Source organism: Sphingomonas sp. SP5 (assembly GCF_058313455.1).
Genome location: NZ_JBZFLF010000004.1, coordinates 1 through 54547 on the forward strand (window position 1 = coordinate 1; position 54547 = coordinate 54547).

General features: G+C 68.5%; 58 protein-coding genes and 1 tRNA gene (1 of these 59 cut by a window edge). 15 read left to right on the top strand and 44 right to left on the bottom strand.

Annotated features, from left to right (window positions below; all coding sequences use genetic code 11):
• A partial coding sequence (locus AC4GY7_RS10835; RefSeq protein ID WP_491113777.1) for a hypothetical protein occupies nucleotides 1-824 on the top strand: 824 nt, incomplete at its 5' end.
• 232 nt (nucleotides 825-1056) lie between these two features.
• On the opposite strand, the gene AC4GY7_RS10840 is transcribed toward AC4GY7_RS10835, so the two are convergent.
• Nucleotides 1057-1147, bottom strand: a tRNA-Ser gene (locus AC4GY7_RS10840).
• Nucleotides 1148-1235: 88 nt separating this feature from the next.
• Between AC4GY7_RS10840 and AC4GY7_RS10845 the strand changes: the two genes are divergently transcribed.
• Nucleotides 1236-2081 (top strand): peptidylprolyl isomerase, encoded by an 846-nt coding sequence (locus AC4GY7_RS10845; RefSeq protein WP_491113779.1) that lies wholly within the window; start codon nucleotides 1236-1238, stop codon nucleotides 2079-2081.
• 18 nt (nucleotides 2082-2099) lie between these two features.
• Here the strand turns inward: AC4GY7_RS10845 and AC4GY7_RS10850 are convergent, their stop codons facing one another.
• From AC4GY7_RS10850 to petA, 8 genes are all read right to left on the bottom strand, one after another.
• Complete coding sequence (locus AC4GY7_RS10850; protein WP_491113780.1) at nucleotides 2100-2687, bottom strand: ABC-type transport auxiliary lipoprotein family protein; 588 nt, start codon at nucleotides 2685-2687, stop codon at nucleotides 2100-2102.
• 4 nt (nucleotides 2688-2691) lie between these two features.
• A complete protein-coding gene (locus AC4GY7_RS10855) occupies nucleotides 2692-3654 on the bottom strand; it encodes an MlaD family protein (protein WP_443583211.1) in 963 nt (320 codons plus the stop codon).
• Nucleotides 3654-4556, bottom strand: coding sequence for an ABC transporter ATP-binding protein (locus tag AC4GY7_RS10860; RefSeq protein WP_443583212.1), 903 nt, complete (start codon nucleotides 4554-4556; stop codon nucleotides 3654-3656). The genes AC4GY7_RS10855 and AC4GY7_RS10860 overlap by 1 nt, the downstream gene beginning before the upstream one ends.
• Entirely contained in the window at nucleotides 4556-5656 is a 1101-nt protein-coding gene (locus AC4GY7_RS10865; RefSeq protein WP_443583213.1) for an ABC transporter permease, read from the bottom strand. The genes AC4GY7_RS10860 and AC4GY7_RS10865 overlap by 1 nt, the downstream gene beginning before the upstream one ends.
• Nucleotides 5657-5738: 82 nt before the next feature.
• A complete protein-coding gene (locus AC4GY7_RS10870) occupies nucleotides 5739-6947 on the bottom strand; it encodes a DUF445 domain-containing protein (protein WP_491114662.1) in 1209 nt (402 codons plus the stop codon).
• A 207-nt stretch (nucleotides 6948-7154) separates the two neighbouring features.
• Nucleotides 7155-7997, bottom strand: a complete 843-nt coding sequence (locus AC4GY7_RS10875; RefSeq protein WP_491113783.1) for a cytochrome c1 — start codon at nucleotides 7995-7997, stop codon at nucleotides 7155-7157.
• Nucleotides 7998-8022: 25 nt separating this feature from the next.
• On the bottom strand, nucleotides 8023-9309 hold the full coding sequence (locus AC4GY7_RS10880) for a cytochrome b (protein ID WP_443583215.1): 1287 nt from the start codon (nucleotides 9307-9309) through the stop codon (nucleotides 8023-8025).
• Between the two features lie 16 nt (nucleotides 9310-9325).
• Nucleotides 9326-9892: a ubiquinol-cytochrome c reductase iron-sulfur subunit gene (gene petA, locus AC4GY7_RS10885; protein ID WP_443583691.1), complete on the bottom strand. Its 567-nt coding sequence runs from the start codon at nucleotides 9890-9892 to the stop codon at nucleotides 9326-9328.
• 175 nt (nucleotides 9893-10067) lie between these two features.
• Here petA and AC4GY7_RS10890 point away from each other — a divergent pair, with 175 nt between their 5' ends.
• On the top strand, nucleotides 10068-10532 hold the full coding sequence (locus AC4GY7_RS10890) for a tRNA (cytidine(34)-2'-O)-methyltransferase (RefSeq protein ID WP_491113786.1): 465 nt from the start codon (nucleotides 10068-10070) through the stop codon (nucleotides 10530-10532).
• On the opposite strand, the gene AC4GY7_RS10895 is transcribed toward AC4GY7_RS10890, so the two are convergent.
• The gene (locus tag AC4GY7_RS10895) at nucleotides 10459-11235 is read right to left on the bottom strand and encodes an AcvB/VirJ family lysyl-phosphatidylglycerol hydrolase (RefSeq protein WP_491113788.1); all 777 of its coding nucleotides are present in this window, start codon (nucleotides 11233-11235) and stop codon (nucleotides 10459-10461) included. The genes AC4GY7_RS10890 and AC4GY7_RS10895 overlap by 74 nt on opposite strands.
• Before the next feature lie 65 nt (nucleotides 11236-11300).
• Between AC4GY7_RS10895 and hemF the strand changes: the two genes are divergently transcribed.
• Together hemF and AC4GY7_RS10905 are read left to right on the top strand one after the other, a co-directional pair.
• Nucleotides 11301-12143 carry an oxygen-dependent coproporphyrinogen oxidase gene (gene hemF, locus AC4GY7_RS10900; RefSeq protein ID WP_491113790.1) on the top strand — a complete coding sequence of 281 codons (843 nt, stop codon included), beginning with the start codon at nucleotides 11301-11303 and terminating at the stop codon, nucleotides 12141-12143.
• 4 nt (nucleotides 12144-12147) lie between these two features.
• The gene (locus AC4GY7_RS10905; protein WP_491113791.1) at nucleotides 12148-12753 is read left to right on the top strand and encodes a GNAT family N-acetyltransferase; all 606 of its coding nucleotides are present in this window, start codon (nucleotides 12148-12150) and stop codon (nucleotides 12751-12753) included.
• Here the strand turns inward: AC4GY7_RS10905 and AC4GY7_RS10910 are convergent.
• Complete coding sequence (locus tag AC4GY7_RS10910; RefSeq protein WP_491113793.1) at nucleotides 12720-13484, bottom strand: hypothetical protein; 765 nt, start codon at nucleotides 13482-13484, stop codon at nucleotides 12720-12722. The two genes, AC4GY7_RS10905 and AC4GY7_RS10910, sit on opposite strands and share 34 nt — an antisense overlap.
• Nucleotides 13481-14320 (bottom strand): DUF7847 domain-containing protein, encoded by an 840-nt coding sequence (locus AC4GY7_RS10915; protein WP_491113795.1) that lies wholly within the window; start codon nucleotides 14318-14320, stop codon nucleotides 13481-13483. The genes AC4GY7_RS10910 and AC4GY7_RS10915 overlap by 4 nt, the downstream gene beginning before the upstream one ends.
• A 106-nt stretch (nucleotides 14321-14426) precedes the next feature.
• On the opposite strand from AC4GY7_RS10915, the gene lipB reads away from it, so the two are divergent.
• The 3 genes from lipB to AC4GY7_RS10930 all read left to right on the top strand — a co-directional run bounded on the left by lipB (nucleotide 14427) and on the right by AC4GY7_RS10930 (nucleotide 16389).
• The gene (lipB, locus tag AC4GY7_RS10920) at nucleotides 14427-15083 is read left to right on the top strand and encodes a lipoyl(octanoyl) transferase LipB (RefSeq protein WP_443583222.1); all 657 of its coding nucleotides are present in this window, start codon (nucleotides 14427-14429) and stop codon (nucleotides 15081-15083) included.
• A 108-nt stretch (nucleotides 15084-15191) separates the two neighbouring features.
• Nucleotides 15192-15455 (top strand): hypothetical protein, encoded by a 264-nt coding sequence (locus AC4GY7_RS10925; protein ID WP_443583223.1) that lies wholly within the window; start codon nucleotides 15192-15194, stop codon nucleotides 15453-15455.
• A 199-nt stretch (nucleotides 15456-15654) separates the two neighbouring features.
• The gene (locus AC4GY7_RS10930) at nucleotides 15655-16389 is read left to right on the top strand and encodes a hypothetical protein (protein WP_443583224.1); all 735 of its coding nucleotides are present in this window, start codon (nucleotides 15655-15657) and stop codon (nucleotides 16387-16389) included.
• A gap of 56 nt (nucleotides 16390-16445) precedes the next feature.
• Here the strand turns inward: AC4GY7_RS10930 and queE are convergent, their stop codons facing one another.
• The 7 genes from queE to parE form a co-directional block, all read right to left on the bottom strand.
• The gene (gene queE, locus AC4GY7_RS10935) at nucleotides 16446-17078 is read right to left on the bottom strand and encodes a 7-carboxy-7-deazaguanine synthase (RefSeq protein WP_491113799.1); all 633 of its coding nucleotides are present in this window, start codon (nucleotides 17076-17078) and stop codon (nucleotides 16446-16448) included.
• 7 nt (nucleotides 17079-17085) lie between these two features.
• A complete protein-coding gene (gene queC, locus AC4GY7_RS10940) occupies nucleotides 17086-17784 on the bottom strand; it encodes a 7-cyano-7-deazaguanine synthase QueC (protein ID WP_443583226.1) in 699 nt (232 codons plus the stop codon).
• A 207-nt stretch (nucleotides 17785-17991) separates the two neighbouring features.
• Nucleotides 17992-18903 (bottom strand): Hsp33 family molecular chaperone HslO, encoded by a 912-nt coding sequence (locus AC4GY7_RS10945; protein WP_491113802.1) that lies wholly within the window; start codon nucleotides 18901-18903, stop codon nucleotides 17992-17994.
• Between the two features lie 85 nt (nucleotides 18904-18988).
• Nucleotides 18989-19906 (bottom strand): ornithine carbamoyltransferase, encoded by a 918-nt coding sequence (gene argF, locus AC4GY7_RS10950; protein WP_443583228.1) that lies wholly within the window; start codon nucleotides 19904-19906, stop codon nucleotides 18989-18991.
• 33 nt (nucleotides 19907-19939) lie between these two features.
• A complete protein-coding gene (locus AC4GY7_RS10955) occupies nucleotides 19940-21136 on the bottom strand; it encodes an aspartate aminotransferase family protein (RefSeq protein ID WP_491113807.1) in 1197 nt (398 codons plus the stop codon).
• A 127-nt stretch (nucleotides 21137-21263) separates the two neighbouring features.
• Entirely contained in the window at nucleotides 21264-22421 is a 1158-nt protein-coding gene (locus AC4GY7_RS10960) for a hypothetical protein (RefSeq protein ID WP_491113810.1), read from the bottom strand.
• A 191-nt stretch (nucleotides 22422-22612) separates the two neighbouring features.
• The gene (parE, locus tag AC4GY7_RS10965) at nucleotides 22613-24595 is read right to left on the bottom strand and encodes a DNA topoisomerase IV subunit B (protein WP_491113813.1); all 1983 of its coding nucleotides are present in this window, start codon (nucleotides 24593-24595) and stop codon (nucleotides 22613-22615) included.
• Between the two features lie 179 nt (nucleotides 24596-24774).
• Between parE and AC4GY7_RS10970 the strand changes: the two genes are divergently transcribed.
• Nucleotides 24775-25614, top strand: a complete 840-nt coding sequence (locus AC4GY7_RS10970; RefSeq protein WP_491113816.1) for an outer membrane protein — start codon at nucleotides 24775-24777, stop codon at nucleotides 25612-25614.
• Between the two features lie 320 nt (nucleotides 25615-25934).
• Here the strand turns inward: AC4GY7_RS10970 and AC4GY7_RS10975 are convergent, their stop codons facing one another.
• The gene (locus AC4GY7_RS10975) at nucleotides 25935-26645 is read right to left on the bottom strand and encodes a GcrA family cell cycle regulator (protein ID WP_491113819.1); all 711 of its coding nucleotides are present in this window, start codon (nucleotides 26643-26645) and stop codon (nucleotides 25935-25937) included.
• A 63-nt stretch (nucleotides 26646-26708) separates the two neighbouring features.
• Between AC4GY7_RS10975 and AC4GY7_RS10980 the strand changes: the two genes are divergently transcribed.
• Both AC4GY7_RS10980 and AC4GY7_RS10985 read left to right on the top strand, forming a co-directional pair.
• The gene (locus tag AC4GY7_RS10980; protein WP_491113822.1) at nucleotides 26709-27563 is read left to right on the top strand and encodes an ABC transporter permease; all 855 of its coding nucleotides are present in this window, start codon (nucleotides 26709-26711) and stop codon (nucleotides 27561-27563) included.
• Nucleotides 27521-28828 carry a serine hydrolase gene (locus AC4GY7_RS10985; RefSeq protein ID WP_491113825.1) on the top strand — a complete coding sequence of 436 codons (1308 nt, stop codon included), beginning with the start codon at nucleotides 27521-27523 and terminating at the stop codon, nucleotides 28826-28828. The genes AC4GY7_RS10980 and AC4GY7_RS10985 overlap by 43 nt, the downstream gene beginning before the upstream one ends.
• Before the next feature lie 49 nt (nucleotides 28829-28877).
• On the opposite strand, the gene AC4GY7_RS10990 is transcribed toward AC4GY7_RS10985, so the two are convergent.
• The 3 genes from AC4GY7_RS10990 to AC4GY7_RS11000 are packed head-to-tail and all read right to left on the bottom strand — an operon-like array spanning nucleotide 28878 to nucleotide 31277.
• Nucleotides 28878-29666: a LysR family transcriptional regulator gene (locus AC4GY7_RS10990; RefSeq protein ID WP_491113827.1), complete on the bottom strand. Its 789-nt coding sequence runs from the start codon at nucleotides 29664-29666 to the stop codon at nucleotides 28878-28880.
• Complete coding sequence (gene apaG / locus AC4GY7_RS10995; RefSeq protein WP_491113830.1) at nucleotides 29663-30061, bottom strand: Co2+/Mg2+ efflux protein ApaG; 399 nt, start codon at nucleotides 30059-30061, stop codon at nucleotides 29663-29665. The genes AC4GY7_RS10990 and apaG overlap by 4 nt, the downstream gene beginning before the upstream one ends.
• 10 nt (nucleotides 30062-30071) lie before the next feature.
• Nucleotides 30072-31277: a trans-sulfuration enzyme family protein gene (locus tag AC4GY7_RS11000; protein WP_491113833.1), complete on the bottom strand. Its 1206-nt coding sequence runs from the start codon at nucleotides 31275-31277 to the stop codon at nucleotides 30072-30074.
• Nucleotides 31278-31359: 82 nt separating this feature from the next.
• Here AC4GY7_RS11000 and AC4GY7_RS11005 point away from each other — a divergent pair, with 82 nt between their 5' ends.
• Entirely contained in the window at nucleotides 31360-32592 is a 1233-nt protein-coding gene (locus AC4GY7_RS11005; protein WP_491113836.1) for a phospholipid carrier-dependent glycosyltransferase, read from the top strand.
• Here AC4GY7_RS11005 and AC4GY7_RS11010 read toward each other — a convergent pair.
• The 17 genes from AC4GY7_RS11010 to AC4GY7_RS11090 all read right to left on the bottom strand — a co-directional run bounded on the left by AC4GY7_RS11010 (nucleotide 32589) and on the right by AC4GY7_RS11090 (nucleotide 50003).
• Entirely contained in the window at nucleotides 32589-33686 is a 1098-nt protein-coding gene (locus AC4GY7_RS11010) for a glycosyltransferase family 2 protein (protein WP_443583239.1), read from the bottom strand. The genes AC4GY7_RS11005 and AC4GY7_RS11010 overlap by 4 nt on opposite strands.
• A gap of 10 nt (nucleotides 33687-33696) precedes the next feature.
• Nucleotides 33697-34740: a 3-isopropylmalate dehydrogenase gene (gene leuB, locus AC4GY7_RS11015; protein WP_491113840.1), complete on the bottom strand. Its 1044-nt coding sequence runs from the start codon at nucleotides 34738-34740 to the stop codon at nucleotides 33697-33699.
• A gap of 28 nt (nucleotides 34741-34768) precedes the next feature.
• Nucleotides 34769-35500, bottom strand: a complete 732-nt coding sequence (recO, locus tag AC4GY7_RS11020; protein WP_491113844.1) for a DNA repair protein RecO — start codon at nucleotides 35498-35500, stop codon at nucleotides 34769-34771.
• Between the two features lie 45 nt (nucleotides 35501-35545).
• The gene (locus tag AC4GY7_RS11025) at nucleotides 35546-36427 is read right to left on the bottom strand and encodes a GNAT family N-acetyltransferase (protein WP_491113847.1); all 882 of its coding nucleotides are present in this window, start codon (nucleotides 36425-36427) and stop codon (nucleotides 35546-35548) included.
• Nucleotides 36424-37374, bottom strand: coding sequence for a polysaccharide deacetylase family protein (locus AC4GY7_RS11030; protein WP_491113850.1), 951 nt, complete (start codon nucleotides 37372-37374; stop codon nucleotides 36424-36426). The genes AC4GY7_RS11025 and AC4GY7_RS11030 overlap by 4 nt, the downstream gene beginning before the upstream one ends.
• A 57-nt stretch (nucleotides 37375-37431) precedes the next feature.
• A complete protein-coding gene (locus AC4GY7_RS11035; RefSeq protein WP_491113853.1) occupies nucleotides 37432-40230 on the bottom strand; it encodes a DUF3857 domain-containing protein in 2799 nt (932 codons plus the stop codon).
• 75 nt (nucleotides 40231-40305) lie between these two features.
• Nucleotides 40306-42228, bottom strand: coding sequence for an excinuclease ABC subunit UvrC (gene uvrC / locus AC4GY7_RS11040; RefSeq protein ID WP_491113856.1), 1923 nt, complete (start codon nucleotides 42226-42228; stop codon nucleotides 40306-40308).
• An 89-nt stretch (nucleotides 42229-42317) separates the two neighbouring features.
• Entirely contained in the window at nucleotides 42318-42761 is a 444-nt protein-coding gene (locus AC4GY7_RS11045) for a hypothetical protein (RefSeq protein ID WP_491113859.1), read from the bottom strand.
• Between the two features lie 40 nt (nucleotides 42762-42801).
• Nucleotides 42802-43122, bottom strand: a complete 321-nt coding sequence (locus AC4GY7_RS11050) for a DMT family transporter (protein WP_491113862.1) — start codon at nucleotides 43120-43122, stop codon at nucleotides 42802-42804.
• Between the two features lie 273 nt (nucleotides 43123-43395).
• Entirely contained in the window at nucleotides 43396-44058 is a 663-nt protein-coding gene (locus AC4GY7_RS11055) for a F0F1 ATP synthase subunit B family protein (protein WP_491113864.1), read from the bottom strand.
• Nucleotides 44051-44545, bottom strand: a complete 495-nt coding sequence (locus AC4GY7_RS11060; RefSeq protein WP_491113867.1) for a F0F1 ATP synthase subunit B family protein — start codon at nucleotides 44543-44545, stop codon at nucleotides 44051-44053. Before AC4GY7_RS11060 ends, AC4GY7_RS11055 begins: the two co-directional genes overlap by 8 nt.
• 67 nt (nucleotides 44546-44612) lie before the next feature.
• Nucleotides 44613-44840, bottom strand: a complete 228-nt coding sequence (locus AC4GY7_RS11065) for a F0F1 ATP synthase subunit C (RefSeq protein WP_038662560.1) — start codon at nucleotides 44838-44840, stop codon at nucleotides 44613-44615.
• Between the two features lie 40 nt (nucleotides 44841-44880).
• Nucleotides 44881-45672 carry a F0F1 ATP synthase subunit A gene (locus AC4GY7_RS11070; RefSeq protein ID WP_443583692.1) on the bottom strand — a complete coding sequence of 264 codons (792 nt, stop codon included), beginning with the start codon at nucleotides 45670-45672 and terminating at the stop codon, nucleotides 44881-44883.
• A gap of 35 nt (nucleotides 45673-45707) precedes the next feature.
• Nucleotides 45708-46028: an AtpZ/AtpI family protein gene (locus AC4GY7_RS11075; protein WP_491113871.1), complete on the bottom strand. Its 321-nt coding sequence runs from the start codon at nucleotides 46026-46028 to the stop codon at nucleotides 45708-45710.
• Nucleotides 46029-46286: 258 nt separating this feature from the next.
• Complete coding sequence (locus tag AC4GY7_RS11080) at nucleotides 46287-46658, bottom strand: YdbL family probable chaperone protein (protein ID WP_491113874.1); 372 nt, start codon at nucleotides 46656-46658, stop codon at nucleotides 46287-46289.
• 1 nt (nucleotide 46659) lies between these two features.
• Nucleotides 46660-46884 carry a YnbE family lipoprotein gene (locus tag AC4GY7_RS11085; RefSeq protein WP_491113877.1) on the bottom strand — a complete coding sequence of 75 codons (225 nt, stop codon included), beginning with the start codon at nucleotides 46882-46884 and terminating at the stop codon, nucleotides 46660-46662.
• Nucleotides 46881-50003: an intermembrane phospholipid transport YdbH family protein gene (locus AC4GY7_RS11090; protein ID WP_491113880.1), complete on the bottom strand. Its 3123-nt coding sequence runs from the start codon at nucleotides 50001-50003 to the stop codon at nucleotides 46881-46883. The genes AC4GY7_RS11085 and AC4GY7_RS11090 overlap by 4 nt, the downstream gene beginning before the upstream one ends.
• Before the next feature lie 353 nt (nucleotides 50004-50356).
• On the opposite strand from AC4GY7_RS11090, the gene radC reads away from it, so the two are divergent.
• The gene (gene radC, locus AC4GY7_RS11095; RefSeq protein WP_491113883.1) at nucleotides 50357-51046 is read left to right on the top strand and encodes a RadC family protein; all 690 of its coding nucleotides are present in this window, start codon (nucleotides 50357-50359) and stop codon (nucleotides 51044-51046) included.
• A gap of 81 nt (nucleotides 51047-51127) precedes the next feature.
• Here the strand turns inward: radC and AC4GY7_RS11100 are convergent, their stop codons facing one another.
• Nucleotides 51128-51646 carry an EF-hand domain-containing protein gene (locus AC4GY7_RS11100; protein WP_491113886.1) on the bottom strand — a complete coding sequence of 173 codons (519 nt, stop codon included), beginning with the start codon at nucleotides 51644-51646 and terminating at the stop codon, nucleotides 51128-51130.
• A 216-nt stretch (nucleotides 51647-51862) separates the two neighbouring features.
• Here AC4GY7_RS11100 and purB point away from each other — a divergent pair, with 216 nt between their 5' ends.
• Nucleotides 51863-53176 carry an adenylosuccinate lyase gene (gene purB / locus AC4GY7_RS11105; RefSeq protein WP_491113889.1) on the top strand — a complete coding sequence of 438 codons (1314 nt, stop codon included), beginning with the start codon at nucleotides 51863-51865 and terminating at the stop codon, nucleotides 53174-53176.
• A gap of 141 nt (nucleotides 53177-53317) precedes the next feature.
• Here the strand turns inward: purB and AC4GY7_RS11110 are convergent, their stop codons facing one another.
• Nucleotides 53318-53833 carry a thioredoxin family protein gene (locus AC4GY7_RS11110; protein WP_443583256.1) on the bottom strand — a complete coding sequence of 172 codons (516 nt, stop codon included), beginning with the start codon at nucleotides 53831-53833 and terminating at the stop codon, nucleotides 53318-53320.
• A gap of 117 nt (nucleotides 53834-53950) precedes the next feature.
• Between AC4GY7_RS11110 and AC4GY7_RS11115 the strand changes: the two genes are divergently transcribed.
• Nucleotides 53951-54124 carry a hypothetical protein gene (locus tag AC4GY7_RS11115; RefSeq protein WP_491113892.1) on the top strand — a complete coding sequence of 58 codons (174 nt, stop codon included), beginning with the start codon at nucleotides 53951-53953 and terminating at the stop codon, nucleotides 54122-54124.
• 66 nt (nucleotides 54125-54190) lie between these two features.
• Here AC4GY7_RS11115 and AC4GY7_RS11120 read toward each other — a convergent pair whose 3' ends face one another.
• Both AC4GY7_RS11120 and AC4GY7_RS11125 read right to left on the bottom strand, forming a co-directional pair.
• Nucleotides 54191-54493 (bottom strand): transcriptional regulator, encoded by a 303-nt coding sequence (locus tag AC4GY7_RS11120; protein WP_491113895.1) that lies wholly within the window; start codon nucleotides 54491-54493, stop codon nucleotides 54191-54193.
• A protein-coding gene (locus AC4GY7_RS11125) for a hypothetical protein (protein WP_491113897.1) crosses the window boundary here: on the bottom strand, nucleotides 54490-54547 show its end. The gene runs 395 nt beyond the window's last position; the window shows 58 of its 453 coding nt (coding positions 396-453); the start codon falls outside the window, past its right edge; the stop codon is at nucleotides 54490-54492. The genes AC4GY7_RS11120 and AC4GY7_RS11125 overlap by 4 nt, the downstream gene beginning before the upstream one ends.

Here is a 54547-nt window from a genome sequence, read left to right on the forward strand (position 1 = left end):
GTCCCGCCGCCGCCATCGCGCAAAAGGCGCAGGACGATGTGCGCGCCGCGGCCGCGGCCGCCGCGGCGGCCGAGGCGCAGCGTGTCCAGCAGGAGGCGCAAAAGGCAGCGGCGCAGGCTGCGGCGGATCAGGCCGCCCGTGACGCGGCCAAGGCGGCTCAGGACGCCGCCGCCTCGCAGGACGCGGCGGCCAAGGCCGCGGCCGACCAGCTCGCCGCGCTCGCAGCGAAGGCGGCCAGCGATGCCGCCAAGGCCGCCGAGGCCGCCAGCCAGGCCGCCGCCGAAAAGGCGGCGCGCGACGCGCAGAAAGCGGCGGCGGATCAGGCCGCCCAGACGATGAAGGACGCTGAAAAGGCGGCGCGCGATGCCGCCGACAAGGTCGCAGCCGACAACGCCAAGCTCGCCGACCAGGCAGCCAAGGACGCGGACAAGGCCGCCAAGGAGGCTGCGAAGGCCGCCGCCGATGCCGCGCAGGCGGCAGCGGACAAGGCCGCCAAGGATGCGGCCAAGGCAGCCTCCGACGCACAGGCCGCCAAGGCGGCGGACGACGCCAGGAAGGCGGCGGACGATGCGACCAAGGCCGCATCGGACAAGGCCGCCAAGGATGCAGCCAAGGCGGCAGCCGACGCCCAGAAAGACGCCGCCAAGGCAGCCGCGGACGCCGCCAAGGCGCAGGAACAGGCTGCCAAGGACGCCCAAAAGGCAGCCGACGACGCCGCCAAGGCCGCAGCCAAGACCTCCAACGACATCCTGAAGGGCGTGACCAAGGCCGCCGAAGACGCCGCCAAGCAGATCGCCGACAAGTTGATCGGCAAGAAGGGATAAAGCCGGCGAGCTATCGCCGTGCGGAGAACCCGTCCTTCATGCTGATGCCCGCGTTCACCAGCATGGGCATGAAGGATATGATGGAATGGCGGCATGGAGCTGCCCTTGCCTGCCGCAGATGGCGCACGGCGTGGCGCCGAACCGCACCCGCCAAGCCCAGCCGACACCACACATAGCACCTCCAGCGCGCGAGCGCTTTGCCTGGCCGGACTTTGTTGTTTGGCGGGGAAAATGGCGGAGCGGGAGGGATTCGAACCCTCGATACGGTTTTGCCGTATACTCACTTTCCAGGCGAGCGCCTTCGACCACTCGGCCACCGCTCCGCATGTCCTGGAGCAGCGCGCCTAGCCGGTCCGGGGTCGCCCTGCAAGTGATTGCGCGCGGGCGCCGGCTGCGCCACTCTGCTGCGTCATGCTGAGCCTGCTCCTTTTCGCCGCCGCGCCGCTGCAAGCTGCGCCGCCACCCTCGCCTGCCGACCCCATCGAGGCGGATTGGCGCGCCATTCCCGATGACGAACTGCTGGTGATGACGCTGGCGAACGGGCGGCAGGTGGTGATCCGTCTTGCCGCGGGCATGGCGCCGCAGCACGTCGGCAACGTCCGCACGCTCGCCCGCGCGCATTGGTGGGACGGCGAGAGCGTGTACCGCGTGCAGGAGAATTGGGTCGCGCAATGGGGTGATGCGACCGAGAAGAAGCCGCTGCCGGCCGGCGTCACCGACCGTCCCGCCGCGGAGTTCGAAATCGGCGCGTTCCGGCCGGCGGTGCGACTGGCAAAGGCCGACAGCTATTCCACCGCGTCGGGGATCACCGCCGACGGCTGGCCGGTGGCGAGCAACGGGCGGCAGGCGTGGCTGACGCATTGCTACGGCATGGTCGGGGTCGCGCGCGATGCGCTGCCGAGCACCGGGTCGGGCGCCGAACTGTTCACACCCATCGGCCAGTCCGCGCGGCGGCTCGACCGCAATTACACGGTGGTCGGGCGGATCGTCGAGGGCATGCAATATCTCTCCGCCCTGCCGCGCAGCGATGCGGCGATGGGCATGTATGCGACCGCTGCGGAACGCACGCCGATCGTCAGCGTGCGGCTGGCGAGCGACATGCCGGCCGCCGAACGCCCGCATTTCCAGTATCGCCGCGCCGACAATCCACGCTTCGCCGCCGCCGTCGCACGGCGCGAACATCCCGAGGCGCCGATGGTGTCGCTGGGCGGCGCGGCGGTGTGCGACGTGCTGCCCGCGGTGCGCCGGGCGCCCTAACGCTCAGGGGCGCCGTGCTCAGCTCGCCGCGACCCAGGCGGCGACCTCCACGGCGATCTGGTTGGCGGCCTGGTTGAGCGCGGTGCCAGCGCTGGTGGCGTCGATCGTTGCGACCGGCACGCGCGCTTCGAACCGGCGCTTCTCCACCGTATCCTTGCCGGCGCGGGTCAGCGCCGCGTCATAGGTCACGACCGCCTGGCGACTGGCGGCATCGAGACCGAAATTGCGTAGCGATCCCGCCAGCGTCGCGCTGGGATCGCCGATCGATTGGATGCTGGACAGCACCACCATGTTGCTGCGCGCCGAGACGGTGTCCGACAGCAGCCGCGCAAAGAGGCGCGCCGGCGGTTCGGACCATTGCGCGTCCTTCACATAGGCGATCGACGTCGGCGTTTCCTGCACCGGCACGCGTGCGACGGCGATCTCCGCCGGGGTGGTCGGCACCTGGATGGTGATCGATCGCGTGCCCGCCGAATTCTGCTCCGTCCCCACCGCGGGTGCGGCGGTCGATTGCAGGGTGAGCAGCGAGGGCGGCGGCTTGGCGCCGAAGCTGATGCAGCCAGCCAGCGGCAGGGCCGCGGCGAGGATGAGGAGCCTGGTCTTCATGATCTCACTTGCCCTTGTAGTCGGGGAGCTTCTGCTGGCCGATCAGCGAGCTGGCGCCGCCCTGGTCGACCTTGTCGGCGATCGACGACAGAGCCGTCGCGGTGACGCGCAGGTCGCGCACCAGCCGGTTCGCCTCCGGAATCGTCTGTTTGGAGAAGGTTTGCAGGCCCGGCCGCGCATCCTGGATGGCGCTGTTCAGCGTTTCCGCGCTCTGCTGGGCCGCGGCGATCGCCTTGTTGAGGTTCTGCATCGTCGGCTTGACGTCCTCGGCCAGCACACCGTTGGTGGTCTGCGCGAGCTGGCCGATCGACTGCGCGGCATCGCCCGCCTGCTGGATGGCGACACGGGTCTGCGCCAGCGTCGCCGCGATCTCCGGCCCGCGATCGGCGAGCGCGTCGGTCAGGCGGTTGGTGTTGTCGAGGATGCCGGCGATCGACGCCTGGTTGCGATCGGTGAGCAGGCCGGTCAGCCGCTCGGTCAGCGTCGACAGCCGCTCGAGCAACTGCGGCGCCGAATTCAGGATCGCACCGATGCCGCCCTGCTTGGTGGCGATGACGGGGACGCCATAGGGGCATTGCTGCGCATCGGGATGATCGGGGCAGACGATCGGCGGCGCGCCCTTGCGCGCACCATCCAGCGCCACCGTGCTGGTGCCGGTGAAGCTGCCCTGGATGGTCGCGGTGGTGCCCTGCAGGATCGGCGTATCGTCGTTCACCGTCACGCGCACGCGGACGAACTGCGGATCGGGCTTCCACAGCGCGATCGTCTTCACCTGCCCCGTCGGCACGCCCGAATAGGTGACCGTCGACCCCTTGGCGAGGCCGTCGACGGACTGTTTGAAGAAGATGTCATATTCCTTCTCCTGCGTGCCGCCGAGGCGCGCGATCCAGACGGTGAAGATCGCAAGGACGGCGAGCAGGATCAGCACGACCGCGCCGACGATCACGTGGTTGGAACGGGTTTCCATCAGTCGGTCCCCATGGGTCGGTCTCGTGCCGGTTCGGTAGCGGCGGCAGTCGGATTCGCCGCGATTGCGTTGGTCTTCACTTCGGTCGGATGAGCGGCGGCATTCGCCTCCTGCGTCGCCACCGCGGCGCGGCCGCGCGGCCCCTTGAAATATTCCTGGATCCAGGGGTGATCGAGCGCGAGCAGTTCGTCGATCGTGCCGACCGCGATCACGCGCCTGTCCGCCAGTACCGCCACCCGGTCGCAGATCGCATACAGGGTGTCGAGGTCGTGGGTGATGAGGAAGACGGTCAGGCCCAGCGTCTTCTGGAGCGATTTGGTAAGATCGTCGAACGCTGCGGCACCGATCGGATCGAGGCCGGCGGTGGGTTCGTCGAGAAACAGCAGTTCGGGATCGAGCGCGAGCGCCCGGGCAAGGCCGGCGCGCTTCTTCATGCCGCCGGACAGTTCGGCCGGGTATTTGGGGCCGGCATCGGGCTTGAGGCCGGTCATCACCACCTTGTAGGCCGCGATCTCCGCCATCAGCGCCGGGTTCAGGTCGCGATAGAATTCGCGCAAGGGAACCTGCACGTTCTCGGCGACGGTCAGCGTGGAGAACAGCGCGCCGCCCTGGAACAGCACGCCCCAGCGCTTGCGGATGTTGGTCGCCTCCGTCTCCTCGCGGCCGATCGTCGGTTCGCCGAAGACGGTGATCTCGCCGGCGACGGGCGTCTGGAGGCCGATGATCGAGCGCATCAGCACCGATTTGCCGGTGCCCGATCCGCCGACCACGCCCAAAATCTCGCCACGCCGGACATCGAGGTCGAGCCCTTCATGGACCACCTGATCGCCGAACGCATTCTTGAGGCCGCGGACCTGGATGATGTGTTCGCCGGCGTCGCGATCGGTATTGGTCGCAGCCATCAGTTCCACCCCACCCAGGTGAAGAACACCGCGAAGAAGGCATCGAGCACGATGACGAGGAAGATCGCCTGCACGACGGCGGACGTGGTGCGCAGGCCTACCTGCTCCGCGTCCGATTCGACCAGCATGCCCTGGAAGCAGCCGGCGATGGCGATGATCGCGCCGAACACCGGTGCCTTGATGAGGCCGATATAGAGGTCGGTGATCGGCACCACTTCGCGGATGCGCTGGATGAAGGTCACGGGTGGGATGTCGAGCGATACCCAGGCGAGCAGGCCGCCGCCGATGATCGCGATCAGCGACGAATAGAAGCCGAGCAGCGGCATCAGCAGCACCGCCGCGATCGTGCGCGGCAGCACCAGCGCCTCCATCGGCGACACGCCGATGGTGCGCATCGCGTCGATCTCTTCGGTGAGCTTCATCGTGCCGAGCTGCGCGGCGAAGGCCGATCCGGATCGCCCGGCGACCATGATCGCGGTCATCAGCACGCCCAGCTCCCGCAGGGTCAGCCGGCCGACGAGGTTGATCGTGAACACCTCCGCGCCGAACTGGCGCAGCTGCACCGCGCCTTGCTGGGCGATGACGATGCCGATCAGGAAGCTCATCAGCCCGACGATCGCCAGCGCCTGCACGCCCACCACCTCGAACCGGTGGACGGTGGCATTGAAGCGGAAGCGGCTGGGATGGCGGATGACGTTGACCAGGGCGATCGTCGTCGCGCCGAGGAACCCGAGCAGGCCGTACAGCGTGCGGAAGGTGACGACGACCGCATCGCCGATCTCGCCGAGCAGGCGGGTGAAGGCATTGGACGGCCGATCCGGCAGCGCGACCGGCTGATCGGCGGCGACCACCTGGTCGAGCAGGTAGCGGCCGTCCTCGTCCAGCCCGTCGATCGCGGCATCGTGGCGTGCGGCGAGCCGGTGGACGACCCAGGCGCCGACGGTGTCGATTCGCCCGACCGCGCTGAGGTCGATTCGCTCGACCGGTCCGGACAGCGAATCCAGCCGGTCCGGCAGCTTGCCCAGCGTCCGCAACAGCAGGTCGCCGGAAAAGCGGACGGTGCCGCCGCTGTCCTGCTCGAATTCGGCTGTGGCGCTCATCGCCTGCGCTTGTGCGGCAAGACGATCGAGACGGCAAGGCGTTTGCGGTATGCGACGGATGGCGAGAGCGTACAGCCCTGCTTCACAACAGGACATCCACCGCATGGATGGCGAGTCCGACGAGGCCGCCGACCAGCGTGCCGTTGATGCGGATATATTGCAGATCGCGCCCGACGGCGTTCTCCAGCCGCGTCGTGATCGTGCGGGCGTCCCAGCCGCGCACGGTTTCGGACACCAGACGGACGATGCCGTCGCCATAATCCGCGGCGATGCCGACCACCGCCCGCCGCACGAAGCGGTTGATGGTACGGGCAAGGCGCGGATCGCCGGTCAGCGTGCCCCCCAGCTGGCGCAGCACGTCGCCCAACTGGCCCTGCATCGCACCCTCGGGATCGCGGGCGATGCGCAGCAGCCCGGCACGCGCCGCTTCCCACAAACCGTCGAGCCAGCGCTGCATCGCCGGATTGGCGATCAGTTCGACCTTCATCGCCTCCACCCGTTCGCGGGTACGGGGATCGAATTGCAGGTCCCACGCGAGGCGATCCAGCCCCTCCTCAGCCTTGAGGCGCAACGGGTGCTGCGGATCCTCCGCCATGTCGGCGATCAGCCGGTCGAGGCCGCCGATCAGCTTGTCCGCCACCGTTTCGTCGAGCCCGGTCCAGCGCAGGATCGATCCGGCGCGTTCATGCACCATCTGGCGGATCAGGTGATCGTTGGCGGCGAGCGCCTTGGCGGCCCAGCGGATCGCGCCGTCGAGCAGCGGCGCGTGGCGCTGTTCGGCGATGGCAGCCTTCATCACGCGCCCCAGCATCGGCGCGACCTCCGCCTCGCGCAGGCGTGCGGCGATGCCGGCCTTGACCATCCCGCCGAGCCGCTGCGGGTCGAGCCCCTCGAGCACCTGCGCGACCAGTTTGGAGGCGCCCTGGCGGAAGCGGCCGCCGGCGCCCTCCTCGGGATCGGTCAGCCAATGGGCGAGCGCGCCGGCGACATCCAGGCGCCGCATGCGGCGGCTGATGACCGTGGGTTGCAGGAAGTTGGCGCGCAGGAACTGCGCCAGCGTATCGCCGATGCGATCCTTGTTGCGCGGCACGATCGCGGTGTGCGGGATCGGCAGGCCGAGCGGATGGCGGAACAGCGCGGTGACCGCGAACCAGTCGGCGAGGCCGCCGACCATCGCCGCCTCGCTGAACGCCTGCACGAAGCCCCACGCCGGATGCGTCGTGGCGAGATGCCGGCTGACGAGGAACAGCGCCGCCATGGCGAGCAGCAGCCCGCCGGCGAGCCTGCGCATCCGCACCAGCGCAGGCGGCGTCGCCTCCAGTCTGGTCGTGGCGCGGGGGAAAGGGTTCATCGGTGAAACAATCCCCGAAGCGCTGGTAAGTTCAAGTGGCCATGGTGGGGCGACCGGTAAGCGGCAGCCCATCGGCCCACTCAACGAAGAAGGGCGGCGGTGCCTTCGCACCCCCGCCCCCATCCGTCGGCCCTCAACGGGCGGCGATCAATGCTTCACGTCGCGCCAGACGTTCTGATACGCGCCCCAGGCGAGGAAGCAGAACGCGATCAGGAACAGCGCCGCCGCCAGACCCGCGCCATGGCGGGTGTTGAGGTTCGGCTCCGCGGTCCAGGTCAGAAAGGCGGCGACGTCGCGCGCCATCTGGTCCTTGGTCGCCTTGGTCCCGTCCGAATAGGTGACCTGCCCGTCGGAGGTCAGCGGCGGCGGCATGGCGATGTTGAGGTTGGCGAAATACGGGTTGTAATGCAGCCCCTTGGGCGTCTTCGCGTCCGGGAACTCCTTCAGCAGCGCCGCAGGTTGCGGGCGATAGCCGGTGAGGAGCGCATGGATGTAGTTCGATCCGTCATGCCGCGCCTTGGCCATCAGCGACAGGTCGGGCGGCAGCGCGTTGTTGTTGGCGGCGCGCGCGGCGACCTCGTTGGCGAACGGCGACGGGAAGCGATCCGACGGCACGTTCTTGCGGGTCGAGGCTTCGCCGGTGTCCGGGTTCACCGTCGGCTGTTCGATCACCCACTGGTTGGCGATCGCCTTCGTCTCGGGCTCCGAATAGCCGATCTTGGTGAGGTCGCGGAACGACACGTACTTCAGGCTGTGGCAGGCCGAGCAGACCTCCTTGAAGACCTGGAAGCCGCGCTGCAGCTGCCGGTTGTCGTATTTGCCGAAGAAGCCGTTCGACGACAGGTGGATGTTCTCGGGGTGCAGGTGGAACACCTGCTCGGCGGTTTCCTTCGCGGGATCCTCGATCGCGGTCTTGGCGGTGCCGAAGAGCGCGAGCGCGAGCACGAAGATGAAGGCGGCGCCGATCAGGGAGGCGATGATGCGAGGCATGGTTTTCTGATATCCCCCAGTCGGTTCAGGCTTGCGCCGCGCTGTGCGTGACGCTGGTCCCGCCCTGCTTGGCCAGCACCGCTTCCGTGATCGAATTGGGCAGCGGGCGCGGACGCTCCGAGCGGGCGACCCACGGCAGGATGATGAGGAAGTGCGCGAAATAATAGGCCGAGGCGATCTGCCCCAGGATCACGTTGCGCGCATTCGCCTCCGCCCCGCCGACATAGCCGAGCACCAGCACGTCGAGCAGCAGCACGCCGAGGAAGATGCGATACTTCGGCCGGTAATTCGCCGAGCGCACCGGCGACGTGTCGAGCCAGGGCAGGAAGAACAGCAGCAGGATCGACCCGAACATCGCGAGCACGCCCCACAGCTTGGCATCGAGGATGAAGTTCGCGGTGAAGCTCTTGAGGATCGCGTAGAACGGCAGGAAGTACCATTCGGGCACGATATGCGCCGGCGTCGAGAGCGGGTTCGCCTCGATGTAATTGTCCGGGTGGCCGAGCAGGTTCGGGCTGAAGAAGATCAGCAGCGCGAAGACGAGCATGAACACGCCGACGCCGACGCCGTCCTTCGCCGTATAATAGGGGTGGAACGGCACCGTGTCCTGCTCACCCTTCACCTCGACGCCGGTCGGGTTGTTCGATCCCGGGATGTGCAGCGCCCAGATGTGCAGGATGATGACGCCCGCGATCACGAACGGCAGCAGATAGTGCAGCGAGAAGAAGCGGTTGAGCGTCGCATTGTCCGGCGCGTAGCCGCCGAGCAGCCAGATGCGGATCGTGTCGCCGACCAGCGGTATCGCCGAGAAGAAGCCGGTGATGACCTGCGCACCCCAGAAGCTCATCTGCCCCCAGGGGAGCACATAGCCCATGAAGGCGGTCGCCATCATCAGCAGGAAGATGACGACGCCGAGCAGCCACACCATTTCGCGCGGCGCCTTGTACGACCCGTAATAGAGGCCGCGGCCGATGTGGATGTAGACGACCAGCAGGAACATCGACGCGCCGTTGGCGTGCGCGTAGCGCAGGAACCAGCCGGCATTGACGTCGCGCATGATGCTTTCGACCGAGCCGAAGGCGACGCCCGCATTGGCGGCATAATGCATCGCCAGCACGATGCCGGTGATGATCTGGATCGCCAGCGCGGCCCCGGCGAGCACGCCGAAGTTCCAGAAATAGTTGAGGTTGCGCGGCACCGGATAGCCGGCACCGACGGCATTGTAGACGAGGCGCGGCAGCGGCAGCTTCTCGTCCAGCCACCGCATCAGCGGCTGCTTGGGTTCGTAATGCTTGGCCCAGGGAAAGCTCATGTCTTCTACCTCTCCCTTAGCCGACCGTGACGACGGTGTCGGAATTGAACGTATATTCGGGGACGAACAGGTTCTTCGGCGCCGGCCCCTGCCGGATGCGCGCCGCGGTATCGTAGGCCGAGCCGTGGCACGGGCAGAAATAGCCGCCGAACGGTCCCTTGTTCTCGCCCTCGCCCGCACCGAGCGGCACGCAGCCGAGGTGCGTGCAGACGCCCAGCGTGATGAGCCAGTTTTCCTTGCCGGGCTTGGTCCGCTCGGCCAGCGTTTGGGGATCGCGCAACGAGGCGATCGGCACGGCATTCGCCTCCGCGATCTCCTTGGGCGTCAGGTTGCGCACGAACAGCGGCTGCTTGCGGAACTGTGCCTTGATCGCCTGCCCCGGCTGGATCTTGGACAGGTCGACCTCGGTCGTCGACAGCGCCAGCACGTCCGCCGACGGGTTCATCTGGTTGATGAGCGGCAGCACGATCGCGAGCGCGCCGACGCCGGCAAAGGATACGGCGGCGATGTTGATGAAATCGCGGCGGCGGGGATCGTGGACTTCCTCGTGGAACGGCTCCGGCGATTCACCGGGAGGTACCATGCTGTCAGTCGCCATTCGTCTCTGCCCTTGTCTCTTTTTCTTGCGGGGGAACGGGAAACCCTGGCCCACCGAACCCTGCCATCCCCAAGGCGGGCTGCTGCCTGATAGACGGCAGGGCCTCGCTTTGCCAACAGCATTTTACCGCGGGTTAGCCGGACGCTAGGGAGGACCCACGATGACCAGCCGCCTGCGCCTCGCCCTCTACCAACCCGATATCGCCGGCAACGTCGGCGCGGTGATGCGCACCTGCGCCTGCCTCGGCACGCCGCTCGACCTGATCGAGCCGATGGGCTTCCAGTGGGACGACAAGCGCGTCGCACGCGCGGCGATGGATTATATCGACCATGTGTCGGTGACCCGGCATGCGGATTGGCCGACGTTCGAGCGGCAGGCGCCGGGGCGCCTGGTGCTGTTGACGACGCGCGGTGCGACGCCGCTGCACGACTTCGCCTTCGCCGCCGACGACGTGCTGCTGTTCGGCCGCGAGAGCGCCGGCGTGCCCGAGGAGGTCCACGCCCGTGTGGATGCGCGCGTCGTCATCCCGATGGCGCCGCCGTTGCGCTCGCTCAACCTGTCGGTATCCGCCGCGATCGTGCTGGGCGAGGCGCTGAGGCAGACGGGCGGCTGGCCGGGCGCCTGATCGCATCCAGCACATGGGCGAGCAGCCCGGCTTCATCATGGTGGATATTGTGGCCGCCCGGCATCCCGACGATCCGCGCGCCCGGCACCTTGAGCAGCGGGCAGAGGCTGTCGTCTTCCTCGACGCCGTAGATGCAGGTGAGCGGCGCCCAGGTGAGCGTGTCGGCGGTGGTGACGGCGACGCTGTCCGGCGTGCCGCGATAGGCCCAGCCGGTAGGGTCGGCGCGGAAGTAGACCGAGTCGCCCGGCAGCACGAGGATGATCCCCGCCACGCGCGATCGCAGGTCGGCGGGAAGGCGCGCAAGGCCGGTCTGCACGATGTCGGCGCCATAGGACTGGCCCATCACCACGATCCGCCGCGCCCCGGTGCGCGCCAGGCCGGTCCGCACCACGTCGGCCATGAAGGCGTCCACCTCCGCCCGGCTCCGCCACCGCCGGAAGACCGCCGGCGAGGAGATGCCGACCACCGTCACATGGTGTTCGGTCAGCCCGCGCGACGTCGAGGCGCCGAGCAGGAAACGCAGGCCCATGTCGCCCGAGACGTTGACCAGCGCGACGCCGCTCGCCGGCGGCCGCGCCGGATAGAGGTGGACGGGATCGCGATCGAAATAGCCCGCCGCCGCGACGCATGCGCAGACGAAGGCCGAACTGACCGCGGCGACGCGCAGGCCGCGGAACAGCGATCGTCGTGCCGAACGGGTCATCCGCCGTCCCTGCCAGCCTGCGTGACGGATGACCAGCGCCGCGACAGGCGCTAGAGGGTCGCTCCATGCTGACCCTCGATGCCGAACAGACCGCCGCCCGCCATTGGTTCGAATCGCTGCGCACCCGCATCTGCACCGCGTTCGAGGCGATCGAGCGCGAGGCGGGATCGGACGCGGTGTTCGACTATACGCCATGGGACCGCACCGATCCCTCGGGCGAACCGGGCGGAGGGGGCGTGCGCGGGGTGATGAAGGGCCGCGTGTTCGAAAAGGTCGGGGTCAACGTCTCCACCGTCGGCGGCGCGTTCGAAGGCGAATTCGGCAAGACGATCCACGGCGCCGGCGACGATCCGCACTTCTTCGCGACCGGCATCAGCCTGGTCGCGCACATGGCCAATCCGCACGTGCCCGCGGTGCACATGAACACCCGCTTCCTCGTCACCACCAAGCGCTGGTTCGGCGGCGGTGCCGACCTCAACCCGCCGCTGCCGGTGGCGGAGGATACCGCCGATTTCCACGCCGCGCTCGCCGCCGCCTGCGATGCCCACGATCCGGCGCACTATCCGCGGTTCAAGGCATGGGCGGACGAGTATTTCTACATTCCCCATCGCAAGGTGCATCGCGGCGTCGGCGGCATCTTCTACGATCACCTGGAGGGTGATTTCGACGCCAATTTCGCCTTCACCCGCGCCGTCGGCGAAGCGTTCCTCGCGATCTACCCGCAGATCGTCCGCCGCCGCATGAACCAGCCGTTCGACGAGGCCGATCTGGCGCAGCAGCGCGCCTGGCGCGGCCGCTACGCCGAATTCAACCTGGTCTACGACCGCGGCACCCTGTTCGGCCTGAAGACCGGCGGCAATATCGATGCGATCCTGATGAGCCTGCCGCCGCTCGCGACGTGGGAATAGCGCCGTGGCGCTGATCCCGGTCGATCCGCGCGAGCTGGCGACGATCGTCACCACGCTGGACATGACGCGCCGACCGCCGCTGCGGCCGCTGCCCGCGTCACCGTTGCAACTGGTGCGCTGGGCGCGGCCCGAATCGGCCAAGTACCGGATGCTGTTCGCGCGCGTCGGCGGGCCATGGCTGTGGTATTCGCGCCTGGCGATGGACGATGCCGCGCTGACCGCGATCGTGCACGATGCGCGGGTGCAGGTCTTTGCCGCGATCGATCCCGCCGGCGTCGAGGTCGGGCTGCTCGAACTCGATTTCCGGCATGAGGGCGCCTGCGAATTGTCCTATTTCGGCCTCGTTCCGGAACTCGCCGGCAAGGGGCATGGCCGCTGGCTGATGGCGGAGGCGATGGCGCGCGCCTGGCTACCGGGTGTCCGGCGCGTGTGGGTGCATACCTGCACGCTCGATCACCCCTCCGCGCTCAATTTCTACCGCGCACAGGGGTTCGTCGCGGTCAGGCGGACGATCGAGACCTTTCCCGATCCGCGTGCGCTCGGCCTGCTGCCGCCCGACATGGGGCGGCATGTTCCCTATCTGGCGGACGGCTCCGACAATCGGCGATAGGCGGCGACGGCGATCAGGCCGCCGGCGACCTGCGTCAGCATCGCGACGGCCGCGGCGAGGGCATCGGCGATCGCCACGCCGAGCGGATTGCCGCCCCCCTCCCCGCCGAGCCAGCGCGCGAACAGCATGAACGGCTGCCCCGCCAGCAACGCGGCGAGATAGACGGTGACGATCGCGCCGAGCAGCGACAGCTGCGCCTTGCGCGTCGCCCGCCACGACCGGCCGATCGCGGCGATGGCACCGATCCGTGGCGCGCCCGCGCCTGCTGCGAACAGGATCGGGCCGGCCAGCATGAAGCGGCTCATCAGCCACAGCCCGGGGAGCAGCAGCAGGTACATGCCTGCGCCGGACGGGATCGACACGACCACCATCGCCAGGATGAAGCGCGGGAACAGGCGCGCGGCACGCCCCATCGCCTCCCGCAGCGTCGGTCGGACGGGATCGAGCAACAGGCAGAACAGCAGGGCCAAGCCGAAATAGGTGACGGCGTAAGCGACGACCGATCCCAGGCCGTAATCGCCGACCCAGGTGTCGAGCGCATTCATCCAAGCCTGCGCGCGCGCCTGCGTGTCCGCGATCTCCGGGTCGGGCAGCGGCAATGGCCCGACGAGCAGCAGCAGCGCATAGGTCGGCAGGAAGAAGAACAGGCCGGCGACGCGCAGCAGCAGGTCGGCATCGCGCCGGAACAGCGCCCGGGCATCGGCGAGCAGCGCGGCGAGCGTGACCTTCACGCCGCCGCCTGGCCCGCGCGGTCGCGCAGCAGCTGTTCGCGGGCGACCAGCGACAGGTAGAGCTGCGCCGAGAAGACGATCGCGACCAGCGTCAGCGCGGTGGACGCCGCCTGCCCGGCCAGCGTGGCGAGGAAGGCGACGGTGGCGCGCGCATCGGCGCCGAGGATCAGGCGCAGGATCAGGCCGACGGCGAACTGCGCGGCAGTGGTCGCGAACAGCAGCACCACCATGAACAGCAGCACGACGCCGACGATCCGCCAGGTGTGGCGGCGGCTGAGCTGCCAGCTGCGCGCGATCGCGGCGAGGCCCAGCCGCTCGCGCAGCACCACCGCATAGAGCGGCAGCATGCGGGCGCCGACGAACAGGATCGCGACGAGCAGCACGATCACATAGAGGCTGGCGAGCAGCGCCGAGCCGGTTACGGTGACGGTCGGTGCCGTGCCCGCGCTCATCGCCGCGACGTTGACGCCGGATACGGCCATCAGCGCCACCGCCGGCAGCATCGCCACGATCAGCGCGAAGCCCAGCACCAGCGCGACGAGCAACGCCGGCAGCAGCCGCGCATTGGCCTGCCGCCGCGCCGCCTCGCGATCGGTCGCCGGATCGATCGAGGCGGCGATGATCCACAGCTGCCCCCACAGCGCGATCAGTGTCGTCGCGAGGGTGAGCAGCAGCGCGCCTACCGAGCGGGCCATGCCCGGCGCGACATAGGCGCCGAACGCCGAGGCGAGCGCCGGCGGTATGAACAGCGTCAGGATGGCGACGCCCGCGAGCATGCCGCCGCGTCCGTTCAGCACCTCGACGGTGCGATCCCACACATTGCCCATCCTGACCATCCGGCATCGCCCCATCTTGCGGTGATGCCGTCCGGTTAGCCCAAGCGCCGCGGCTTGGCCACTCGCCAACTTGCAAGCACCCGCGCGCTCGCACACATGGACCGGCATGACCGAGATCGACGGGATCGAATGGCGGGTGTCGCCGGGCCTCACCCCCTATGACGAAGCGCTGGCGACGATGGAGGCGCGCGCCGCCGCCGTGCTGGCGGGCGAGGCGCCCGAGTTGCTCTGGCTGCTCGAACATCCGCCGGTCTACACCGCCGGCACCAGCGCGGTGGCGGGCGACCTGATCGATCCGCGCTTTCCGGTGATCGCCACCGGGCGGGGCGGCAAATACACCTATCACGGCCCCGGCCAGCGTATCGTCTACATGGTCCTCGACCTCGGCAGGCGCGGGCGCGACGTGCGCTGCTTCGTCCACGGCGTGGAAGGCTGGGTGATCGCCGCGCTCGAACGGCTGGGCGTCTCGGCGTTCCGGGCGGAGGGGCGCGTCGGCATCTGGACGCGCGATGGCGGCCCGGAAGCGAAGATCGGCGCGATCGGCGTGCGCGTGCGGCGGTGGATCACGCTGCACGGCCTCGCCGTGAACGTCGCGCCGGACCTCACCCACTTCACCGGCATCGTGCCGTGCGGCCTGCCGGACTATCCGGTCACCAGCCTCGCCGCGCTGGGCCGCGACGCCGACCTCGCAACCTTTGACGCCGCCCTGGCGTTGACCGCGCCGGTGTTCCTCTCGTCGCTTTCCTGTCCTGCCGAGGCGTAGGCGCAGAAAACGAGGCTTGAGGGCCGGGCATTATGCGATTAATGTCCACCGCGATTTGGGTATTAAAGGGCCAGCAAGCCGTCCAAATCCTTATCTAGGGAGCTTCCAATGCGTGCAATCATCTCCAAGGTCCTGACCGGCTCGCTGATCGCCGGCGCCGCGCTCGCCGTGTCGGCTTGTGGCCCGAAGACCGAGACCACCACCGACAACACGATGGTCACCGACCTGAACACCACCGACGACATGGGCACCATGAGCGACAACATGACCGCCGTCGACGGCGCGTCGAACGGTGGCATGATGGCCAACGACACCATGATGTCGAACGACACCATGATGTCGAACGACACGATGACCACCAACGCGATGTAATAACCCGCAAGGGTTTTACCGTAAGGTCATTACGACATCGAAACGGCCGTCCGGGCAACTGGGCGGCCTTTTCTATTATGTTCCAACGCTTGGCCGCATTTCGTCCGATTTTGCCGCGGATATGCTTAATCGGGGATTGGGTCGGGGGGCAAAACCATCTAGAATTCCCGCATAACGATCCTTCGGGAGGATAGGTGAAATGACCCTGTTGCGTACCGCGCTGGCGCTTGGCGGCGTGGCGATCGGCCTGACGGCGGCGGCTGCGCCCGCCTCGGCCCAATTCTACCTGCGCTCGCACGATTTCCGCGGCGAAACGGTCAAGGGGACCGAAGCGGGGCTCGGTCAGGTGCTGCCCGGCGCCACCGATACCGAGATTCGCGCGGCGATGGCGTGGAACCTGCGCGCGGCGCTCAACGTCGCGGCGCTGCAATGCCAGTTCGAACCGACGCTGCTTACCGTCACCAACTACAATGCCATCCTGACCGACCACCAGGCCGAGTTGAAGGCATCGTTCGACGCGCTGAACAAATATTTCACTCGCACCGCCAAGTCGGCCAAAGAGGGGCAGACCGCGCTCGATCAGTTCGGCACGCGGCTGTATTCCAGCTTCGCGGCGGTCGCAGCCCAGCTCAACTTCTGCCAGACGGCGAGCGAGATCGGTCGCGAGGCGGTGTTCACGCCGCGGGGCCAGTTCGGCGATCTTGCCCTGACCCGCATCCGCGAATTGCGCAACAGCCTGACGCCCTATGGCGAACAGCATTTCTCGCGCGCGCTCGGCCGCGACTATGCCTCGCAGCCGCGCATCGACCCCGTCTGCTACGACAAGAAGGGACGCTGGGTCGTCAAGAAGTGCGGCGCCTTCGTCTGGCCGCCGGCGCCGGTGGCCACCGCGGCTGCGGCGCCGACCGCCGCCACGCAGACCGCGGCACGCTGACGCCGACGTCCGGTGGAGCCGATCGGTTGCCCTGCGACAGGCAGGTGCGATCGGCTCTACCGCAGGCCCAGCATCTTGTGCGTCTGCAGCGACAGGCGCCATTGCGGCCGCTCCATCACCAGCGCAATCGCCGCCTCGACGTTCGCCGCCCCACGCGTATCGTCCATCGGCTGGAGCAGCCGATTGGCGAACGCCCAGCTCTCGACCGTCTCTAGATCGATTCCCGCCTGCGGCCACACCAGCTTCAACTCGTCGCCGGACTGCTGCACCACCGTGCTGCCCGCCTTCGGACTGACGCACACCCAGTCGATACCGGGGTGGACCGGCAGGGTGCCGTTCGTCTCGATCGCGATGCGAAAGCCCGCATGATGAAGGGCGTCGACCAACGCATCGTCGACCTGCAGCATCGGTTCGCCACCGGTAACGACCACGAAGCGTTCGCCCACCCCTTCGCCCCAGAAGCCCGCTACCGCGGCGACCAGCGCCGCCGCGTCGGCAAACTTGCCGCCCCCCAGGCCATCGGTGCCGACGAAATCGGTGTCGCAGAAGCGGCAGACCGCCGTGGCGCGATCCTGCTCGCGGCCGCTCCACAGGTTGCAACCGGCAAAGCGCACGAACACCGCGCGCCGTCCGGCGTTCACCCCCTCGCCCTGCAGGGTGAGGAACATCTCCTTGACCGCATAGCTCATGCGCGCCTCACGGCTGGACGGCGTAGACCGTCGGATCGGCGATGCCGGCCTCCTGGAACCCCTTGGAGCGCAGGCGACAGCTGTCGCAGGTGCCGCAATGCACGCCGCCGGGTGCCGGATCGTAGCACGACCAGCTGATCCCCATGTCGAGGCCCAGCCGCGTGCCCTCCCGTACGATATCCGCCTTGGTCATATGCTGGAGCGGTGCGTGGATGCGGAACGGCTGCCCTTCGACGCCCGCCTTGGTGGCGATCTCCGCCAGCCCCTCGAACGCGCTGATGAATTCAGGCCGGCAATCGGGATAGCCCGAATAGTCCAGCGCATTGACCCCGATGAACAGGTCGCGTGCGCCCGCCGCCTCCGCCCAGCCGAGGGCGAGGCTGAGGAAGATGGTGTTGCGCGCCGGTACGTAGGTGACGGGAATGCCCTCGCCCACGCCCTCCTTCGGTACGGCGATATCGTCGGTCAGCGCCGAGCCGCCGAAGGCGGACAGGTCGAGCGGCAGCACGATGTGGCGCTCGGCACCGAGCGCCGTGGCCACACGACGGGCAGCGGCGAGTTCGACGCGGTGGCGCTGGTTGTAGTCGACGGACAGCGCGAGCAGGCGATAGCCCGCCTCGCGCGCGCTCGCAGCGGAGATCATCGAGTCGAGTCCGCCGGACACGAGCACGACGGCCAACGGCGCGGCCTGGGATGCAATGGTCATGATCCGCGCCGCGCTAGGCCAACGGTGCGCAAAAGAAAAGGGCCGCGGGTGAGGCGGCCCTTTTAAGGGTAAGAGCGCGTCAACGCTCTTAGGGAGAAAAGCGTGCGACATTCGAAAACATGCACGCCCTTTCCGATAAGGGGAGCCGGTTAAAATCGGCTTAAGGCGTTGCGTTCCGCGGACTTATTATGTGCACGGCGAAGCGGGTCAGGCGACCGGATCGAGCTCCGCGGGAACCGGGAACTTGGTCGCGCAAAAGGCGCAGTCGACCTGGATGAAGCCGCTGTCGTCGGCCATCTCGCGCCGTTCCTCGGCGGAGAACTTGGACAGCACGCTGGCAATATATTCGCCCGTGCAACGGCAGCCGCGCGACAGCGGCGTCGAGGCCAGCACCCGCACATCGGCCTCCTCGTTGAACAGACGCCACACCAGAGTCTCCAGCGACACGGCGGGATCGGCGAGCTCGTCGGCGCCCATCGTCTGGCCGAGCGCCTGGACATGCTCCCATTCGGGATGATCGAGCCGGGTATGGAGGCGCTCGCGGCCCACCTCGCCCTCCGGCAGGTGCTGGAGGAACAGACCGCCGGCGACCCGCCGCCCCGCCGCGTCGCGCGTGATGCCGACGCGTACCAGGCTGGGGATCTGCTCCGACTGGACGAAATAGGTCTGCGCCGCCTCCGACAGGGTTTCGCCGTCGAGCGGCACGATCCCCTGGTAGCGTTCGCCGCTGGTCGCGAGGTCGAAGGTGATCGCGAGGTAGCCCTGGCCGAACAGCGCGAACAGCGTCGGCTGCTCGGGCGCCGTGGCCAGCTTCTCGGCGTCGTAGTCGACATAGCCGCGCACCTCGCCGCCGCGATAATCGCAGACGAGCAGGCGGATCACGCCATTCTCCGTCCGCGTCTGCATGGTCAGCTGGCCGGTCGGGTCCTTCAGCGTCGAACCGATCAGTGCGGCGAGCGTCAGCGCCTCGGCGAGCAGCGCCTCGATCGCCGGCGGATAGGCATGCGCGGCGAGCACCGCGTCGAGCGCTGGCCCCAGGCGCACCACCCGGCCACGCGCCGAGCGGGAGGGGATCGCGAAGCCGAGCGCGCGATCGAGATCGGTCATGGTCTGTTGCATGGCGGCGAGATGGGGCGCGGGGCTGCAGGGGTCAAGTTTGGCGCCTCATTCGTCATCCCGGCCTACGCCGGGCTGACGAAACGCCTTACCCGATCTGGCCGAACACCCAGCGCAGCACCGCCTTTTGCGCATGCAGGCGGTTCTCCGCCTCCGCCCAGATCAGCGACTGCGGGCCGTCGATCACCGCATCCACCACCTCCTCACCGCGGTGCGCGGGAAGGCAATGGAGGAACCGGGCATCGGGCCTCGCATGCGCCATCAGCGCTTCATCGACCTGATAGGGCATCATCGCCGCAAGCTTGGTGTCGGCCTGCGCCTGTCCCATCGAGATCCAGGTGTCGGTGACGATCACGTCTGCCCCTGCCACCGCCTCCTGCGGGCTGGCGACGACACGCGCATGGCCCTGGCCGAGCGCCACGTCCTCCTCCGGCGGCATGAAGCCTTGCGGGCAGGCGGCGACCACCTCGAACCGCATCAGGCCGGCTGCCTCCATCAGCGAGGCGAGCACGTTGTTGCCATCGCCGAGCCACGCGACCTTGAGGCCCGGCAGCGCCTTGCCATCCTCCAGGATGGTCTGCAGGTCCGCCATGATCTGGCAGGGGTGCGACGCGTCGGTCAAGCCGTTGATGACGGGCACGCCGGCATGGCGCGCCATGTCCTCGACCTTGGCATGATCGTCGGTGCGGATCATGATCGCATCGACGTAACCCGACAGCACGCGGGCGGTATCGGCGATGCTCTCGCCGCGCCCCAGCTGCATCGAGCCTGCGTCCATGACGATGGACGTGCCGCCCAGCTGACGGATAGCCATGTCGAAGCTGACGCGGGTGCGAGTCGAATTCTTTTCGAAGATCATCGCCAGCACATGGCCGGCGAGCGGCGCATCGGCGTCGACGCGCCCCTTGGGCCAGCCGGCACGCGCCGCCTTGCGATCCATCGCATCGGCGAGCATCGCGGCGACGCCATCGGCGCCGGCATCGGTCAGGTTCAAGAAATGCCGCATCTTATCCTCCCCGTACCGGGGAGGATCTTAGGCTCAATCGTCGCTTGCGCCCGCAAACACCCGTGCCGCCGTGCCGAGCTTCTCCAGGCATTCGGCGACATGCGCCTCCTCGATCACCAGCGGCGGCAGGATGCGCACGACATTCTCGCCCGCCGCGACCAGCAGCAGCCCGTGATTGTCGCGCGCATGGGCCACGAATTCGCGCGGCTCGACGCCCGCCTTCAGCTTCAGGCCGAGCATCAGCCCCTTGCCCCGCACGCCCTCGAACACATGGTCGTGGTTGGGGATCAGCTGTTCGAGGCCGCCGCGCAGTCGCTCGCCCATCGCCTCGACCTGCTCCAGGAAGCCGTCGGCGAGCAGCACGTCGAGCACCGCCTGCCCCGCGGCCATCGCCAGCGGGTTGCCGCCATAGGTGGAGCCGTGGGTGCCGATCACCATGCCCGATGCCGCCCGCTCGGTGGCGAGGCACGCGCCGAGCGGGAAGCCGGCACCGATGCCCTTGGCGACCGACATGATGTCGGGCTCGATGCCGTAATGCTCGTACGCCCACATCTTGCCGGTGCGTCCGTAGCCGCACTGCACCTCGTCCAGGATCAGCAGCAGGCCGTGGTCGTCGCATGCCTTGCGCAGGCCGGTGATGAATTCGGGCGTGCCGACCGACACGCCGCCCTCGCCCTGGATCGTCTCCACCATGAAGCCGGCGGTCTGATCGTCGATCAGCGCCAGCGCGGCGTCGAGGTCGTTGAACGGCGCATAGGCGAACCCGGGCAGCAGCGGCTCGAAGCCGTCGCGCATCTTGGGCTGGTTGGTCGCCGAGATCGCGCCCATCGTCCGCCCGTGGAAGGCGTTGTTGAAGGTGATGATCTTGGTCCGCTCCGGCGCGCCATTGGCGTAATGGAAGCGGCGCGCGGTCTTGATCGCGCATTCTACCGCTTCGGCACCCGAATTGGTGAAGAACACCGTGTCGGCGAAGCTGTGCGCGCAGATGCGTTCCGCCAGCGCCTCACCCTGCGGGCTGCCGTAGAGGTTGCTGACGTGCATCAGCGTCGCCGCCTGATCGGCGATCGCCTTGACGAGGTGCGGATGGCCATGGCCGAGCGCGTTGACCGCGATGCCCGCCGCCATGTCGAGATAGCGGCTGCCGTCCTCGGAGATCAGATGGCACCCCTCCCCTCGGACCGGACGCACCCCGCACCGCGGATAGACGGGCATGAGTGGCGTAATGGTCACGGGAAGTCTCCTCTTCTCCAAACGAGAAAGGGCGACCCGACGGTCGCCCAATCCTTCTTTACGGGGTGGCGAGGCGGCGGGTCAACACCGGGAAAGGCCCAAGCGCCACGCCCCCACTGCACCGGCCTCACTGCACCGGCACGTCCTTGCCCTTGTAGGTCGAGGACATGGTAGTCGTGTCAAGCCGCCCGATGGTGTTCCGGACCATGATCCTCGATCCTGTCGGGCTCGCAAGATCGTAGATCATCGAATACCGCTCGACGCGATATACCGGCGGCGCATCGTCGGCACCGGCGAAGGGGGCATAGCGACGCGCAGCCACAGCCTTCAATTTCACCGGCAACCATGGCCCGGGCGCATAGGCGGAGGTTTGCTCGACATGGACGTCAGCGACCGATCCGTCGGGCTTGACCCAGAAACTGACGTCGGCCCATTCCGACTGCATACCGCCGCTCTGCGTGGCGCTGAGGCCCGGCCGCGCCAGATCGACCCAGGGTTCGGACAGGAGCACCGGCTCCTGCAACGGCGTAGGCGGGGCGCGATCGAGCAGCGCCTGCCGCTGCGATGGCTTGGCTTCCAGCACCTTCAGTCGTTCGGCCAGCAGCGTCAGGCCATCGCGAAACGGGGCGAACCCGGGCTCCGTCCGTTCGGCGATGCGGGCGACCGCCCGACGCGCTCGATAGCGATAATCGGAATCGACGCTCGCGACCGCCGAAAACAACACGGCGGATCGATACAGGGCATGCCCTTCAACCGCGATATTGCCGGCGGCCCGTCCTTGTGCGGCGACCCGATCGTACATCGCCGACGCCATCTCCAGCCGGCCCTCGCGGGCATATTGGTCGCCGAGTTCGAGCCGCTGCACCATGATCGTCGGGCTGTCTCCCGGCAATCCCTTCTTGAGCAGCCCCACGGCATCCAGCGAGGCGGAATGCGCCGCACCGACCCTGCCGACCATCATCGACAATTTGGTTGCCGCGCGCGCAAGATCCGACACGGGTTCCGGGAAGGTGCTGGCAAAGCGGTTGTTGCGGCGGCGGGATTCGAGGACGGTAGAGCGCGCAGCGACGTAGTCGCCCGCGAGGAACTGCTGGTTGGCATAGCGCAACGCGGCATCGATCTCGCGATCGGGCGGACAGTGTGCCGCAATGCAGCGGTCGAGCGCCGCCCGCGTGCTCTGCAGCGAGGTGCCGTTGATGACGATCGAAGGATCACGCTCCGATGGGGCATCGCTGGCCGGTGCACCGGCAACAACCTGTAACGCGAGCAGAGGCAGAAGCAGCATGATACCATCTCCCGATACTTGAACCCATCACACGATCTATGCCGGTGATTGTCAACGCATCATGCAGTGACTGGGACCCATCATCGAGAAATGAACAGCCCGATTTGGGCAGCGGCGCGTGAACTGGCTGACAACACGCCACCATCATGGCGTGGACTCTTACATATGCGTTCGCAATTCGCCGTAATCGATCACGCGTCGATCGCTTCCTCGTCCATCCGCGCCGCGTTCTTCTGGATGAAGGCGAAGCGATGGGCAGGATTGTTGCCCATCAATTGGTCGACCAATTCCTTCACGCCTGCGCGTTCTTCATATTCCTGGGGCAGCGTCACGCGGATCAGGCCGCGCGTTTTCGGGTCCATGGTGGTTTCGCGGAGCTGGCCGGGGTTCATCTCACCCAAGCCCTTGAAGCGCGCGACCTCCGGCTTCTTGCCCTTGAATGCGGTGCGTTCGAGTTCGGCACGATGGGCATCGTCGCGGGCATAGAGCGACTTGGCCCCCACGGTCAGCCGGTAGAGCGGCGGCTGCGCCAGGTAGAGGTGGCCGCGGCGCACGAGGTCGGGCATTTCTTGGAAGAAGAAGGTCATCAGCAGCGTCGCGATGTGTGCGCCATCGACGTCGGCGTCGGTCATGATGACGATGCGTTCGTAGCGCAGCTGCGTCGGGTCGCACTCCTTGCGCGTACCGCAGCCCAGCGCCTGGATCAGGTCGGCGATCTCCTGGTTGGCGACGATCTTGGCACTGGTGGCGGAAGCGACGTTGAGGATCTTGCCGCGGATCGGCAGGATCGCCTGCGTCTTGCGATCACGCGCCTGTTTCGCCGAGCCGCCGGCCGAATCACCTTCGACGATGAACAATTCGGTGCCTTCGGGGCTGTCGGCGGCGCAATCGGTCAGCTTGCCGGGCAGGCGCAGCTTGCGTGCCGACGTGGCGGTCTTGCGCTTGACCTCGCGCTCCGCCTTGCGGCGAAGGCGCTCGTCCATCCGGTCGAGCACATAGCCGAGTAAGGCCTTGCCGCGGTCCATGTTGTGGCCGAGCCAATGGTCGAAATGATCGCGCACCGCCTTTTCGACGAGGCCCGCCGCTTCCGGGCTGGTCAGGCGATCCTTGGTCTGGCTCTGGAATTGGGGCTCGCGGATGAAGACGCTGAGCATCAGCTCGCTGCCGACCATCACGTCGTCGGCGGTGATATCCTTCGCCTTCTTCTGGTGGATCAGTTCGCCGAACGCGCGCAGGCCGCGTACCAAAGCCTGGCGCAGGCCCTGTTCGTGGGTGCCGCCGTCGGGGGTCGGGATGGTGTTGCAATACCAGCTGTAGCTGCCGTCGCTCCACAGCGGCCAGGCGACCGCCCATTCGACCCGCCCCTGCTCGGCCGGGAAATCCTGCCGCCCGGCGAAGAAATCGGCTGTGGCGCATTCGCGGCCGCCGATCTGCTCCTTCAGGTGATCGGCCAAGCCGCCGGGGAATTGGAACACCGCCTCGGGCGGCGTGTCGGTCCCCTCGACCAGTTCGGGCGCGCACCGCCAGCGAATCTCGACCCCGGCGAACAGATACGCCTTGGAGCGGACGAGCTGGTAGAGCCGCTTGGGCTTGAAGCCCAGTTCGGGGCCGAAGATCTCCGTGTCGGGGGTGAACGCCACCGACGTGCCGCGGCGGTTGGGCGCCGCGCCGACATGCTCCAGCGGCCCCAGCGTCTGCCCGCGGCTGAAACGCTGGCGGTAGAGCTGACGGTCGCGCGCGACTTCCACGGTCGTGTCGGACGACAGCGCATTGACCACCGACACGCCGACGCCGTGCAGGCCGCCGCTGGTCGCATAGGCTTTCCCCGCGAACTTGCCGCCGGAATGGAGCATGGAGAGGATCACCTCCAGCGCCGACTTGTCAGGAAATTTCGGATGCGGGTCGACCGGCATGCCGCGGCCGTTGTCGACGATGGTCAGCCGGTTGCCGACCTCCAGCGTCACCTCGATGCGGGTGGCGTGCCCCGCCACCGCCTCGTCCATCGCATTGTCGAGCACCTCGGCGGCGAGATGATGGAGCGCGCGTTCGTCGGTGCCGCCGACATACATGCCGGGGCGGCGACGCACGGGCTCCAGCCCCTCCAGCACCTCGATCGAGGAGGCATCGTAATCAGTGGCGGGCGCCGCGGAGGACGCAAACAGATCTTGGGCCATCGCACGGAACCATAAGGGAACATCGACGCCGATACCAGCATCGCGGCAGCATCTGTGTTGCTGAGGTGTTTCCCGACTGGTGCATCAAAGCCACAGGTGCATCATTTCACCCACGCCTTGCATATTACCCCCGCCGCGGACGTTCCTCGCACGACTGTAACCGCCCGTTGGGAGACACCATGCGCAACACCCTGATCCTCGGCGCACTCGCCGCCGCCAGCTTCGCCACCGCCGCCCAGGCGCAGGAGATGACCGAGGATGCGCCGTTCAACGGCATCTACGTCGGCGCCGCCGGCGGCTATGACGTGCAGCCCAATGACGTCGGCTCGCGCATCCTGTTCGACCGCGGCTCGAACGGCAGCTTCGGCGACACGGTGACCACGGCTGCGGGCGCCAACGCCTTTTCGCCCGGCTTCTGCAACGGCCGCGCCGTGGCGGCGACTCCGCTTCCCGCCGGTTGCCGCAACGACCGGGACGGCTGGTCCTATTACGCCCGCGTCGGCATGGATTCGCAGGCCGGCAACATCGTGATCGGTGCGGTCGGTGAATTCGGCAAGACCGAGATCACCGACAGCGTCAGCGGCTTTTCGACCACGCCGGCGAACTATGTGATGACCCGCGATGTGAAGTGGGAAGCGAGCATCCGCGGCCGCATCGGCTATGCACCCGGCACGACGCTGTTCTACGGCACCTTCGGCCCCGGCTATGCCGATATCGATCGCAACTTCACCTCGACCAACACCGCAAATGCCTTCGCCCAGTCGGGCAAGCGCCGCCAGTTCGGCATCGTCGGCGGTGGCGGCATCGAGCAGAAGATCGGCCGCAACTTCTCGATCGGCATGGAATATACCTACCACCAGTATCAGGACGACGATTATCGCGTGCGCGTGACTCAGGGCACCGCGCCGGCGACCAATCCGTTCGTGCTGGCATCGGGCGGCACCTCGACCGACTTCCGTCGTTCCGACGAGAAGTTCCGCTGGCACTCGCTGCGCGCGACCGCGGCGTTCCGGTTCTAAGGCGCCGGGCGGCCGCCGCTACGCAGCGCGTAGCGGCGGACTCGCCCCAGCCCGGCCAGCATCGCGGCAACGCGACGACTGACGACGCGGCTTTGCCGCGGCGGGATCTAAATACGGAAAGCCCTCCCGCCAGGGGCGGTGGCAGCGCGCAAGCGCTGACGGAGGGGGAGGTACACGACGAACGTCGTGCTTGCGGAGACGCCCCCTCCACCACGGCCTGCGGCCGCGGTCCCCCTCCCCCGCTTCGCGAGGGAGGAATTTTGCATTCCATGACGTCGGACGCGGCAACAGCCGCGCCGGCCGGGCGGCCCTGCGCCGGCTTAGCGGACCCGCGGACCGCCGAACGGCAGCGGCGGCGGGGGGCGGCGATCGCGGCGGGGCAACTGCGCCTGATAGGCGTGACCGCAATGCTGCACGCAATAGGGGAAGCCCGGGTTCACCTTGTCGCCGCAGAAGTGGAAGTCCGGTTCGCCAGGGTGGCCGAGCGGCCATTTGCAGATACGGTCGTTGAGATCGAGCAACGTCGTCTTGCCGGCGATCTCCGGCGAAGGCTTGGCCGGCACCAGGCGGCGCGGCGGTGCCGGCGTCGCGGGCGGCTGCTGCTCGCCGGGCGACTGGCGCACGAAGCCGCCGGGACCGACGGAGCGCAGGATCGGCTGCGGCTCGCGCGCCGGCTCCGGGCGGGCGGGCGCTGCGGCGACCGCTTCCTCTTCCTCGTCTTCCTCCGGCTCGTCGTCCATCTCGACCGCGACCGGTTCGGGCTCCGGCGCAGGTGCCGGGCGCGGCGCAGCGACGGGCGGCGGGGGCGGGGCCTCGACCGGTGCCGGTTCCGGCTCGACGGCAACCGGTGCGGCGGCGGCAGGCTCGTTGGGCTTCACCGGCGACGGGCGCGACTGCAGGCCAAGGCGGTGCGCCTTGCCGATCACGGCATTGCGGCTGACTCCACCAAGCGCCTCGGCGATCTGGCTGGCGGTCTGCCCGGCCTCCCACATCGTCTTGAGCGTGTCGATCCGCTCGTCGGTCCAGGACATTCGTGTTTCCTTACTCTTGCGCCGGGTTGCGGGAGGCTGCGGCTGCGGTTACCCGCTTGGCCCATGAGCAGCCAGCCCCCAATCGGCGAAATCCAATCGGCGATCCGGTCCGCGCCCGGCGTTCCGGTGATCCGGAACGTCAACTGGGGCGGCCTGAAGACCCTCTATGTGAAGGAGGTGCGCCGGTTCTTCAAGGTCCACCTCCAGACCGTATGGGCGCCGGCGATCACGACGCTGCTGTTCCTGATCGTCTTCACCATCGCGACCGGCGCGAAAAGCCCGGTCCACGTCGGCGGCGTGGTGATCCCGTTCGCGGACTTCATCGCGCCCGGCCTCATCATCAGCCAAGGGATGATGGGCCCCGCCTTCGCCAACGCCAGCTTCTCGCTGCTGGTCGGCAAGATCCAGGGCACGATCGTCGATTACCTGCAACCGCCGCTGTCCACCGCCGAGCTGCTTGCCGCGCTGGTCGGCGGCGCGATGACGCGGGCGTTCATCGTCGGCTTCATCTGCTGGTGCGCGATGGCGCTGTACCCCGGCGTACACGTGACGCCGGTACATCCGCTCGCCATAGTCTGGTTCGGGTTCCTGGGCGCGGCGTTCCTGTCGTTCCTGGGCGTGCTAACCTCGATCTGGGCAGAGAAGTTCGATCATGCCGCGGCGGTGACCAACTTCGTCATCGCGCCGCTGTCGCTGCTGTCGGGCACCTTCTATTCGGTCGACCGGCTGGCGCCCGCCTTCCGCGCGTTCAGCCACGCCAATCCGTTCTTCTACATCATCTCGGGCTTCCGATACGGCTTCCTCGGCACCGCCGATTCGCCCATCATCGTCGGCAGCATCGCGATCCTCGCGGTGGACATCGTGCTGGGGGTCGCATGCTACGTGCTGTTGCGAAAGGGCTGGAAGCTCAAGAACTGATCCTGGCGACCCTGGCGCTGGCCGCGGCCACGCCGCTCGCTGCCACCGCGCAGACGCTGCCCCCCGCCATCGCGACCGATCCCGCGGTGCGCATCCGCGCCGAGGCGTTGATACCGGTGCTTGCCGGCAGGCCCGGCTATGACACATTATTCGCTCCCGCCTTTCGCCAGGCGGTGCCCGCCCCGCGCTTCGCATCCCTGACCCAGAGCCTGCGCGCGACGCTCGGCGCCCCGCGGGAGATCGCGCAGCTCCAGCCGATCGGGCGCTGGGCGGCGACGGTGGTGCTGCGCTACGAACGCGGCAGCGCGACGATGCGGCTGGTGCTCGATCCCGCCGCACCGCACGCGATCACCGGGCTGCTCATCACCGGCACCGCGCTGGCGGGCGACACGGCGGCCAGAATCCAGACCGATCTGGCCGCCCTGTCCGGCACCGCCCAGCTCGGGCTTTATGCGCTGGATGGCGACACGCCCGCCCCCGTCTTCGCGGCGGGCGGCGATACGCCGGCACCGCTCGGTTCGGCATTCAAGCTGTGGGTGCTGGCCGAAACCGCGCGGCAGGTCGCCGCCGGCACCCACCGTTGGGACGAGGTGGTGCCGATCGGCCCGCGCTCGCTGCCCTCGGGTATCCTCCAAGGCTGGCCGGCGGGGGCGCCGGTGACGGTGCAGACGCTGGCGACGCTGATGATCTCGATCAGCGACAATACCGCGACCGATACGCTGCTCACCCTGCTCGGCCGCAACCGGGTGGATGCGATGGCGGCGCGATACGGCGGCGCAACGCCGGTGCTGACCACGCGCGAGGCGTTCGCGATCAAGGCGGATCGCACGCTCACCGCCGCCTGGATCGCGGCCGATCCGGCGCAGCGCCGCGCCATGCTCGCCGCGCAGGCGCAAAGGATCGCCAGCGCGCCGATCGACCCGCTGCTGTTCTCGTCGGGGCCGGTGGCGAGCGAAGGGGTGGAGTGGTTCGCCGCCCCGCGCGACATGGCCCGGCTGCTCGCCAGCCTGCGCGATGCCGGGCCGGTGGTGCGCAATATCCTCTCGATCAACCACGGCATCGCGCCTGCGACCGCCGGCCGGTTCGCGTATGTCGGCTTCAAGGGCGGGTCGGAGCCGGGCGTGATCGCGCTCAACGTGCTGGTGCAGGCCAAGGACGGGCGCTGGTATGCCGTCACCGGCAGCTGGCACCGCCCGGACGCGGCGGTGGAGGAAGCGCCGTTCCTGGCACTGGTCACGCGCGCGCTCGATCTGATCGGCAGTTAGGCTCTTCGACCGCTGAGTGCCCGGGCCGTGACGTTCACCGGCACGAGACTCAGGCGGTGAGTGCATCCACGAGCGTGCGGACCTTGTTCTGGCGCCATTGCGGCAGCGGCGCGACCAGCCAATAGCCCATGCGGGAGGGCTGCGGATCGCCGATCATCGACACCGCGCCGCTGGAGATCGCGCGGGCGGCGAGCAGTTCGGACACCGTCGTCCGGCCAAGGCCCGCCACCGCGGCATCGATGGCGAGGCCTGCGTCGGCGACGCGGACCAGTGCCGGACCATCGCCGCCGGGACCGCCCGGCCAGCCGATCACCGCATCGCCGGCACCGGCGGCGGCGATCGTCACCATGCCTTCCGATTCCAGCGCCTCGCCCTCATGCTCGCCCGGCCCTTCGCCCCAGCGGATCGCGAGGTCGAGATTGGCCTCGGTGAAATCCACCGCATCGTCCGCCGCCAGCAGCACGAAGCGCAATTCGCCATCGGCCCTGGCGATCTCGGCCAGCCGCGGCATCAGCCATTTTTCGGTCAGGTCGCGCGGCGCGGCGATGGTCAACGACTTGGACGATTGCCCCGCCTGCATCGCGCGCACCGCTTCCTCGAACTGGAGGAAGCCGTTGCGCAGCGGCGCCAGCCCCGCCTCCGCCTCCGGCGTCAGCTCCAGGCCACGGGTGGTGCGGCGGAACAGCACCACGCCCAGCGTATCCTCCAGTGCGCGGATCTGCTGGCCGACCGCCGCCGGCGTCACCGCCAGTTCGTCCGCCGCGCGGGTGAAGCTGAGGTGCCGCGCCGCCGCGTCCAGCACGCGCAGACCGTTCAGCGGCAGGTGCGTCCGCTTCATGATTCCACCGCCGGCGCGGTCAACACGAAGCGGGGGATGGCGGCGTCGAACTCGGCGCCATCCTCGGCGATCATCCGGTAGCTGCCCTGCATCGCGCCGTTCGGCGTCTGGAGCGGACAGCCGGACACGTAATCGTAGCTTGCACCCGGCGCGAGCAGCGGCTGTTCGCCGACGACGCCCTCCCCCTCCACCGAATGGCGCGCGCCACGGCCGTCGGTGATGATCCAGTGGCGGGTCAGCAATTGCACGGCCCGGTCGGATTCATTCTCCAGCCGGATGTGATAGGCCCAGAACCAGCGGCCGCGCCGCGGCTCAGACTGTTCGGGCAGGTAGCTTACCGCCACGCGCACGGTCACCCCATCGGTGGTCGCGGCGTGCGGAAAGAATTCCTTCACGGCCGCTTCCTCACAGCCCGACCTGGCGCAATGCCTGATCGAGGTCGTCGATCACGTCCTGCGCGTCTTCGAGGCCGACGTTGAGGCGCAGCATGCCCTCGCCGATCCCCATCTCCAGCCGTTTGTCCTCCGCGACGCCGGCATGGGTGGTCGAGGCCGGATGCGTCATCAGCGACCGCGAATCGCCGATGTTGTTGGAGATATCGACCAGCGTCAGCGCATCGAGCAGGCCGTGCGCCTGCGCACGGTCGGCGACCTCGAAGGCGAAGATCGGGCCGGCGGCGCGCATCTGCCGCATCGCCAGGTCGTGCTGCGGATGGCTGGCGAGGCCGGGATGCAGGATCCTGGGCACGCGTCCTTCCAGGAAGCGGCCGACCTTCAGCGCATTCTCCGACTGGCGGTGGATGCGCAGGTCGAGCGTCTCCAGCCCCTTCAGCACCACCCAGGCGTTGAACGGCGACAGCGTCGGGCCGGTGTTGCGTGTGAAGGGCAGCAGCGTGTTGGTGATGAAATCCTCGCTGCCGCACACCGCGCCGGCCAGCACGCGACCCTGCCCGTCCATCATCTTGGTCGCGGAATAGGCGGTGACGTCGGCACCCAAGTCCATCGGCCGCTGCAAGGCGGGCGTCGCGAACGCATTGTCGACGACGCTAGTGATGCCGCGTTCGCGCGCGATGGCGCAGACGGCGGCGAGGTCCACCACGTCCATCGTCGGATTGGCGGGCGTTTCGAAGAAGAAGACCTTGGTTTCCGGCCGCACCGCGTCGAGGAACTGCTGCGGATCGCGCGCATCGACGATGGTGGTGGCGATGCCGAACTTGGGCAGCAGCGTGTCGGTCAGCCAGCGGCACGATCCGAAGGCGGCACGCCCGCCGACCAGATGATCGCCCGCCTGCAACTGGCACAGCAGCACCGCGGTCATCGCCGCCATGCCGCTCGCCATCGTCCGGCATGCCTCCGCACCCTCCAGCAGCGCGATGCGCTTTTCCAGCATCTCGACGGTCGGGTTCTGGAGGCGGGAATAGGTCATCCCCTCCTGCTCGCCGGCGAAGCGCGCGGCGGCATCGCCCGCCTTGTCGTAGCAATAGCCCGAGGTGAGGAACAGCGCCTCGCTGGTTTCGCCATATTCGCTGCGCGCGGTGCCGCCGCGCACCGCCAGCGTCGCGGGGCGCCAATGCGCGGTGATCGAGGGGTCCTGGCCGGCCTTGCGCTTCATGCGCGCCGCTTTGCCGGACCGGCGGCGGGGGTGCAAGTATGCATACTTGCCAAGCCGGCCGCCCCCGCAGACAAGACCCTTCGTGCGTCTGCCCACTCGCCCCCTGCCCGCCGCGCTGCTCATCGGCCTCTTTGCGCAGATCCTGTTCTGCTGGCGGCTGACCACGCCGCACGTGCTGGTGTTCGACGAGGTGCACTACGTCCCCGCCGCGCGGCTGCTGGCGAGCTTCGCCCGGCCGGCCAATATCGAGCATCCGCTGGTCGGCAAGACGCTGATCGCGCTCGGCATGGCGATGTTCGGCGATAATCCGCTCGGCTGGCGGGCGCTGTCGACGCTGGCGGCGAGCGCGGTGGTGATGGGGGTGTTCGCCATCCTGTGGCTGCTGTTCGGGCGGCTGCGCACGGCCGGCGTCGGGGCGATCCTCACCATCCTGAACTTCACCGTCTTCGTCCAGGCGCGCACCGCGATGCTCGACGGATTCATGGCGGCGTTCGTGGTGACGGGGCTGGCCGCGCTGCTGTGGGCGATGCGGGCGCGTGGCGCCGCGGTGTGGTGGCGCTGGCTGCTCGGCGCGGTGCTGCTCGGGCTGGCGATCGGCACCAAATGGACGGCGCTGCCCTATCTCGGGTTCGCCGGCCTTGCCTATTGCGTGGCGCGCTGGCGGAGGCCGGCATTATGGCCGGGTCTGCATCCGCTGCTCGCGCTGGCCCTGCTGGGTCTGGTCAGCGGCGCCACCTATCTCCTCACCTTCTGGCCGGCCTTCCTCTACGCGCAAGAGCCGCTGACGCTCGCACGGCTGCTGCCGTTCCAGATCGACATGTACCGCCAGCAGACGCAGGTGCTGCCGCCGCACACCTACCAGTCGAGCTGGTGGACCTGGCCGCTCGACTGGCGGCCGGTCTGGTACTTCTACGAACCCGCGGACGGCGCGCAGCGCGGGGTGCTGATGCTGGGCAACCCGGTGGTGATGTGGGGCGGCCTGGTGGCGGTGCTCGCCTGCCTCTTCGCCTGGCTGCGGGGGCGGGACGGCAAGGCGGGCGGCGTCGCGCTGCTCTGGATCGGCAGCGTCGCGATGTGGGCGATCATCCCCAAATCCTTGGGCTTCTATTATTATTACTATCTGTCGAGCATCTGGCTCGCCATCGTCATCGCCGCCGCCCTCGATCACTGGCGCGTCCGGCTGCGCTATTGGGACGAGGCGATCCTGATGGCCGCCGCCGTCCTGTTCGTCCACTTCTACCCCATCCTGTCCGCCGCGGCACTGCGCGGGCCGGGATCGTTCCACCGCTGGATGTGGCTGAAAAGCTGGGTCTAATAGCGGCCCCAGACGAACTTGGACGACAAAGCGTAATTCCACACCGCGCCGACCAGGATGCCGATCAGGGCCGAGGCGGCGGCACCGCCGTTGCGGAAGTCGTGGACGAAGGCGGCGATGCCGACATTGGCCACCAGCCCGACCGAGCAGACGACGCAAAATGACACCCAGCCATCGAGCAGCTGCCGCAACCCCTTCAGGCGACGATCGCGATAGGTCAGCGCGTTGTTGAGCAGGAAGTTGAACGTCATCGCCGCCAGCGCGCCGAGGATCTGCGCGAACAGGAAGCCCGCGCCCGCCAGCATGGCAAGACCCAGCACGCCCATATGCACGCCGACGCCGAGCACCCCGATGCCGGAAAACATCGCGAAGCGCACCGGCACGAACCGCCCGAACATCCGGTCGTACAGCGCGATCAGATATTCCATCGCGACGACGTGGTCGAGCTTGCTCTCCCCCTCCGTCCGCACGCGGAAGGTGTAGGGCAGTTCGGCAAAGCGCAGCGGCACCGCGCTGGTCGTCATCAGGTCGAGCAGGATCTTGAAGCCGATCGCCGACAGGTCGGGCGCCAGCCGCCGAACGTGGGCGGTGCGGATCGCGAAGAAGCCGCTCATCGGATCGCTGAGGTCGCCCTTCAGCACCCGGCGCGACAGCTTGGTGGCGAAGGCCGATTTGGCGACGCGGTCACGGTCCCAGTCGCCGGTCCCACCGCCGTCGACGAAGCGCGATCCGACCACCACGTCGAGGTCGGCATCGTGCTGCAACAGGTCGAGCATCGCCGGCAGCAGCGTCTCGTCATGCTGCAGATCGCCGTCGATCACCGCCACCACCGGCGCCGCGGTGGCGCACATTCCCTCGATGCAGGCCGACGACAGGCCGCGCCGGCCGATGCGATGGATCACGCGCACCCGCGCATCCAGCCGGCCGAGTTCGCGCGCCGCGTCGGCGGTGCCGTCGGGGCTGTCGTCGTCGACGAAGATCGCCTCCCAACGCCGTCCCGCCAGCGCCTGGTCGAGCTTGGCGACCAAGGTCGGCACGTTCGCCCGCTCGTTGAAGGTCGGGATGACGACCGCGATCTCGAGAAGCGTGCTCACGCGGGGACGCTCACAGGGCGGCGCGGACCGCATCGCCCATCGCGGCGGTACTCATCGCGCCGCCGAGGTCCGCGGTGCGGGCGCCGCCGCGGATCGCCTGCGCCACCGCCGCCTCGATCCGGTCCGCCGCCGCCGGTGCGCCGAGCGAATGGCGCAGCATCATCGCTGCCGAGAGGATCGCGGCGCACGGGTTCGCCTTGCCCTGCCCGGCGATATCGGGCGCGGAGCCGTGGATCGGCTCGTAGAGCCCCTTCCCCGCGTCATCCAGGCTGGCCGACGGCAGCATGCCGATCGATCCCGCGCACATCGACGCCTGGTCGGACAGAATGTCGCCGAACAGGTTGCCGGTGACGATCACGTCGAACTGCCCCGGATTGCGCACCAGCTGCATCGCGGCATTGTCGACGTACATGTGGCTGAGCGTCACGTCGGGATACTCCGCCGCGACCTCGATCACCACGTCGCGCCACAGCTGCGAGGTTTCGAGCACGTTCGCCTTGTCGACCGAGCAGAGCTGCCCGCGACGGCGGCGTGCCGTCTCGAAGCCGACGCGGGCGATGCGGCGCACTTCGTGCTCGTCATAGCTCATGATGTCATAGCCTTCGCGCGCACCGTCGGGCGTCGTGCGCCGGCCCTTCTCGCCGAAATAGACGTCGCCGTTCAATTCGCGGACGATGACGAGGTCGATCGCCCGCGCCACCTCCGGCTTGAGGGCGGAGGCATCCTCCAGCCCCTCGAACAGCGTCGCCGGCCGCAGGTTGGAGAACAGGCCGAGATGCTTGCGCAAGCCCAGGATCGCCTGCTCGGGCCGCAACGCCCGCTCCAGATTGTCGCAGGTCGGATCGCCGACCGCCCCGAACAGCAAGGCATCGGCCCGGCGCGCGACGTCGAGCGTGCTGTCGGGCAGCGGATGGCCGAGCGTGTGATAGGCGACGCCGCCGACCGGCGCCTCTTCATAGGCGAGGTCGAGATCGAGCGCGTCGAGCACGGCGCGCGCCTCTGCGATGACTTCGGGGCCGATGCCGTCGCCCGGCAGGAGTGCGATCAATGCCATGCGCGCTGACTAGCCGCGCGTCGCCCCGTTACGCAACGGCCCTTTTCAACGCCGCTACCAGTCGTTCGCGCGCGACCAGCGGTTCGGCCCGGCGATCGGTCAACAGGTCGCGGGCGAGGAAATGCCCGGTGATGGCGAGGCCGGCGAGGATGTCGGGCCAGTCCGCCGCGCCGCCTTCGGTCAGGAACCGCGGCAGCGCAAACAGCCTCGCCTCATAGCCATGCGCCGCGCCGCGGCTGACCGCGCCGCCGCTGCGCGGGGATACGAAGGCGAGATCGTCATCGCCCCCCGTCACCACGCAGGCGCTGAGATCGAGGCCGAAGCCGAGTTCGGCGAGCAGCAGCAGTTCGTAGCGGGCGAGTGCGCTCGCCCAGCCGCGGGCGGTGGGCGCCGCCTCGATCGCGTCGAGCACTGCGCCCAGCGCATCGTAGAGCCGCGGATAAGGCTGCGCCTCCGGCAGTGCCGCCGCAGTGAGCGCGGTCAACCAGGCGAAGGCGGCGGCCGGCAGCGGCTCGCCGTGCAGTGCGGCGCGGCTGTGCAGCGGCTCGATGGTCAGTGCCGCCAGCTGTTCGCCGGTGCGCGCCCGCCATTCGCCGAGGATCGCATTGGCGGGTTGCAGCACCGGCCGCATCTGCCGCGAGCGCCCGCCGCGCACGTAGCCCGGTTGCACCCCGCTCAGCCGCGTCAACGCCCGCACCACCGCACCATGTTCGCCATGCGCACGGATGGCGAGAACGATGGCTTCGGTGCGCAGGTGCATGATGAGGGATATAGCGCGCCGCACACCCTGCGTCAGGGGGATGGGTCAGCGGCGCACCAGCTTCGTCAGCGCCGCGAGCCGGGGGTGCCGCGTCGCCCGCTTGGCAAGCGCCATGGCACCGTCGAAGGCGCCGAGGGCCGCCAGCGTCGCGCGATTCGGCAGCGTCGGGCGAAGCAGCAGCAGGTCGACGCAGGCTATGCTGCCAGTCGCGAACAGCCGCTTGTGCTGGCCTTCCCCCTCGGTGAAGTCGAAGCGGGCGAAGCGATCGGCGAACAGGTCCGCGATCGCATGCGCCTGCAGCACCGTGCCGGGGGACATATCGGCATAGGCCGGATCGTGACCGACATGATCGTAGCGCAGCGCGCTGCCTTGCGCCGTACAGCACAGATAGGCGATCGGCCGATCCCCGGCGAGCAGCAGCCAGGCGCGCAGCCCGTCCGCGGCAGCGAGCGCATGCAGGTGGCTCACCGCGGCGGCATCCTCCGGCAGGCCGGCGTCGAGCAACCGCTCCTGATAGGTGCGCGCCGACACCGCGCGGGCGAGCGGATGGAAGGCGGTGAGTTCGTCGGACGTGCGATAGCGGCGCACCTCCAGCCCGGCGGCCTCCGCCTTGCGCAGCTTGCGCTTGAGCGTCGATCGCGCGGCGCCGGACAGGCCGGCGTGCCATGCCGCGCGGCCGATCGTTAGGTCGGTGTAGAAGCGCAGGTAACGCTGCCGCACCGCCACCCGATAACCGCCGGGGCGGACCCGTTCGACGAGCGCCGCCGGCAGCGAGGTAATCAGATAGCCGTCACCATCGCTGGCCGGCAGGTGCGGCACCGCGCCAGCCAGCGCCGCGTCGAGCGACAGGGCGAGGCGCACCAGCCGCCGCCGGACGCTCGCCAGCGTTCGCGCGCCGACCTGGAACTTCAAGGCGACGATGGTCACGCCGCGCGTTCCGCGACCCAGTTCGACCATAATTGCTCCGCCTGCCGCAGCCGCCGGCGCAGCGCATTGGCGGCGAGCGGGGTGTCGTCGCGATCGAGCGGCAGCGGCGGACGATCGGCGAAATGCGCCGTCGGCAGCTCGTCCGCCCGCGCCGCGAGCAGCCGGCACAACGTCTCGAAGCGGCGGACGTGGACGGCATTGGCACGGGTGCCCAGCCGGTTGGCCAGTTCGAAGCCGTGGCTGACGATCGTCACCGCGGCGTGTTCCCGTGCCGCAGCATGCTCCAGCGCCGCGGCCGCTTCCATTGCCGACAAGGCGCACAGCTGGAACGTCCGGAACAGTCCCGGCGCGTCCTCGATCACCGTCACCGGCACCTCCACCACCCCGTGGCGCAGCGGCGCGATGCACGAGGGGGCAAGGCCAATGCGGCTTTCCGCCGGCTCAGCGCCATTGTGGCTGCTGTCATAGGCGAAACCCAGCGCCGCCAGCGCCCGCAAGGTATCGGTATTCGCCGCATAGCCGCCGGCGCGAAAGGCGATCGGTCGCGGCGCGCCGGCTGCCACCAGCAGGTCGACCGCACCCGCGATCAGCCCGGTCTGCTCGGCCAGCGTATATTCGTGCATCTGGAAGCGGCCGAAGCGGGCACCGCGATCCCCCGCCTGCGCGCCCGCCCAGTTCGGGTGCAGGTGAAGCTGCACCTCCTGCCCCGCAGCCAGGATCGTCTCCACCATGCGCGCGACCGGGGCGAGGCCGAACACCAGCGCCGGCATCGGATCGACGAAGAAGCACGCCTTCAGGCCATGGTCCGCCAGCCGATCGAGCTGATAGGTCAGGCCGACATCGGCAGGCTCCAGCGACCGCGCATAGATCGTCTCGGCATCCAGCCCGGCGGCATGATGCCGCCAGGCGAATTCGGTATCGACGGTCAGGAACACGGGGGTCGCCATGCCCCGCCTTACCGCGTGCGGAGTGAACAAACAGCTAGGATGCGGCGTGGCGCAGCGTCAGGGCGTGATGCCGTAGCGCTTGTAATCCTCATCGATGCGCGGGCGGATGGTGCGCGCGGCGGCGAGGTCGGCCTTGCCCTCCGCCTTGCCCTGCCGCGACAGGATCAGCCCGCGCATATAGAGGCTGGCCGGCTGATCGGGCGCCGTGTCCAGCGCCGCGGTGAGATCGGCCAGCGCATCCTCCATCCGGTTCATGCGAAAGAACACCATCGCGCGGCTGTCGAGCGCCGCCACCGTCGAATCGGACAGTTCGATCGACCGCGTGCAATCCTTCAGCGCCGTGTCGAGCGCGACATTCAGCGTTCCCTTGATCCAGCAGCGGCTGTTGAGCAGTTGCGGGTTGCCGGGGCTCGCCGCGATCGCCTGGTCGATGGCGGTGATCGCGCCGTCCTTGTCGCCGGTCCGTGCCAGCACCTCCGCCTTCATCGCGATCATCGCTGCCTTGCTCTTGCCGCCCGCGTCGATCCGCTGCTGCACCAGGTCCAGCGCCGCGTCCTTTTCCCCGCGATCGGCGCGCAGCAACGCCAGCTGCCCGACGGTGTCGTCCGCCGACGGATCGAGCTTCTGCGCGGCGAGCAGGTCGGCCAGCGCCTTATCCCGGTCGCCTGACTCCTGATACAGCCGCGCGCGCCAGGTATAGCTGTCCGCGGCCGGCGTAATCGCGATCGCGCGGCCGATATCGGCGATCGCCTTGGGGCGATCGTAGATCTGTTCCCAGAACCAGGCGCGGTTGGTGTAGGACATCGCCTCATCGGGTGCATCGGCGACGCCACGGTCGTAGAGCGCGGCGATCCTGGCAAAGCCGCCCGCCCGCTTCGTCGCATCGACCCGGGCATATTGGCTGGGCAGATCGGCGGGCGCGACGACGCTCAGCAACCGGTTCTTCGCCGCCGCGATCGTCGCGCGGTTGGCCGCGATCTCCGCCGCCGGCACCTCGGCGCCGGTCATCACCGTGCGATCGTCGAGCGTCACGATACCGCCCTCGTTGCGCACCGTGCGGATGACCGTGACGCCCGCCATCGACTTGGGCAGGACCTGGTCGCCATCCAGCGTATAGCCCTTGCCGCCGGCGGGCAGGCGGATGCGGGTGACGGCGCGATACGAGGCGCTGTCGCCGGTCGCGACCGGCAGCGCCGCCCAGGCGGTGCGCGTGCGGTCGGGTTCGAACTTGAGGTCGGCGATCGTCCGGTCGATCGTGCTGCGGTAACGCTGGTCGGTCCGCGTCCAGTCGGGATAGGCGACGCCCGTCACCGTCACCGTCGCGGTGCCGGCGACGGGATCGAAGCCAAGCTTGCGGTCCATGATCGTCGACGATCCGACGATGCTCTCGGTCATCCGAGTCGCCATCGTCTTGATGTCGTCCTTGCTCGCCTGCGCCTGTGCCGCCTGAAGCATCTGCGCAAGGCGGCCACGCACGGTGATCGCCGCGGTCAACGGCGCCGGCATGCCGACGCCGGCGCTCTCGTCGATGTCGATCGCCGCCTCGATATCCGGCCGGGCATGGGCGCGCAGCGGCACCGCGACGAGGGCGGCGCCGCTCGCCCGCACCGGCAGCACCCAGCCGAAATTCGGCGCATCGTGCAGGTCGGCCAGCCGCGCGCCCGCATCGGTGCCGTCGAGCCACAGCGTCTCGCCACCCACGTTCGCCTTCACCAGGATATGGTCGAAGGCACCCGGGGTCGGCAGGCGGCTGGGCAGCAGGTCGCCCAGCTTGCTGTTGGCGAGCACCGGTTCCGCCTCGATGCCCAGGCCGTGGAGCAATGCCAGCAGCATCAGCGTCTTGGCCTTGCAGTCGCCGTAACGGACCGTCCAGGTCTGCGCCGGGCTTTGCGGCCGGTAATTGCCCTGGTCCATGCCGTTGAACAGGTAGCGCACCTGTTCCTGCACCAGTTGCAACGCCGCGGCGGTGCGCATCATCGGATCGGTGCTCGCCGCCTTGATCCGGGTCAGCTCCGCATCAAGCGGGCTGCCCGCCGCGATCAGCCCGTCCGTCGCGTAGAGCGGCGCCATCACCCCCGCGACCGCCGCCCAATCGGGAAAGCTGCTCGCCTCCAGCACGTTCAGCTTACGGAAGCGCGCGGGCACGTCGCCGGGCAGTTCGGGCTGCTTGGCGAGCGGCAACGGCAAGGTGATCTCGCGATACGCCCCGGCGGTCGCCTCGGCAGGCTTGGCCGCATCCATGTAGATCCGCCACTGGACCGTGTCGGCCGCCGGCCACAGCAGCCGTGCGCGGGCGTAGCCGATCTTCAGCGGCGCCGCGGGCAGGCTCTGGAAGCCCTGCACCTGTCCCTTCAGAACGGCATCCTTGCGGGTGATCGAGGCGACGACGTGCAGGATATCGCCGACCCGCAATCCCTCCACCGCCATGGTCGCGGTCAGCATCCCGTCGAGCTGCCGCTGTTCGAGCTGCTGCTCGCGGCGCAGCACGTCGAAGGCCTTTCCGGCCTTCAGCAGATCGATATGCTCCGGCCCGCGGATGATCTCGGCACGGTGGACGATCAAGTCGCCCGCCGCCGGCTGCCATTGCAGGTTCACGGTGCCGGCCTGGCCCAGCATCTCGGTGGTGGCGATGCGGGTGGCGGTGTCGGTATATTGCCACACCTCGCCGCCCTCCAGCCGCTGCTGGCTGTCGAGCAGCAGCAGCACCGGCGAATCGGCGGTGATCGTCGCCGGATCGATCGCCGGTGCCGGCTTCACCCAGGCGGGCACCGGCTGATAGACCACCTTGTCCGCAGCTTGCGCCGCCCAGCTCGTGGACCCGAACAGCGCCATCAGCGCCAGCCGCCGCATCGTCATCGTCTCAGCAATCCCCCTGTACGCCGTCCAGTCTAGCGGGGCGCCGTGCAGCGGCAATGCAGAAATGATGCGCGTTCAGCGCGCGTGATAGAAGTCGTACACCTGCTGCGCGACGCCGGCCGACACGCCCGGCGCCTTCTTGAGGTCTTCCAGGCTCGCGTTGCGCACCGCGCGGCCGGTGCCGAAGTGCATCAGCAGCGCCTTCTTGCGCGCCGGGCCGATGCCGGGGACTTCATCCAACGGGCTGGCGCCGATCGCCTTCGACCGCTTGTCGCGATGCGCGCCGATGACGAAGCGGTGCACCTCGTCACGGAGCCGTTGCAGGTAGAACAGCACCGGCGCGTTCACCGGCAACTGGAATTCGCGCCCGTCGAGCAGGTGGAACACCTCGCGGCCCTCGCGACCGTGGTGCGGGCCCTTGGCGATGCCGACCAGGCATACGTCCTCGATGCCGAGATCCTCCAGCACCGCCTTGGCCGCGCCCAGCTGCGGCTTGCCGCCGTCGATCAGCACCAGGTCGGGCCATGTCCCGTCGTCGCGATCGGGCGTTTCCTCCAGCTGGCGGGCGAAGCGGCGGCGGAACACCTCGCGCATCATGCCGACGTCGCTGTCGGTGGCGGCTTCGTTGCCCTTGATGTTCCACTTGCGATACTGGCCCTTGCGAAAGCCTTCCGGCCCCGCGACCACCATCGCGCCCAGCGCGTTGCTGCCCTGGATGTGGCTGTTGTCGTAAATCTCGATCCGCTGCGGCGGCTCGGCGAGATCGAACAATTCGGCGACCTCGCGCAGCAATCTGGCCTGCGTCGTGCTCTCGGCGAGCCGCCGCTCCAGCGCCTCGATCGCGTTGCGCTTGGCCTGATCCATGAGCCGACGGCGATCCCCGCGCTGCGGCACCGACAATGCCACCTTGTAACCGGCGCGCTCGCCTAGCGCCTCCGCAAGCAACTCGCCTTCGCCGAGTTCACGATCGAGCAGGATCGTCTTCGGCGGCGGCACTTCCTCGTAGAATTGGGTCAGGAAGCTGGTCAGCACCTCTTCCTCCGGCACGTCGTTGGTGTGCTGGGGGAAGAAGCTGCGATGGCCCCAATTCTGGCCGCCGCGGATGAAGAAGGCCTGGATGCCGATCACCCCGTCCTTGCAGGCGAGCGCGAACACATCGGCATCGCCGACGCCCTCCGCGTTGATCGCCTGCGTACCCTGGACGAAGGTGAGCGCCTTCAGCCGGTCGCGCAGCAGCGCGGCCAGTTCGAAGTCCATGTTCTCCGCCGCAGCCTGCATCTGCACGCCCAGCTTCGCCTGCACCTTGGTCGACTTGCCCGCCAGGAAGTCGCGGCAGTCGTCGACCAGTTCCTTGTAGCCGGCGGCATCGATCCGCCCGACGCAGGGCGCCGAGCAGCGCTTGATCTGGTAGAGCAGGCACGGCCGGTCGCGCGTCTTGAAGAAGCCGTCGGTGCAGCTGCGCAGCAGGAACAGCTTCTGCAGCGCATTCAGCGTGTTGTTGACGCTGCCGGCGCTGGCGAAGGGACCATAGTAATTGCCCGGTGCCCGCCGCGCCCCGCGGTGCTTCTGCACGCGCGGAAAATCATGGTCGCCGCGCAGCAGGATGAAGGGAAAGCTTTTGTCGTCGCGCAGCAGCACGTTGTAGGCGGGGCGGTACCGCTTGATGAGCTGCGCCTCGAGCAGCAGCGCCTCCGCCTCATTGTTGGTGGTGACGATGGTCATCGACCGGGTCTGCGCGATCATCCGCTGCAACCGCTTGGTCAGCCCCTTCACCTGCGTGTAATTGGCGACGCGCTGCTTCAGCGAACGCGCCTTACCGACATACAGTACATCGCCCTTGGCATCCTGCATGCGGTAGACGCCGGAGCGATTGGGCAGTGTCTTCAGCACGTTGCGGATGGCGGCGACGCCCGCCTCGATGTCGGGCGCATCGCTGCCGCGGACGGTGTAGGTGGCGCGTTCTTCGTTGAATCGATCGGGGGGACCGTAACCGGACATGGTCGTCCATGTAGGAGTCGCACGCCTGCGGGGCTAGGCCCGGATGGCGTACCGGGAACAATCGCGTGTTCGCCGCGGAAGACGCGCGATCAGCGACCCGAAGGCAGGCCGCGGCGGCTTTCGACCGGCTTGACCGGCGGCGGCGCACTGCCGGCCAAGGCGGCCAGGTCGCCGCCGACCTTGGCCAGCAAGGCCGGCGTCATCTGGCCACCGCTCAGCGGCGCGAGCTTGCGCAGCGACAGCGCCTTGAACTTGGGCAGGTTCTCGTCGTCGCTGAGGCCGGGGAGATCACGATCGAGGATCGCCTTCGCCTTGGGATCGGCGATGAGATCGGCGATCGGCGTGTCGAGCGAAAAGGCGCCGCCCTCCACGGGCGCCGGCGCGGCCGGATCGGGCACGGCGGCCGCAGCGTCGCTTGCGGGTAGATCCAGCGCGAAGCGATTGGCGGCGGCGGCCGCGCGCGTCGGCTCCTGCGCAACGACCAACAGCATCGGCAGCAACAACGACACCATGCGCTTCATCCCGGCAACCACGGACCTGCCCTGTGTAGCAGGTTCGCGGCCGGGCGGAAGATCAGACCTGCGCGAACATCTTGGTGCCGACGATGCCGATCACGGTCAGCGCCATGAAGGCGGCCTGTGCCGGCCCCACGCGATCCCCGAACAACAGCACGCCGCCGATGATGACACCGACCGCGCCACAGCCCGTCCATACCGCATAGGCCGTGCCCGCGGGCAGGCCGCGCATCGCCCATGCGAGCAGCGCCATGTTGACGAAGGAGAGGATGACCGGGATGGCCGAGGCCTGCCAGGTCGCGACGGTCGCCGCCCATTTCAGGCTCAGCGCCCAGCAGATTTCGGTGAATACGGCGACGGCAAGGATGAGCCACGACATGGGATTGCTCCTGTGCGGGCTCTGATGATGCGACCGCGCCGGAAACCCGTGAAGAGACGCGATCGGAAAGGTAAATCCTCCCCGATACGGGGAGGTGGCAGCGCGGCAGCGCTGACGGAGGGGCAGACGCGGGCGATCCCGCTTGGGGCTGCCCCTCCACCACCGCCTTCGGCGGCGTGGCGGGTCGGATCATCCCCCCGGGATGATCCTCGAATGCGCGGGGCGCATTCGACCCGACACGCCCCCTCCCCGTTGCGGGGAGGAGTGCAATGGTCAGTTGGGCCGGCCCAATCCCGCGATCGCGCGATCGGTCATCGAACGGTCGGCGCCGGCATCGTGATGCTCGGCGACCAGGATCGCAGCGGCCTTGGCGGCCGTTTCCGCGGCGAGCGCACGGACTTCGGCGATCGCACTGCGCTCGGCGGCGGCGATCTTGTCCTCGGCGCGCTTGGTGCGGCGGGCCATCAGCTCCTCCGCATCGTGCTTTGCCTTGGCGATGATCTGGTGCGCTTCCTGCTGGGCATGCGCCCGCATCGTCGCGGCGTCGGCTTCGGCCGCCTTGGCCTTGGCTTCATATTCGCTGCGCAGCGCTTCGGCTTCGGCGCGCAGCTTCGCCGCTTCGTCGAGCTGCGCCCGTACGCCGGCGATCTGCTTGTCGAGCGCCGCACCGATCTTTGCCGGCACCTTGACGATCAGCATGCCGACCAGCACGACCAGCGCGGCGATGCCGACCCAGCCGGTGGTGTTGAAGCCGAGCGCGGTCGCCTCGGCGACATGCTCCGCACCGGGTTCGGAGACGTTGGCGGTCAGTTCGCTGCCGTCACGCACGTCGCGTGGCCGCAGGCCCTGTGCCGAAGCGGCGTCGGACAGGTTGGCGGCGACGGCGGCATCGCCGGCATCGCCCTGAGGTACGGAACCCTGTGCGGGATTAGCCATGCGCGTTGCTCCTGCGCACCGCATCCGCGGCGGCATCGATGCTGACGGTCAGGCCCGACACCTTGCCGACCAGATCCTGCGCCACCTCGGCAGCGACGGTCTGGAGATTCAGCATGGCGCTGGCCTTGGCGTTGCCGACGGCAAGGTCGTGATGCGCCAGCCGTTCGGCCAGTTCGGCATCGGCCGATTTCACCTGGCTCTCGGCCGCCTTGGCAGCCTGCGCCTTGGCGGCGCTGGTCTCGGCGAGCGCCGCGGCGCGCGCCTCGTCCATCTTCACGCGCCACGCCTCTTCCACCGTGTCGGCGGCGAGACGGGCCTGTTCGGCCGCGGCGAGGTCGCCCGCGATCCGGCCTTCACGCGCATCCACGGTCGCAATGACCCTGGGCACCATCATCTTGCCGATCCCGAAATACAGGATCCCGAAGGTGACGAGCAGCCAGAAGATCTGCGAAGCGTAAGTGGCGGCGATCTGCGAAATCTGGGGCATTGAAGACCTTTGACGCGGGTCCGCAGCCGGATCGCCGGGCAGGTGCGCCCGGCGGCCCGACCACAGGTTAGGCGACGAACAGCAGGATGATCATCGTCACGAAGGCGAGCAGGCCGAGCAGCTCGGCGCCCGCGAAACCGATGAACAGACGGCCCTGCTGGCTGTCCGCCGCACCCGGATTGCGCAGCGCGCCTTCGAGGAACTTGGCGAACACGTTGCCCACGCCGAGCGAGGCAAGGCCCATGCCGATCGCGGCCAGGCCGGCACCGATCATCTTGGCGGCTTCTGCGTCCATGTCAAAACTCCGTATCAAACAAGTGGGTTGAAGAGAAAACTCAGTGCAGGTTGACGGCGTCGTTCAGGTAGACGCTCGTCAGCAGCGCAAAGACATAGGCCTGGATGGCGGCGACCAGCAGCTCGAGCAGCGTGATACCGATCATCAGCAGGAAGCTGGGCAGCGAGATCAGCAGGCCATAGCCCGGCCCGAGGTTGATGCCGCTGATGACAAACGCCGCCAGCACCTTCAGCAGGATATGCCCCGCGGTCATCGCGACGAACAGTCGCAGGCCGAGGCTGAACGGCCGCACCAGGAAGCTCATCAGCTCGACGACGAAGATCAGCGGGATCATCAGCTTGGGCGTGCCGTGCGGCACGAACAGCGCGAAGAAGTGGAAGCCGTGCTTGCCGAATCCGACGATCAGCACGATCGCGAAGCTGATGATCGCCAGCACGCCGGTGACGGTCAGGTGGCTGGTGATGGTGAACGGATGCCATCCCGGCACGACGCCGACCGGGGTCAGGCCCCAGATGTTGGCGAAGAGGATGAACATGAAGAGCGAGAAGACGTAGGGGACGAACCGCTTGCCGGCAGGGCCGATGTTTGACGTCAGCATGTTCGAGACGAAGCCGGTGAAGCCTTCCACCGCCGCCTGCCAGCGGCCCGGCACCAGCTCGCGCTTCATCCCGCCCAGCATGAACAGCCACAGGCTGGCGAGCGTGATGACCATCCACAACGCGGAGTTGGTGAACGAGATGTCGTAGCCCGCGACGACCCAATGCCGACCGAACAGAGGTTCGATCAGGAACTGGTGCATCGGATCGATCTTGCTGCCCGATTCTGCCGCCACTTGGGCCTTCGCTCCCTGATACGACAAACGCCCGGTTATGCCGGGCGTTCGCCTGCTATTCGAATGATCTGCCTGAACGCGACGGCTATTCCAAGGAACAGCATCACGATCAGCGCCCACGGACCCGTGCCGAACCAGTGGTCGATACACCAGCCGATCAGCGCGCTGCCGACGAGGCTTCCGATCAGGGCGGCGAGCACGCGATTGCCGAGCGAATATCCCGCATCGGCGTTCGGCGCCCCCTGCCCCGTCCGCAACGCTTCCTGATTCCGGGCTTCCTTCAGCCGCTCATCGAGCGCGGAAAGCCGCGGATCCTCCGCGCTGGTGAAGTCTCGTCCGGTATCGTCGTCCGCCACGCGCGCACCCTCGCCTGTATGTTTCAGCCGGGGGAGAAAGCGCGCAGGGCGACCGATCCCGCCAAGGCGTGGTCCGTTTAGGTGTGGGGTGCCGGGGTGTCAACCGCCCTTGATTCCTCCCCCGCCAGGGAGAGGTGGCAGCGAAGCTGAGGGAGGGGGGAGGTAAGCAATCGCGTCGTGCTTGCGGAGACGCCCTCTCCACCACGCCCCTGCGGGCGCGGTCCCCTCCCCCGCTAAAGCGAGGGAGGAATTACTGCGCTACTTGCACCGGCCGTCGAGTTCGGGCGTGCCGGTGTTTTCCTTCCACTGGCCCGACGGCGTCTTGTACATCTCCCCGACCGGCACGCGGGCAACGAGGTTGCACCCGGTGGTGAAGGCGAACTGCTCCACCGTCGCGCCGCTCGCCTGCGCGCTGGCGGTATAGGCCGCCTTGCGCTTGATGTTGATGTCGCGGACCAGTGCCTGCACCGAAGCGCCGCCGCTCACCACGCCAAGATAGCCGTCGGGCTGTTCGCCGACCTGCTTCGCCTCGCGCGCCGCCGCATAGGCGGGATCGCGCTGCGCCATGGCCGCCGCGGACAGGCCGGTGAGAGCCACCACGCCGGCAACCGTCAAAAGACCTGTCGTCATATCAGAATATCCCCGGGTTCTCTTTGATAAGCGACTTCGCCTCGCCATCGAGGCGATAAACCACTTCCTGCGTCACGCTGATGTTGAGGTTGATCTGGATCGGCTTGTCGGGTGCCGACACGTTGATGCACCCCGCCGACGCCGCCGCCAATCCCATCCCGATCGTCCCCTGCAACAGCCGCAATGTCGTGATTCGCTCCACCATCTTCAATCCTGTTTCGCTCATGGCACGGTTCCGCTTGCGGGAGGCTGAATAAGCGGCGTCGCCGGCACGGCCTGCTGTTGCTGCTGTCGTTCGAGCAGGGCAGGCAGGTTGCGCTGGATCAGCCGCCGCGGGTCGTAGAAGGACTGCGCCGAATCGAGCAGCCCGCGGAAGGGCGCCTCTATCCGCACGTTGAAGACGAACGGCAGCCTCTGCAGGCGGCGGACGAGGAAGTTGCTCTTGGCGCCCTGCCCCTGCGTCACGCCGGCGAAGCGCACCTCCGTCACCATCTCGCCCGACAGCGGGCCGTTCATCGCGATGGTGAGGTTGCGGTAGCGCAGGGATTTCAGCGCCTGGAAGGCGATGTTGCCCCACAGGCCCAGGTCCTTCTGCGTCAGGTCGCCGACATAGGCGATCGAGCCGCCGCCGGGCCGCACCGTCAGCGAACCGTTTTCGATCCGGCCGCCCGCGATGTCGAACACCATCGGCAGCTCGCCGTCGAAAACGCCGGTGGCATCCAGGTTCTTGAAGTCGAACTGGGCGAGGAAGCGATCCGCCTGCACTCCTTCGAGGCGGAAGGTCATGCGCCGCGATCCGGCCTCGGCGAAGTCGAGCGTGGTCGGCAGCAGCGTCATCTTGCCGCCCGCGAACGGCCATACGCCGCTGTCGATCTGCACGCGCGTATCGGGCAGCAGCTGATAGACGATCGTGCCGTCGTTGACCGCGATACCGGGATTGACCGTCTTGATCGTCGCGACCTGCTGCGGCGCACTGGCGAGGCTGAGCAGATCGGTGAAACGGATCGTGGTGGTGATGCCGCTGACCGGACCGAAGGCGGCGGCGAGCGCGGCGTCCCGGGTGGCGAAGGTGCCGGTGGAGGTGACGCCCTCCGGTTGCCAGGCGATATGTCCCTCTCCGGTCACGCGGGCGCGCACATCGGCGACGACGCCATAGGTCAGGCGGGTGAGCAGGTCGGGCTGGAAATCCTTGGTGAAGGTGATGCCCGGTACGGCGATATCCGCCGTGCCGGTGCCCGCCGCCAGGGCATGCGCGATGGTGACGTCGGCGACCTTCACGCTCTTGGTGGGTTCGTAGAGCGTGCCGGTGGCGTGGATCGCCCCGTCGGCGAGATCGAGCGCCACCGCCCGCGCGTCCATCGGGTTGAAGCGCGGCGCGGGCGCGGCATCGCTGACCGTCATCGCGCCGGTGAGGTGCAGCGCGCCGCCGCGCAGCGACCAGTCGCCCGCCGCCGCATCGAGCAACAGCGGCACGTTGGCGATCTGCCCGCTACCGCCGCTGAAGGTGCCCGCCACAGCCGCGCCCGCCAGCCGGCCGGTCAACTGGCCGAGATCGATCCGCGTCACCCGCTCCGCGCTGCCCAGCCGGGTGGCGACACCATCGACGACGAAGCCGCGATCGGCCAGCCGCAGCTGCGCACCGCTCGCCGCCACGGTCAGCGGCGTCTGCCCCAGACGGCCGGCGAGCTGCACGGCCGGCAGCCGCACGCCGCCGGTCGCTCGCCCATCGGTGAGCGTCACCATCGCCCCCGACAGCGGGCAGAGCGTCGTGCGCAGCGGATCGAGCACCAGCCCCGCCACCGCCAGCCGCCGGATCGCCAGCGCCCCACAGGCGGGATTGATCGTGAGCCGGCGCCGCCCATCCCAACGCAGGTCGAGCGGCAGCGACAGCCCGTCGACACGGCCATCGCCGAGCGGCCCGGACAGGGTCGCGCGCGTCGTCACCCGCGTCGCGCCGCCCGGCGTGGCGGTGAAGTCGACCGGCGTCAGCGCCAGTGTCGCGCCGCCGGCCGCATAGGGTGCCACCGTTGCCCGCCCGCGGATCGGCGCACCGGCCGCGGATTGCGTAAGCGTCACCCGCGCATCGGGCAGGCCGCCGCCGCTCATCGCCAATGTCGTGTCGAGACGCACCCGCGCCTGCGGCCAGTCGATCGTCACCCCCGTGCCGCCGGAAAGGCGCAGGCGGGCGCCGCTGCGCGAGGCCAGTGCGACCTGCGCGATCCGCGCCTCGCCGGCGCCACCGGCCATCTGCACCGCGAGCTTCGCCTCACCGTCGAAATGCTCCGCCGCGCGTCGCGCCGCGTGCGTCGCCGCCGTGACGAGCGGAGCGAGCGGCGTGCCCGCTCCGGCGGCCTCCGCGTCGAGCGTTCGCGCCGCCGCCAGACGCATTCCGCGCCCGCTGACGGTTCCGGCGAAGCGCTGCCCTTTACCGATACGGTAATCGCCGCGGATCGCCAGCGCCTCCGCCTGGCCGGCCGCGATGGCGGCGCGGGAGGCAGCCAGGTCTACGGTACCGGACGTCGATCGGGCGGTGCCACCGAAGGCGACCGTTCCCGCCAGCGCCGCCGCACGCGCGCCGCTGCCCGCCACCACGCCGGTGGCGAGCCGCGCCCGGCCGTTCCAGCCGTCCAGAGCCGGCGCCAGCGTCAGGTTGAGATCGGCGCGGGCTTGCTGCACGCTGGCGCCGCCGCAGTTTGCCTGCGCGATACGTACCGGCCCGCGTACCGTGGGCGCGCCGCGCGCCACATCGAGGTGGAATGCGGCGCCCAGTCCCCGCAGGCTGCAACCATCCTGCGCCAGCCGGTCGGCAGCCAGCGCCAGCGTGCCGCTGAACCCTTCGTCGAGCCGCCCGTTGCCGGACAGCCGTACACCGACCACGCCCGCCGGCGTCTCCAGCCGCATCCGTCCGTCCGCGACGTTCAGGTCGAGCGCCGGCAGGGCGAACGGCTTGCCCGAAGGCGGCGGCATCAGCCGGTCGAGCGCGCCGAGCGACAATCGCCCGTCGACCACGCGGCCGCGCACCCGCACATGGCCGGCACGCACGCCGACCAGCCGCGCGCCATCCAGCCCGACATGCGTCTCCGCCTCCAGCCAGTCGGCGACGAGGTCGGGATGCGCAGGATCACCGATCACCACATCGGTCAGCCGCTGCCGACCCAGGCCGAGATCCCGGATACCGTAGCGGGCAGCGACGCCGCGCTTCGCCAGTTCGCGGTCGATGACGCGCGCGGCGATCGGCTTGCGGGCCATCCACAGGGCGATGCAGGCCAGCAGCAGGATCAGGCCGATCGCGATGCCGACCCATTGCCGCCGGGCAAGGCGGGGGCGGCGGGGCGTATCGTTCAACTCATCCGCGCCCTCGACCATCGCCGGGCACCATAAGCGCTGTCGTGGCCGGGGCGCAATTGCGGGCGGCCCGTATCGGTCCTTTGCGGGAGCGGCGGTTCGGGGGCGCCCTGCCCACAGGCGCGTTCACGCGGAAGCGCGGCGATGTCGCACTTGGCCGAGGATGCGGCGCGCGATCATCGCCGGTTCGAGATTCCAGAGCGCTGCCGCGCGCAAGATCTCCGCGCCTCCGCGCCTCCGCGTGAACAATTCTCTACTTTCCCGATGCTTGGAGCGTACATGCGGCGCCATGCAGCTCTTCTTCGTATCGCAGCATTGTCGCCGCACCGTTCCCACCCTACCCTCGACCTGCAATGGCCGCCGATCCCCCTCCCGACGACAATGCCGGCCATCGCGAGCGGCTGCGTGGGCGGTTGCTGACCGGGGGCGGCGAGACGCTGCTCGATCACGAATTGATCGAATATCTGCTGACGCTGGTCATTCCGCGCCGGGATACCAAGCCGACCGCCAAGGCGCTGCTGCGTGAATTCGGCGGCATCGGCGGCACGCTGACCGCGGACGCCGAGGCGCTGATGCGGGTGGCGGGGGTGAGCGAAAAATCGGCGGCGGCGATCAAGATCGCGCATGCCATCGCCATCCGGCTGCTCAAGGCGACGGTGGCCGAGCAGCCGGTCCTCGCCAACTGGCAGGCGCTGCTCGATTACCTGCGCGCCGACATGGCGCATCACACGATCGAGCGCTTTCGCGTGCTCCACCTCAACACCCGCAACATGCTGATCCGCGACGAGGTGATGAGCGAAGGGTCGATCGACCAGGCCGCCGTTCATATCCGCGAGGTGATCCGGCGCGCCATCGACCTGGGTTCGGCGGCGATCATCCTCGTCCACAACCATCCCTCGGGCGACCCCTCCCCCAGCCGCGCCGACATCACGGTCACCCGTGCCATCGCCGGCGCCGGCGAACCGCTGGGCATCGTGGTGCACGACCATATCATCATGGGTCGCAACGGGCATGTCAGCCTGAAGGCGCAAGGACTGATCTGACGATCTTTCCCGGTATGCCGTAGATGGGAAAAAGGCCGCCGGATCGCTCCGGCGGCCTCTTCGTCATCGGTTATCCCAGGATCAGGACTTGGCCTGGCTCAGGAAACCGACCAGTTCGGGCTGCGACACGGACTTGTTCTTGTCCTTGTCAGCCTGGGCGAAGGCGGCGTTGACCCACGACTTGGTTTCGGCGCTGGTCGCGCTCGCCTTGGGGTCGCTCGCCTGCTTCAGCTTGACCATCCAGCTAGCGAACTCGGTCTTTTCGAGCTTGCCGTCCTTGTTCGCGTCATAGGTCGGGAACTCGGTCTGGACGACGCTTGCCACCTGATCGCCACCGGCGGCCGGTTCGGCCGTTGCCGTCTGGGTTTCCGGCGTGCCGGGCGTCGCCTGCTGGTCGGCCGCGGCGGTCGAATCCATCGGCGTGGCCGGCGACGCCTGCGGGTCGGCGACCGGAGCGCCCTGCGGCACGTTGGCCGGGGCCGCCTGCGTCGGCGCGGTCTGCACAGGTGCGGCTTGCGCCGGTGCAGTATTGGTTTGCGTCTGCGCCAGTGCCGGCGCAGCAATCGTCATCACTCCGGCGAGAAGAGCATATTTCAGCATTATCTGTCTCCCATTGTTCAACATGAACTCTGCACGGGATCGATTGCCCGACCCGGCGTGCAGATTTCGAAATGGGGATTGCTGCATTGATTGCAATGGCTCCGGCCCGGCCGAGATTGTCGGCTCCGCCGCGCGCTGCTAGTGCGCCGCAGAAATCCGCGAGTCGCGCGGACATGGCCACGACGAGCCGTGGCCCGAGCAGGACGAAGGAACACCATGGTCCCCCGTTATTCCCGCCCCGAGATGACCGCGATCTGGACCCCGGAGGCGCGCTTCCGCATCTGGTTCGAGATCGAGGCGCATGCCACCGACGCGCTCGCCGAGCTGGGCGTCGTTCCCCGCGAGGCGGCCGACGCGCTGTGGGCGTGGTGGCGCACCGGACCGGCGATCGACGTCGCGGCGATCGACGCCATCGAGGCGGTGACCAAGCACGACGTCATCGCCTTCCTGACCTGGGTGGCGGAGAACGTCGGCGAGCAGGCGCGCTTCATGCATCAGGGCATGACCTCGTCCGACGTGCTCGACACCTGCCTTGCGGTGCAGCTGTCGCGCGCCGCCGACATCCTGCTCGCCGACCTCGACCGGCTGCTCGAGGTGCTGGAGCGGCGCGCGGTGGAGCACAAGCTCACGCCCACGATCGGCCGCAGCCACGGCATCCATGCCGAACCGGTCACCTTCGGCCTGAAGCTTGCGCAGGCCTATGCCGAGTTCGACCGATGCCGCACGCGCCTCATCGCCGCGCGCGCCGATATCGCCACCTGCGCGATCTCGGGCGCGGTCGGCACCTTCGCCAACATCGATCCTGCGGTCGAGGCGCATGTCGCCGCCAAGCTCGGCCTGTCGGTCGAACCGGTCTCGACGCAGGTCATCCCGCGCGACCGGCATGCGATGTTCTTTGCGACGCTGGGCGTCATCGCCTCGTCGATCGAACGGCTGGCGACCGAGGTCCGCCACCTTCAGCGCACCGAGGTGCTGGAGGCGGAGGAATATTTCAGCCCCGGCCAGAAAGGCTCGTCGGCGATGCCGCACAAGCGCAATCCGGTGCTGACCGAGAACCTGACCGGCCTGGCCCGCATGGTCCGCGGCTATGTGACGCCGGCGCTGGAGAATGTCGCACTGTGGCACGAGCGCGACATCTCGCATTCGTCGGTGGAACGCTACATCGGGCCGGACGCGACGATCACCCTCGACTTCGCGCTGGCGCGGCTGACCGGGGTGATCGACAAGCTGCTCGTCTACCCCGAACGGATGGACAAGAACCTCAACAAGATGGGCGGCCTCGTTCATTCGCAGCGCGTGCTGCTGGCGCTGACCCAGGCGGGGGTGAGCCGCGAGGATGCCTATCGCCTGGTGCAGCGCAACGCGATGAAGGTGTGGGAATCGGACGGCGCGCTGTCGCTGCTCGACCTGCTGAAGGACGATGCGGAGGTGACGGCGGCGCTGTCGCCCGCCGAGCTGGAGGAGAAGTTCGACCTCGGCTACCACCTGCGCCACGTCGACACGATCTTCGCCCGGGTGTTCGGCAAGTAACCGGAGCCTTCCCGGAACGGGGAGGTGGCACCGCGCAGCGGTGACGGGGGGGCCTCCACCGACGGCACGCTATGTGGAGAGCCCCCTCCACCATTCGGCTGCGCCGAACGGTCCCCCTCCCCGTGCCGGGGAGGAGTTGCGTCACACCCAGCGGGCGAGCCAGTCGGCGAGGCCCTGCGGCGAGAGCGAGCGCGCGTCCGCCAGCGCCGTCTCGCGCCCGGCGTTGACCACGCGGTCGGTCTTGGGATCGACGATCAGCAGCGCGGGCACGCCGGCCAGCCGGCCCTTGATCCCGTAGCGCGCCGGGATGTCGAGGTTCTTGTCGAAGCGGCCGATGTCCACCGCCACCACCTCGTAATGCTTCGCCATGAAGCCGTGCATGGCAGGCAGGTGCATCACCCCGGCGAGCAGGCGGCAATCGAGACACCAATTGCCGCCGAGGTCGATCAGCAGCTTCTTGTTGCCCTTCAGCGCCCGCGCCTTCGCCGCGGCAACGGCCGCCCTGGCATCGGCATTGGCATCGTAGGGCAAGGGCAGCGGCTGTGGCAGCTGGTTGAACGTCGCGACCGGTACGCGCGGCGCGGTGGCGGCGGCGAGCGGCAGGGCGGGCAACGTCAGCGCCGCGGCGGCGAACGTCAGCGTCAGGGCACGGAACATCGGCATCTCCAACAAGGATGACCGATCTGACCCGCTTTGCCCGGGCATGGCAAGCGAGCTGCTGTTTCCCGCCCCGTGGCCATACTTATGTCCGGAACGGTTGCACAGAACGCAAGCATGCGTGCAGGCAACAATGTTGCGCCACAACGTAACGAATTTAAAGCGGTGCTTGCCGGATATTCTTCCGGTCAGGAGATGTCATCCATGCGTATGTTCGAAACCGCGGCCAGCAGTGCGCTGGCGATCGCGGCTCAGGCGCTGGTGATCGGGGTCATCGTTTCGACCTTGTGAACCAGCGGCCTGGCCGCCCGTCTTCGCCGCCCGCTCCGTCGGGCGCCGAACGGGCGGTCGGCAGGATCACTCCGCAGCGATCCGCTGGGTGAGGTTGGCGAGCGCGGTCAGCGCAGCGACATGGGCTGCGAAGGCCTTGCGTCCGCCACGCGTCGCGGCCGCCCAGGTCCGTGACCGTCCATCGCTCGGCCCTTTGCGCAAGGCGACATAGCCGGCCTCGACCAGCGCGCCCAGATGCTTGGACAGCACCGAATCGCTGACACCCGTGGTGGTACGCAGCAGGGCGAATTCGGCATCCTGTACCTCCGTCAGCACCGCCATGATCTGAAGGCGGGCCGGCGGATGGATGACCGGATCGAAGCCGGTCATGCGATGCCGCCCAGCATCTCGCGCCGGAACACGCGGCACCACCAGATGCTGCCG

What these genes read in the sequence shown, in the direction of transcription:
- petA (WP_443583691.1), bottom strand. Translation starts at nt 9,892, where the DNA reads ATGGTACCTCCCGGTGAATCGCCGGAGCCGTTCCACGAGGAAGTCCAC.
- AC4GY7_RS10855 (WP_443583211.1), bottom strand. Translation starts at nt 3,654, where the DNA reads ATGGAAACCCGTTCCAACCACGTGATCGTCGGCGCGGTCGTGCTGATC.
- purB (WP_491113889.1), top strand. Translation starts at nt 51,863, where the DNA reads ATGGTCCCCCGTTATTCCCGCCCCGAGATGACCGCGATCTGGACCCCG.
- queE (WP_491113799.1), bottom strand. Translation starts at nt 17,078, where the DNA reads ATGAGCTATGCGGTCAAGGAGATGTTCCTCACCCTGCAGGGCGAGGGG.
- AC4GY7_RS10975 (WP_491113819.1), bottom strand. Translation starts at nt 26,645, where the DNA reads ATGTCCTGGACCGACGAGCGGATCGACACGCTCAAGACGATGTGGGAG.
- argF (WP_443583228.1), bottom strand. Translation starts at nt 19,906, where the DNA reads ATGCGGCATTTCTTGAACCTGACCGATGCCGGCGCCGATGGCGTCGCC.
- AC4GY7_RS11115 (WP_491113892.1), top strand. Translation starts at nt 53,951, where the DNA reads ATGCGTGCAGGCAACAATGTTGCGCCACAACGTAACGAATTTAAAGCG.
- radC (WP_491113883.1), top strand. Translation starts at nt 50,357, where the DNA reads ATGGCCGCCGATCCCCCTCCCGACGACAATGCCGGCCATCGCGAGCGG.
- AC4GY7_RS10990 (WP_491113827.1), bottom strand. Translation starts at nt 29,666, where the DNA reads ATGAAGCGGACGCACCTGCCGCTGAACGGTCTGCGCGTGCTGGACGCG.
- AC4GY7_RS10985 (WP_491113825.1), top strand. Translation starts at nt 27,521, where the DNA reads ATGCTACGTGCTGTTGCGAAAGGGCTGGAAGCTCAAGAACTGATCCTG.
- AC4GY7_RS11030 (WP_491113850.1), bottom strand. Translation starts at nt 37,374, where the DNA reads ATGGCGACCCCCGTGTTCCTGACCGTCGATACCGAATTCGCCTGGCGG.
- AC4GY7_RS10980 (WP_491113822.1), top strand. Translation starts at nt 26,709, where the DNA reads ATGAGCAGCCAGCCCCCAATCGGCGAAATCCAATCGGCGATCCGGTCC.
- hemF (WP_491113790.1), top strand. Translation starts at nt 11,301, where the DNA reads ATGCTGACCCTCGATGCCGAACAGACCGCCGCCCGCCATTGGTTCGAA.
- AC4GY7_RS10850 (WP_491113780.1), bottom strand. Translation starts at nt 2,687, where the DNA reads ATGAAGACCAGGCTCCTCATCCTCGCCGCGGCCCTGCCGCTGGCTGGC.
- AC4GY7_RS10890 (WP_491113786.1), top strand. Translation starts at nt 10,068, where the DNA reads ATGACCAGCCGCCTGCGCCTCGCCCTCTACCAACCCGATATCGCCGGC.
- AC4GY7_RS11035 (WP_491113853.1), bottom strand. Translation starts at nt 40,230, where the DNA reads ATGACGATGCGGCGGCTGGCGCTGATGGCGCTGTTCGGGTCCACGAGC.
- AC4GY7_RS10865 (WP_443583213.1), bottom strand. Translation starts at nt 5,656, where the DNA reads ATGAGCGCCACAGCCGAATTCGAGCAGGACAGCGGCGGCACCGTCCGC.
- AC4GY7_RS10970 (WP_491113816.1), top strand. Translation starts at nt 24,775, where the DNA reads ATGCGCAACACCCTGATCCTCGGCGCACTCGCCGCCGCCAGCTTCGCC.
- AC4GY7_RS11100 (WP_491113886.1), bottom strand. Translation starts at nt 51,646, where the DNA reads ATGCTGAAATATGCTCTTCTCGCCGGAGTGATGACGATTGCTGCGCCG.
- leuB (WP_491113840.1), bottom strand. Translation starts at nt 34,740, where the DNA reads ATGGCATTGATCGCACTCCTGCCGGGCGACGGCATCGGCCCCGAAGTC.
- AC4GY7_RS11065 (WP_038662560.1), bottom strand. Translation starts at nt 44,840, where the DNA reads ATGGACGCAGAAGCCGCCAAGATGATCGGTGCCGGCCTGGCCGCGATC.
- AC4GY7_RS10925 (WP_443583223.1), top strand. Translation starts at nt 15,192, where the DNA reads ATGCGTGCAATCATCTCCAAGGTCCTGACCGGCTCGCTGATCGCCGGC.
- AC4GY7_RS10930 (WP_443583224.1), top strand. Translation starts at nt 15,655, where the DNA reads ATGACCCTGTTGCGTACCGCGCTGGCGCTTGGCGGCGTGGCGATCGGC.
- AC4GY7_RS10845 (WP_491113779.1), top strand. Translation starts at nt 1,236, where the DNA reads ATGCTGAGCCTGCTCCTTTTCGCCGCCGCGCCGCTGCAAGCTGCGCCG.
- AC4GY7_RS10895 (WP_491113788.1), bottom strand. Translation starts at nt 11,235, where the DNA reads ATGACCCGTTCGGCACGACGATCGCTGTTCCGCGGCCTGCGCGTCGCC.
- lipB (WP_443583222.1), top strand. Translation starts at nt 14,427, where the DNA reads ATGACCGAGATCGACGGGATCGAATGGCGGGTGTCGCCGGGCCTCACC.
- AC4GY7_RS11060 (WP_491113867.1), bottom strand. Translation starts at nt 44,545, where the DNA reads ATGCCCCAGATTTCGCAGATCGCCGCCACTTACGCTTCGCAGATCTTC.
- AC4GY7_RS11055 (WP_491113864.1), bottom strand. Translation starts at nt 44,058, where the DNA reads ATGGCTAATCCCGCACAGGGTTCCGTACCTCAGGGCGATGCCGGCGAT.
- AC4GY7_RS11050 (WP_491113862.1), bottom strand. Translation starts at nt 43,122, where the DNA reads ATGTCGTGGCTCATCCTTGCCGTCGCCGTATTCACCGAAATCTGCTGG.
- recO (WP_491113844.1), bottom strand. Translation starts at nt 35,500, where the DNA reads ATGCACCTGCGCACCGAAGCCATCGTTCTCGCCATCCGTGCGCATGGC.
- AC4GY7_RS10915 (WP_491113795.1), bottom strand. Translation starts at nt 14,320, where the DNA reads ATGGTCAGGATGGGCAATGTGTGGGATCGCACCGTCGAGGTGCTGAAC.
- AC4GY7_RS10945 (WP_491113802.1), bottom strand. Translation starts at nt 18,903, where the DNA reads ATGCAACAGACCATGACCGATCTCGATCGCGCGCTCGGCTTCGCGATC.
- AC4GY7_RS10880 (WP_443583215.1), bottom strand. Translation starts at nt 9,309, where the DNA reads ATGAGCTTTCCCTGGGCCAAGCATTACGAACCCAAGCAGCCGCTGATG.
- AC4GY7_RS10870 (WP_491114662.1), bottom strand. Translation starts at nt 6,947, where the DNA reads ATGCGCAGGCTCGCCGGCGGGCTGCTGCTCGCCATGGCGGCGCTGTTC.
- AC4GY7_RS10875 (WP_491113783.1), bottom strand. Translation starts at nt 7,997, where the DNA reads ATGCCTCGCATCATCGCCTCCCTGATCGGCGCCGCCTTCATCTTCGTG.
- queC (WP_443583226.1), bottom strand. Translation starts at nt 17,784, where the DNA reads ATGACCATTGCATCCCAGGCCGCGCCGTTGGCCGTCGTGCTCGTGTCC.
- uvrC (WP_491113856.1), bottom strand. Translation starts at nt 42,228, where the DNA reads ATGTCCGGTTACGGTCCCCCCGATCGATTCAACGAAGAACGCGCCACC.
- AC4GY7_RS11080 (WP_491113874.1), bottom strand. Translation starts at nt 46,658, where the DNA reads ATGACGACAGGTCTTTTGACGGTTGCCGGCGTGGTGGCTCTCACCGGC.
- AC4GY7_RS11085 (WP_491113877.1), bottom strand. Translation starts at nt 46,884, where the DNA reads ATGAGCGAAACAGGATTGAAGATGGTGGAGCGAATCACGACATTGCGG.
- AC4GY7_RS10960 (WP_491113810.1), bottom strand. Translation starts at nt 22,421, where the DNA reads ATGCTGCTTCTGCCTCTGCTCGCGTTACAGGTTGTTGCCGGTGCACCG.
- parE (WP_491113813.1), bottom strand. Translation starts at nt 24,595, where the DNA reads ATGGCCCAAGATCTGTTTGCGTCCTCCGCGGCGCCCGCCACTGATTAC.
- AC4GY7_RS11120 (WP_491113895.1), bottom strand. Translation starts at nt 54,493, where the DNA reads ATGACCGGCTTCGATCCGGTCATCCATCCGCCGGCCCGCCTTCAGATC.
- AC4GY7_RS10860 (WP_443583212.1), bottom strand. Translation starts at nt 4,556, where the DNA reads ATGGCTGCGACCAATACCGATCGCGACGCCGGCGAACACATCATCCAG.
- AC4GY7_RS11110 (WP_443583256.1), bottom strand. Translation starts at nt 53,833, where the DNA reads ATGTTCCGTGCCCTGACGCTGACGTTCGCCGCCGCGGCGCTGACGTTG.
- AC4GY7_RS11000 (WP_491113833.1), bottom strand. Translation starts at nt 31,277, where the DNA reads ATGAAGCGCAAGGCCGGCCAGGACCCCTCGATCACCGCGCATTGGCGC.